The following is a 47,652-nucleotide window of genomic DNA, read 5'->3' as shown; positions in this document are numbered from 1 at the left end:
GGGCAGGCCCGACGGACGGCGGGGGCGCGGGTCGCGCGTACACGATGGGCGCCGCCGGCCCGGCGTGCTGCTGCGCAGCCACGTCGACGTAGCGCGCGGCGACCTCGGCCAGCGGCAGCCCCGCCGGCATGGTGTGGTGGCGGGTGAGCACGGATCGGGCCTGGCCCAGGTCGACCAGTCCGGGCCGCCGGGCCGGCCGGGACAGCCGGTGGACCAGCGCCGCGTCGAAGGTCGTGTCGTCGTCGTTCATCCGAGGCTCCCGGTCAGCCGACCATGCCGGCCACGCCGTGTGCCAGCGCGGCGGCCTGGCCCAGCAGCGGCTTGGTCAGACCCTCGTGCACCAGCTCCAGCGACTCGAAGCCGACGTCGTCGCCGCTCGCGCTGAAGGTCGGGCCGGTCCAGCGCACCGGCAACGCGTTGCGGAAGTTCCACCACATCACCGGGATCTGCCGCCGGTCGAGCAGCACGATCGTGCCGCTGCGGCGTTGGATGACGCCTCGGGCGGTGTTGTCGTACCAGCCCCACAGACCGCTGAGCGGGCTCAGCCCCTGCCGCAGCACCAGGTGCGCGGGAGTGGCCGCGCCGGGCAACTGGTGGACGAAGCCGTTGACTCCGCCCTCCCGGTAGGATTCCATCTCGATCTGACTTTCCAGGCCACTGACCTCGTTGAACCCGGCCAGCAGCAGGCCTTCGATCTCCACCGCGAAATTGAAGGTCGGAAACGGGTCCGGCAGCCGCAGGCCGGTCCAGTTGCCCACGGCGGCAGGTGCCCAGCTGAGCCCGAGCGGAATCCCGGTCGACATCATCTCCGTGCCCCTCCCTGTTCATTGAGCCGCTCGTTGATCCGGGCGACCTCCGCGACCCAGCGCTGCCGTTCCCGGTGGTCCAGCTGCATGATCTCTTGATATGGCCAGTGAAAGTGATAGGCCAGGTACGCTACTTCCTCGTGCAGCCGGTCCGGGGAGTAGCGCGTCATCCCCCCAGGCTGGGCGGCTCCACTTCGAACGATCCGCTGCAGTGCGGGCAGTCGACCTGCAGCCGGGCGTGTCCGTTGAGGTTGATGCGCTGGTAGAAGTCCTGCAGGTAGGCGAGATCGGCGGAGTAGAGGTTCTCCACCACGTTGGTGTTGACGTACTCCAGGCCGCCCAGCCGGTTGATCACCCGGGCCAGCAGGATGATCACCAGATACCCCGGATTCGACCGTACCCGGGGATCCTTGATCGGCTCGATCTCGTCCAGCGCCGTGGCCATCCGCATGGTCCCCTCGCGGTGCACCGTGCCGTCCGGCGCGACCAGACCGTGCGGCAGGGTGAACGGGAACTCGGTTCGGCGGGCTTCGGCGACCCCGGTCAACTCCACTGATCGACCTCGATACGCTCGCAGGCGAGGGTGAGCTGCTCCACCGCGATCTCGTCGCTGGTCGCGCTCAGGCTGGGTCCGCTCCACGACTTGGGCCAGCAGTCGAACAGATTCCAGGTCACCTTCGGATTGCCCTGCTGGTCGAGCAGGGTGATCGAAACGTTGTGCCGCTCCACGGTGCCCTTCATCACCTTCTGCCGCCACTCCCACAACTTGCTGTCGCTGGTCAGGCCACGGCTGAGGGTGATGTCACCGTAGCTGTTCAGCCCGGGGATCTTGCGCGGCGCCAGGTTCCGGTCCGTACCCTCCCGGTACTCGGCGGCGTTCTGGCTGGTCTCCAGCCCGGAAGCCTCCCGGAAGCCGGCCCGGGTGATGCCGTCCAACTCCACCGCGAAGTTGTACCCGAAGTAGGGATCGAGTCTGTCCACAACCGCACCTCACTGTCTGTCCGCACCGACTGTTGTCCGCACCGGTCACGCCACGCCGACCGTCACCCCGCTCGCGCCGTGGATGACGCGAACGGTGACGAACTCGGCCGGCGCGGTCGGCGCCACTCCGATGTGTGTCACTACCACCCCGGCCTCGATGACCGCAGGTGGGTTCGTCTCGTGGTCGCACTTGACGTAGAACGCCTCGGCGGGCGTACGACCCTGCAGGGCACCACGCTGGAACAGCCCGTCGAGGTACGCGGTGAGCTCCCGCATGATCCGCACCCACAGCCGTACGTCGTTGGGCTCATGGACCAGACCGGTCATGAACCGCTCGATCCAGCGGCCGATGGTGCTCACCAGACGGCGGGTGGTCACGTCCCGCCAGGCCGGGTCGGTGGCGAGGGTACGTGCGCCCCAGACCCGTACGCCCCGGCCGGGCAACGCGCGCAGACAGTTGACCCGCCGCTCGTACAACGTGCCGATCTCGGAATCGGTGAGCTGCACATGCAGGTCGACGACGCCCTCGACCACCGTGTTGGCCGGCGCCTTGTGGACGCCGACCCGCTGGTCGGCGGTGGAGTACACGCCGGCGACGTGCCCGGACGGTGGCAGGTGACGCAACCGACCGTCCGCGCCGGACGCGCCCAGCCACGGGTAGTACAGCGCGCCGAACGCACCGTCGGGCCCGGTCAACGCCGCACACTGTTCGACGATCATCTGCGGATCGATGGCCGGGACGCCGTCGAGCAGCGCGAACCGGTCACCGCGCTGCCGGCAGTGTCGCAGCATCGCCTGCTGCGCCTCGACGACCGGGGTGATGTCCTGGTCGACCGGCCACGGTGCGACGGTGACGATGTCGGGGGCGCAGACGAGGTCGACGTCGTCCAGGTCGTCCAACGTCACCAGCCCGGCCTGCACCGCCTCGACGGGCGACAGCGTCCCGGGCAGCCGGACGATGTGACACAGCGTCCCGCCGTTGTCGAAGAATCCCCGGACCGCGTCGGCCAGGAACCCGTCCGAGGTGTCGCCGGGGGACGCACTGCCGAAGATCGCCTCGAACTGCGGCCACAGGGTCAGCCGCTGCGGGGCGTACGGTCCGGCGGCGGCCCGGCCAAGGAAGGCGGGTACCCCGGTGAGCTGGGTCGGAGGCGGCGGCGGGAACACGTCCTGCCGGTGCACCCCGGGTGTCAGCTGGTGGGTCACGGTCTCGTCCGGTCGTCCGCTACTGGATCCCGCCGGCCCACTGGCTGATCCGGAACACCACGAACTCGGCCGGGCGCACCATCGCCACCCCGATCTCGACCACCAGTTGGCCGGCGTCGCGGACCGCAGCCGGGTTGACGGTCTCGTCGCAGCGTACGTAGAACGCCTGCTCCGGGGTGTTGCCCAGCAACGCTCCGGACGCCCACACGGTGGTCAGGAAGGCACTTACGTTGCGCCGGATCTTCGACCACAGCTCCGGCGCGTTCGGCTCGAAGACGACCCACTGGGTGCCCTCGTCGATCGACTCGCGCAGGAAGTTGAACAGCCGCCGGGAGGGCACGTACCGCCACTCGGCCTGTTCCTTGCCGGCGAGGGTGCGGGCACCCCAGATCGTGATGTTGCCGCCGAACTTGCGGATCACGTTGATGTCGTCCGGGTTGAGCCCGGCCTGCTGCGCTTTGCTGACCAGCGCCTCGACGCCCAGCGCGCCCCGGATCACCTCGTTGGCCGGTGCCTTGTGCACACCCCGCTCGGTGTCCACCCGGGCGTAAACCCCGGCGATGTGCCCGCTCGGCGGCTGGTACACCTTGTTCCCGTCGGCGTCGGTGGCACCCACGTCGATCCACGGGTAGTAGATCGCGCCGTAGCTGCTGTCCCGGACGTCGCCCTGGATCGCTTCCTTGGTCAACGTGGTGGTCTGCCGGCCGTCGAGGATCGCGAACCGGTCCTGCAGGTACTGGTTCTCGCAGTGGTCGAGCAGCGCGGTCTGCACCGCGTCGCTCACCGCGCCGGGGATCGCGACCAGCGCGATCTCGTCGATCGCGGCGAAGGTCTCCAACGCGCCGGCCAGATCCTCGTCCGAGGGTTCGGCGTCGGCGTCGACAGGAGCGACCCGGGTGATCCAGCAGCGGCCACCGCCGTTGTTGAAGAAGCCGTACACCGCGTGGGCGAGGGTGTGGTTGCCCTGCTGAATGTCACCGAAGAGGTTCTTGAACGTCTCCCAGCCGTCCACGAGCTGGGCCTCGCCGGCAGGCGCCACCGAGTGGAAATCGGCTGGCTCGGCCTCACCGGCCGCAGTCACTCCGGAGCGGCCGGGCAGCAGCGGCATCGTGACGTCGTCGGCGACGGCACCGATGAAGCCGGCGGTACTGGTCCCCACACCGGCGATCGGTTTGATGGCCGAGGGGACCTCCTCGACGTACACGCCCGGCGCTAGATACTGCGGCATCTGTGGGTACTCCCCCTCGTCAGGACTCGTGACTCACGCTCTGGCCGACCCGGATGACCGTCCCGGTCACCTCGGGCCCGACCGGCGTGGATTCGAACACGTCGACGCTGAGCGTGACGCTGTAGTGCAGGACCGCCTTGGGCCGACCGCCCATGGCCTGCCAGAACTCGCCGATGCCCTGCAGCTGGCTCTCGGCGGTGACCATCGCGCGCAGCGGTGGCTGCTGGCCGGCAAGGTCGCCCCGCAGGTAGTCGGCGGGAATCTCCCGGTGACGCAGCAGCACCCGCAGTACGTCGCCGAGCAGTCGGTGCTCGTCCTGCGCCGGGTTGGGCGCGCTGTCGTTGGGCCACGCGGTGACCAGATAGGAGCAGTCGACCCGGGCCGGCACCCGCCGCCGGGTGATCATGCCGGATTCCTGCCGGGTGTTCTCCCACTGGTTGGTCCGCAGCTCGTGGTTCTCCCGGACGTCGTAGAGGAAGAACGCGATCGCGGGCAGCGTGACGCCCGACGGCGGGAACTGGTCGTCCGGTGTGGCGAAGCTGACGGTGATCCCGGGCAACGCCAGCTCGCCCTGCACGAGAGCGGCGAGCGACGCGTCCAGATCATGAAACACTGCCCTGTCCCGCCCCCAACTGCGTCCTTCGCGCCGGTCGACAGGTCTACCGGACTGGCGTCCCACGAGCGTCTGCGTCGGCGTCTACCGAACCGCCTCGGTGGATCCAGGGCGACGACCCGGAGGGGCTTGAACTGGCAATTCAGATGCTGACGTGACGTGCAACACACCCAAGTCCGGCCGTCTGGGCCAGCAGGGTCACGAGATGAACAGTCCCCTGAAGAACTCTCCGGCCTTGGTGACCTCCCCCTGTGCGTACCCCTGTCTGGCGCGCAGGCTGTCGCGGACCCGGACCGCCATGTCGGCCCACTCGTTGGGCTGGTACGTGTGCCGGTAGGGATGCCCCTCGGTCTGGGCGAACCGCCGGTTCTCGACGACCACACCGGTCCCCCGCTTGGCTCCCCGACCGACACGAGGAGTGACCAGCTCGACAGCGTTCGCACCACCGTTGGCGGAGACGTCAAAGACCTTGTCACCCGTTCCGGCGAGGACCTCCTCGACCCACTCCCCGCACATCACGTCCAGGGCGATACCACCGATCGCTTCCCTCATGCCCGGAAAGACTGGTTGCACAGATTCACGCCCGGTACGCCCCAGCAGTTCGTCGACGAGCTCGTCGTTGCCAAAGAGCCCCTCAAGCTCGGGATACGAATGGACAATCTGGTTTCTGACCGTGGAGAGTCTCGTCTTGTAGAAGAAGATGCCGGCGTGGTTCTTGTGCAGCGTGGTCCACCGTTTAATCCGACCGATGATGAGATAGTTGATGATGAGGGCGAACAGTCCGCGCGCCTCGGCGAGCGCCCGGTCGCTGTAGTCGCCATCGATGTTGTTCCGGATCCATTGAACGACATCACCAGCTCGCGTGTTGGCCACCCCCATGACGGCCTTGTATGTATCCAACTTGTACTCCGTCGTCCCAGGGGCCGTCGGCTGTGCGCTCCGGTCGGCGAATTCGTCGCCGACCTGGGTGACCGACAGGCCGTAGGTCGCCTGCACATGCCCGTGCGCACCCGTCAGCGTTCCCGCCGGGGCGGTGGAACCGTTCGGATATCCGACGAAATTCACGCCGGCCGGATTCGCGGTCAGGCCGGGGAGACCGTCCAGCGGTACGTTCGTGTTCTGCGTGAGCGCCTGGTTGTCGATGTGCGTCGCCACCTGCACGAGCCGGTTCATGATGCTGCGTACCGTACCCTCGGAATCCTTGAACTCATCCATCGGTCCGGTCACGAGCTCAAGGATCGGGGCCGGCTGGCCGGCGCCACGAAGCGCATCCGGCACCACGGTGGAGTCCAGGTCCGGGGTGTGGTCGACATGCGCCTCGAAACGCCTGCCGCTAGCAACCGCTGTGGCGTTCGCCACGGGCCGGCTCTCCACCCCGCCCTGCCGGCTGAACAACGGCACATGATGGAGTTCCAGCTCGAACCCGAACTTGCGCTGGGCGACGGACGGTCCCGCCGCAGGCGTCGGCCCGGTGGTGCAGGGTCCGGCGGCTCCCTGCTGGACGGTGTGCGTCAGCTCGTGCCCCAGCAGCGCGTCACCCCGCGCGCTGCCCGGCCGGTACTCACTACGGCGTACGAACACGTCGGCGCCGACGGTGAAGGCCCTCGACCCGAGCGTGTCGTTCAGCCGGTCCGACTCGGCACCGACGTGCACCCGTACCCCGCTGAAGTCCGCCCCCGACACCCGCTCCATCCGCTCCCGCACACCGCCGGGCACCGCCCGCCCACCGCTGCCCCGCGCCCGGTCCACCGCCCGCGCGAGGCCAGGATCCGCCGCACCACCGGTAGGCGTGCGCACCCGACCGATCGCCTCCGGGGCACGCTGCACGGACGACCCGAACGCCAGCTGGGAGATCCGGTCCGCCTCCCGCTCGTACGGATCGTCCACCGGCCCGACGTTCAGTTTCGCCTGGATGATCGCCCCCGCGCCACGATTGCCGTACCGCCGCTGCAACGCGTCGCGAGACGCGACGGGTCGACGCGGAGCCGACCCGGACCCGGAGGCCACCACCGGGGACCGGTGCGCCACGCCGCTGTCATGCTGTGCTGAATGCACGTCGAACCCTCCACAGTCTCGTCAGAAGCGCCGATCAGCGGTGAACTTCCCGTTCGGCGGGTCGGTGCCGAGCTCCCCCGCCGACAGAATCTTGCCCATCTTCTGATACTCACGTCTGGTGGCGTGGAACAGATGTGCCATGGTCACCTTGCCACCGTCGGCGGCGGCGAGGAAGGCGCTGGCGAGGGCAATGTTCCGGATGTTCCCGCCCGGCAGATCCACCTGCCGGGCCAGCAGATCCAGGTCGAGGTCGACGTCGAGCGGCGCCCGCTCGGGCCAGACCTGCGCCCAGATGCGGCGGCGGTCCGCCACCTCGGGGACCGGGAAGTCGACGGTGGCGTGCAGCCGGCGGGTGAACGCGTCGTCGAGGTTCTTCCGCAGGTTCGTCGCCAGGATGACCACTCCCTCGTGCTGCTCCATCCGCTGCAGCAGGTAGCTGACCTCCAGGTTGGCGTACCGGTCATGCGCGTCGCGGACCTGGGAACGTTTACCGAACATCGCGTCGGCCTCGTCGAAGAAGAGCACCGCGTTGCTGGTGGCCGCCTCGGCGAAGATCCGGGACAGGTTCTTCTCGGTCTCGCCGATGTACTTGCTCACCACCGTCGACAGGTCGATCCGGTACAGGTCCAGGCCGAGCTCGTGGGCGAGCACGTCGGCGGCCATCGTCTTGCCGGTGCCCGACGGGCCGGCGAACAGCACCGCCAGGCCGCGACCGTTGGCCAGCTTGCGCTCGAACTCCCAGGACTCGTAGACCATCGACCGGTAACGGAGCTGGTTGGCGATCTCCCGCAACTGCTCCATCCGGTCGGCGGGCAGCACGATGTCCGACCAGCCGTAGTGCGGCGTGATCCGCTGCGCCAGGTCGACCAGCTTGCGGTTGGACTGCAGGCGGCACGCCGCGTACAGGTCGTCCTGGGTGACCCGGGGCGCCTCGGGCGTCCGGGCGTACGCCAGGTTGTGAGCGGTCACCGCGGCGTCGCGGATCTGGCCACCGGTGAGCCGGAACTTGCCGGCGGCAGCGGCCAGGTCCAGCACGTCACGGTCCGCCCCGACGAACGCGCCGTCCCAGATGCGCAGCCGCTCGGCGTAGCCGGGTGCGGGGAACTCCAGCCGGACGAAGGTCAGGCCCGCCGGCAGGTCGGCCGGCTCCCATGGCGTGCCACCGGCCAGAAACGCCGGAGCAGGGTGCGCCGGCAGGGTGGACAGCAGCAGCGACAGTCGCGGTCGGGCCGACTCGACGAGTAGGGAGTCGACGTCCGCCCAGCACACCACTGCACCCTGCAGCCGGGCCTCCCGCTCGACCAGGCCAACCAGGGTGGCGAACTCGTCGAACGGGCGGTCGGCCAGCAGATCAGCGGAGACCACCAGCAACGGCGCGTACCAGTGGCGCGCGCACGCCGCCGCGACGCTGCGCCGGCCGACACCGTAGGCCCCCTGGCAATAGACCACCAGGTCGTCGTCGGCGTGCTCGCTCAGCCGGGCCAGTGACGCTCCGAACTCCGCCGGGAAGTGCAGGTCATCGAGGGTCAGGGTCGGTGCGACGATCCGGGCGTACGGCTGAAGCTGCTCGGCGAGGTCGTCGTCTTCCAGCAGGAAACCGACGACCCGTGGTTCCAACCGGAGGTTGTTACCCAGCAGTGAGTGCACCGGTGCGGTCGGGTCCTCTGTCGACGTGATCAGCCGATGCCGCAGCAACGGTGCCGACGGCGCGAACCGGGCTCGCGCGGCCATCCGCGACTGACGGTCCGCGCACAACATCGTGAGAACGAGATCGACCGTCGGCAACCGACGGGTCAGATCGTCGTGCAGGTAGCCGTACAGCCGCTCGTAGCTCCGGTCGATCTCGGGCGCGAGGCAGGCCACGATCACTTCGACGTCGAACGGGGCGAGGTCGAACATCCCGGCCAGCGCCACCAGGCGCAGATGCGCACCGTCTTGGATACCCTGCGCCACCCGCTCACCGATCTCGCGGGACAACTCGTCCAGCCCGGTGCCGGTCTCCGGGTCGTCGTCGGCCGGCGGAACCCAGTCAGGCGCACCGTCCAGCAGCGCGTCGACCTCGGCATCGGAGACGTAGAAGGCGGAGAGCTCGCCAGCGGGTCTACGCTGTGCCCGGCGGACCCGCCTGACCTGCCGGCTCAGCACCAGATCGAGCCGGGCGAGTTCGGCCAGCAGGTGTTCCGTCGAGTTGGCGTACCCCGAAGCGGCCATGGATCCCAGCACCTCGTCCCGGTTGTCCCCGACCGGTACATCATTGCCGCCGGAAGCGGACGGCGCGATCGTGGATACGCCGACAGTCAGCACCGATCGGCCGCGGCCCGGTCGGATGTCCGCCGCCCGGTCCGCCCGGATCTGCTCGTAGAGGACCGTGGTGTCCACCGACGGGCGCACCCCGAACTCCTGGTCCACCACCGAGGTGCACAGTTCGTACTGGCGAAGCGCGGCGATCCGGTCGCCGGCGGCGTAGTGCAGCCGCATCAGCTGGCGGTGGGTCCGCTCGCGCGCCGCGTCGTGGCGCAGCACGGTCTGACCGAGGCCCACGCCCTTGGCGTAGAGACCACGGGCCTCGCAGTAGCCCATGAGCTGTTCCTGCATGGACAGGTAGGTGTCGCGTAGCCGGTCCCGTTTGGCACCGCACCAGTCGTGGTACCAGGTGGCGAGGAGGTCTCCACGGTAGAGATCGAGCGCGTGCTCGATCGCATGGGCCTGGTTGTCGGAGAGCGCTTCGCCGGGCACGTCGCGGACCGCCGCGTAGCTCTGCTCGAACGCGTCAACGTCCAGCCAGCAGGGCGCCTCCGGGTTGATCCGCACCCAGCCGGGGTCGATGACGACGAGTTCGCTCGCCCGGCGCTGGTCGTTCGGCTGGTCCTGCATGCTCGTGTTGAGCCGCCAGAGTGCCTGGCGCAAGTACTTGCGGGCAACGCCGGGCTCGGCGTCCGGCCACAGCAGTTCCGAGATGGATTCGCGAGCGTGCGTCCGGTTCCGATGAATGAGCAGGTAGCCGAACAGCTCGAGAGCCTTGCCCGGCGGCGCACTGAGCGGTTGGCCACGTCGGAGGATCGAGACCTCATCGAAGAGTCTCACCTGCACGACGTGTCTCCTTCGTACCGCAACGGCCCGTCCGGCCGGCCACCGCCGGCGCGGACGTGGGCGCCGCTCGCCGCCGCGTCGCCGCACGTCGTCCCCGGCTCCAGTGCCAATCAGGACATACGGGGGCCACGCTACTCCACGGTGCTTCGACCGGTCATCGCGACTGTCGTCGACCGGCCACTTCGGCTACGGCGACAACCGGGCCGGCAGGTCCTGCCCCGGCCACGGTCTGCGGACCGTCCTGGAAGAAATCGACGTCGAGACCGGCGACCTGGAACAACCGTCACCTTCTGTGATCGGCGACCACAGGGCCGGACTATGGCCGGCCGTCGATCCGATCCCGCACCTAGGCCAGCCACTCCTGTGCCGGAGCCGCAGGAAACATGCGACACAACGCCACCAAATAGGGCGCCGACGAAGTCGAATGGACACGGAAGTAAGCTCGAACGCGCGTTCTATTTTTGTCGCGTAGCCCGACGGAGCACTACAGCACGGAATAGATTCTCGACTAACCAGCCCCTTCAAGTCAGGTCAGTTTTGACCCGGCCAAAGGGCATCTTCAACGCGCTGTAGACAGTTGCCGCATCAGTCAGAGACGCGCGCCACGTACCGAACTGCCATGGCGTCGGAACGGATGATGTAGCGAGTCGCTTCGAAGGAGAAGCCACCGGAGTCGAAGGAGACGTGCAGCAGGACGATGACCGGCACACCAGGCGGGAGTTTCAGCGCCTCTGCCTCGTCGCGGGTCGGGAATCGGGTAGTGACCTGTTCTCTGATCCGCGCGGTCCGGTATCCGAGTCTTTCGAGGGCAGCGAAGGTCCCACCTGGCCCCAAGTTCAGATCGGTCGCGAGGGCTGAGGTTCCGACGACGCTCGTCGGCAGGTAGGTGTTGCCGAGTTGGACGGGTTCGCCGTCGGCCAGGTACCCGTTCTCTCGGAGAACGACGACGTCGCCCAGGTCCAGGGAGAGCATGGCGGCTACGTCGCGCGGCGCTTGCTGTCGGGATACGGCCCGGCATTCGACCAGTGGTGCGCGTCCCTGCATGGTTGCCTCGGCAGCGAACGGTGTCAGGTTCTGTTCCCGCAGGAGGGGGTTGGCATACCGGTCTGGTCCGAGCCGCATGAGCGGTGGCCGGTTACGGACGAAGACGTCGTAGAGCATCGTCGCGACCTGCGCCCATTGGGACGCGCTGACGGGCGCCGGTCCGCCCAGCTGCGCTGGCCACGTCGAGCGCGTTCGCCACGCTTCGACGTCGCGGTCCGGGCCGTTCCCGGACGCTGCGGATCGGAATGGGAATCCGCGTTCCTGGCCATCGGGATGGGCGGTCACGAGTCGCGTGAGCCGACCTTCGGCGTTGAGGCAGGCGTCCAGCGCTTTGGCGAGGTGCAGGCTGGGCGGTTTCTTGCCGTTCTCCACCTCACACAGGTACGAACGCGAAAAGTACGCCTTCTTTGCCAGATCCCGGAACGACATCCCGTGTTCCTGTCGAAGTCTGCGCATCAGTCGGACGAAGTCCGGGTCAACGACGACCATTCCGGTTCCTTCCGAGTGGCAGGGGATCAGAGACCTTGCCCCGTTGAGGTCGGCGCTGTACCAGTGCGACGCCCGCCAGGACCAGGAGCATGCCGAGGACCATGAACGCTGCCACCTGCTCGTTGACGACCAGGAAGCCGAGCACGACCGCGACGACCGGCAGCAGGTACGTGACCGTGGAGGCGAGGGTAGGGCCGTCATCGGTGATGAGCCGGTAGTTGAGCGCGTAGGCGGCCCCGGTGCCGAGGACGCCGAGGATCAGCAGGCTGACCACCGCGTCCAAGCGGAAGTCAGGAGCGGTCAGTCCGCCGAGGGGCAGGGCCAGGATCATCAGGATCGTTCCGGCAGCGAGCTGCGCGGCAGACAGCATGATCGGCGGGATTCCCCGGTTGGTGAGGAACTTGCCCATGTACACGTAGGAGACTCCGTAGCTGGCGGACGCCCCCAGGATCGCCAGCCCTCCCCAGCTGGCGACCTCGCTCGCCGACTCCCACGGCGTGAAGATGACCACCGCGCCGACGAAGCCGAGGGTCAACCCCGCTCCTCGCGACCACGTCGCCGTGCGGTCAGTCCCGACGACGAAGGCGATCAGCGCCGTCCACAGGGGCGTAGTGGCGTTCAGGACCCCGGCGACACCGGAGTCGACGGTCTGCTCACCGATGCCGAACAGGGTGTACGGGATCGCGTTGGCGACCAGTGCCGCGACGAACAGATGCCCCCACGTTGTCCGGTCGGCCGGGAACCGCAGCCCTCGGTGCAGGGCCACGGGGATGAGCACCAGTGCACCGAGGGCCAGGCGGACAAGAACGATCTGCACCGGAGTGAAGCCCCGTAGCGCCAGTTTGATCCAGAGGAACCCTGACCCCCACAGCAGCGCGAGCATCACCAGCCGTATGAGACTGCCTCGACTCATCAGACGGTCCTGTCAGTCCTCTACGGGCATGTCGTAGTCCAGGCCGTTCAGGTCACCGCGCATCACGAAGCTGGTGACCTCGAACGGGGTGTGCTGCTCGTCGAAGCTGGTGTGCAGCACCTCGATGACCGGTACGCCGGGCGGCATCCCCAACCCGGTCGACTCGTCGTGGTACGGCATCCGGGCCGAAATCTCTTCCCGGATGCGAGTGACCTGGTAACCGAGTTCTTCGAACCTGGCGTAGATGCTGCCCTTGCCGAGGGTCCGCTCGGTCGCCAGCGGCGAGCCGGCGGCGACGTCGACGGGGATGTACGTCACGCCGACCTGTACCGGCTCGTCATCGGCGAAGTACCAGTTCTCCCGCCGGATGACGGTTGCGATGTTCGCGTCGATGCCGAGGCGTTCGGCGACGTCCGGCGGCGGGGTGTCGCGGGTGACCGACCGGCATTCGGTCCGGGGCACGCGTCCCTGTTTCGTGACCTCGATGCGGAACGGCGACAGTCCCGTTTCGTTGCGCAGCTGGCGGGAGTAGCGGTTGGCTCCGAGGCGCATCAGGGGCCGGTTGGGGCGAACGTAGACGCCTCGCCCGTGCTGCGCGACGACCAGGCCCTCCCCTTGCAGGATGCTGATCGCTTCCCTGGCGGTGTTGCGGGCAGTGCCGTACCGGGCGGCAAGGTCCCGCTCAGAAGGCAGCTTGTCACCGGGTGCCAACCCGCCCACCTGGATGCTCAGACGCAGGTCATCGGCTATCCGTCGGCTTGGTGGTCGCTTGTCTGCGCTGGTCGGCTCGTCCATGTCTGCCCGCCTGTTCTGGGGGTCAACTGCACGCTCCACGTTACCCTCGACTGGCTCAAGCCAGCAGCTGGCGACTGTTCGCTATGTGCTTGGAACTGGCTCAGGCCAGGAGCAGTCGGCCGATCTCCTTCGGCCGCTTAGGAGTACTGGCGCCCACTGGCGACCGTCGTCGCGGGCCAGGAACTGAGACGACACAGGGCACCGGTCATCCGGTGCCCTGTGTCGCGTGCTGGTCAGAGTGTGGGCGCGGCAGGTTTCGAACCTGCGACCCCTCGCTTGTAAGCTCTGCGCGCGCCGTCCGGCAAGGTCCGCGTACGTCTCTGACCTCGGGCGCTGGTCCGTCACCTACCTACCCCGACTCCCTACGTCTGGCCCGGTTGCTGTCACCGTTGCTGTCGACAGCAACCGGGCGGCAGTCTGGACTCCCGGTTGGCACCATGACTCACCCGCGACTCGAGAAGCATGACTCCTCACTTCGGCTGTGTCGCGGGCACAGGCGATTTCGCGACGGTAGATCACGTCGTACCGCTGAGCTCAACCCGCCGCTGCCGAAAGATTCACCGTAAAGCTCCCGAGAACGAGAGCCAAAGTCAGAGCAGCTAGCTCCAAAATCCCCATAAGCGTAACCTCCGTCCCGATTGCATCCGCTTGAAGTGCAACTGCAACGAACGTGAAGAAACAACTGGCGACGATGAACAACAGCGAACGAGCCCGCAGAAGCGGGTTCAACCCAGCGATACGGCCTCAATGATACCAGCGACGCGCTGAAGCCCCACTCCACGCACACCCTGCCGTCGACCCTGCACTCCATGGAGCGGACCGCTGCCCGGCCCGCCACGTCAAGACGGCTTTAAAGCCCGTACGGACGCTGGCGGGTCGGGCGGTGGCCCGCTCGGCTCTGCCCGAGTCAACGGCGGTCGGGTGGCCCCCAAGGCGTGCGGCAGTTTCGAACCTACGGCCCCTCGCTTGTGAGATCCACTCCCGGCCGTCCACCTCGGTTCAGCATGGACCGCGACCAGGCACACGACCGCGCCGAAGACCCTCCCAGACCGCCCTGAACAGCGGTGAACCAGACCAAAACGGAGACTGCCTGCCTACCCGTGCCCCGCCTTGATGTGACATCCCGTCGCTGGATTACGACCAGACTGCCCGGCGTCTCACCGGTACGAGCTGACCTCTCCCCAGCATCCCTGACCTGCACCAGCCGCTGTCTGTCTCATTCCGTCTCAGCCGACGCACCCGGTCTACCACGTCCCGGTTACAGTCCCGGTGCCACCACGATCCCCTGCTGTGGGTTCAGCCTTGCAACTCCACCGACACCGCATGTTGCCGCATACGTTCAAAACAAAGCCGCCGTCTTATGATTCGCCAACGCGGCGTCGTATACCAATCAAGGAGCGACGCAGCACGTACAGACGCTCTCTCGTATCCAGGAAGGGACACATCAGCACCTCGCACGACCGCCATCACATAGGATAAATTATGCGAAAAGACCTGAAATTCAACATCCTTCCAGCGGTATTCCGATTGGACAAGTAGTTCATCCATGAGCACAGCAGCCGCTTCGGCTGCATCAACGACTCGCCCAAGCTCTCGACGTAGTTCAGTTCTTTCCCACAAATTTGTGTCATCCGCGTAACGAAAACCTGAGATTCGTTCCAAATAGCGATGCAACGCGCGAAGCTGGCGCAGAAACTCAGCATCACCTCGCTGTCTCGCAAGAATCGCTTCCTTGCGCGCCTCCAGCCGTGGCTTAGCGAGCCATTCGATTCCGAGCGTGATGACGCCGGATGTAACAGCAGAAATAAGGGCGGTCAGTACCAGTTGGTTGCCATCGATCACGAACCCAGCATGTCAGCATCGGTCAAGTCGACGCCCGCCTACCGTCGACTAGCCCTTCTAGCTTCTAGCTACCTGCCCGTCATGCTCGTCGTGGTGGTGCTGCTTTGTGCCGTGCGACGATGCGGGAAAGTGGGTTCCCTGCGATGTCGACAATCAACGGTAGCATGTCACGGAGCGACTCACAGACGCCTTCCTGGTAGTGGATAAGCCAGGCTTCGCAGACCTGGCACGAATGAGCTCGACCTGAGTCGACTTCCGTACCTAAAGAATCGTCCTTCGCGCTCACGACCACTCCTGTCGTTGCCTCCAGCACTTGACTAGTGGCACGCAACTGGCCCGGCCCGTCGGATCTGGCTTACGGCAGCCCTCGGTCGTCTCCGCTGGCGTCATTGCTACGCACGACCCGTTCTACGGCCCGATCAACTTGTTAAAGCCCAAAGTACTACTGCCAGCCGCGAATAGACCGACGACCACCGCAGCAGGCAAAGACCCGCCTGCCGCAGCAGCAAGAACACCGACAGCAAGACCACACCATGCGCCTAGCGTCAGGACCAAGGCAGATCGGGCGCTAAGGAGCACCTGCGCACTTCGCGATTCGTTCCTAGACTTGTTCACGTGGCTACACGCTACTGACCTCCAGGCGGACGTCCAGGCCCTCTGACCTGCACAGTTGCTCGATCCACCAGCGCGACGTCAACATATGTTGATGAAACCACCGCCACCCGACCCGCATCGTCCCATCGAGACCACAACTCTGAGCGCCGTCATCGAGCGCCTTGCCTGTCGCGCAGCTAGTGAGAGCGGTGGATCCAGACTGCGTGCCTTGGCTGACATCCGAGCTGCGGTTGAGTACAACATCCTCAACGAAGTCGACACCACGACCCATGAACACCTGCTGCACCTGCGAGGCCTACCCGTAGCACGGACCTGGCGGGAGATCGGCGATGACCTGGGCGTCTCGGCTCAAGCCGCCCATCGGAGGTACAGACGGCGAGATTTCAACCAGGCCGAGGAGCAGTAAAACCGACGCAATCTCCCATCTCATATTTAGAGTGGACAAGTTTGACATAAACTTCAAATCATGATACGAACTCGGTTGGCGTGGCGCCAGACCAACCAGCCGATCGCTATCCCGACCGCAATTGAACCGCCCTATCGAAGTCGCGCAGCCCCAAATCTGCTTAACACCCTAGCCCCACGTTGGCCACGTCTCTCATAGGCTAACGCGCTAGTCCGAGTTCTGTTGCCAAATGATAGACTCCGGATGACCGCGGTCCAGCTCGGGCCATTTCGGCGACTAATGCGCGGACAGATGGCGCGTACTGCAGTTCGGCTGGCGCCGTCCGGTGCGCCTCCGTCAAGGCACGTCCGGCCGCCAGCATGTTGCCGGCCCGCAGATACGTCCGGGCTATATCCAAAAGATATGCGGCCCTATGCTCGGCCGGCAGATGCAGCCACTGCCCACCTCGTATCGTTTTCTCATGTCGGGAGAGTGCCTGACACGTCTCGCCCAGAATTGCCTGTGTCACGATTTGAGCGAGTTCGACGGCGACAGGAGTGAAACGGATTCGCTGAATCTTCTCGTCATCTTGTTTCTGTGTGGCAATCTCGGCGGCGTGCCGCAGTAGCTCCCGCACGGTGGCCGGGTCGTTGTTGTTGGCGGCAGCTAGCGCAGCTTGTAGTAGCAGACCTCCGTGCACGGAGGTCTGCTCGGCTATTTCGGGGTGCCCTGGTGGCTGCGCGATGTAGTGTGCGGCTGCGATAGACGTTGCGAGCGCTAGCCTGTTCTGGCCTAGGGCGCGTAGTGCTTGTGTGAGGCTCAGCGCTGCGGTTGCAGCTAGTAGGCGATCTTTTCCGGCGGTGATGACTGCACGGTCAGCGGCGATCCATGCTAGGTGCGCTTCTTCGAGTTTGACCAGCACTGATGAAGCGAGTTTGTATGCCTGGACCAGCGGCTCTGTCCCCGTTTCCGGTCGCAGCGTGTGTAGCTGCTGGCTGACACTCAGGAGGTTGGGTAGAATGCGCAGAAGCTGAGGGTAGTCACCGTGCCCGTAGGTCAGCCAGGCGTGTTCTATCTGCTGCTGTATCTCTTCCGGTTTCGGCACACGTGTGGCTTCTATCTGGCCGTTGAATGTGGCGTGACAGACTAGCGCTGCTTTTAGATTTTCTACGCCATTGACTGAACTGCCATTGACTGAAGATGTTCCCTGCCCGTCGAGCAGTTCCGTGGGGTCGACGCGGAGCACTTCGGCGATGTGTTGGATAACTGATAACCTGTCCAGTTTCCGTACGCCCTGCTCCACCTTTTCGACCCAGCTTTTTGACTTGCCGATGCGGTCGGCGAGGACTTGTTGTGTCATTCTGCTTCGCATCCGCCATTGGGCTACTCGGCGTCCGATCGGTATAGGCGTCGCAGCCTTCCCTTGCTCGGTCGTTGTCACGGCAGGGGCTGGCGATCCGTGTTGCCGCTTCGCTGTTCGGCCTGCTCGTTCCGGTTGGCCGGTCGCGGGTTGGCCGGCGGGCTTCCGCTGGCAGGGTGGTCGCGTTCCTGCGCGGGGTGCACGACGTCGATTGCCAGGTGTGGACGTTGGAACCATTTCCCGAGCACGATTCCTCCGTGGAGATTGAGCGGTTGTTGTCGCCCTTGCTGGGAGCCGTGACGTGCTGCGGTGAACCTTCGAATGTTTGACCCGGTTGACCGGTCCGGCTCGGAAACGTTTGAGTACCGTTCGCTTTACGGGTGGGTCCAGCGTACGAATCGTTGGTTGAGGTCTTCGGGGTCGGTGATGGCGTTGGGGTCGAGTTTGGTGAAGTCTCGGGTGGCTTGGTGGAGCATGACGCCCATGTAGGTGGGTAGTGCGGCTGGGTTGGTGCGGAATTGGTTGATGAGGTCGATTCGGGCTTGTCCGCATGGCCAGGGGTGGGCGCAGGTGCGGCAGAGCCAGAGTGGTCGTAGTGGTGTGTGTGTTCTATGCGCTTGGCGGTTGTGGACGGGTGATTGGTTCGGTGGTGTTGTCACGAGTTCAAGGGTGTCGGTGTGACTAGCCCCTTGTCAATATGCCAGTAGCAGTTTGCCAAGTGGCGGTTTGACTAGTTGGCGTTTGAATAGTGTGCGGGCATGGGTCGCCACCTGTACGGGCCGCAGGAGCTGCAAGAGCGGCTCCGGGTGTCCCGTCAGCGGGTACAGCAGCTCATCCGACGTCCGGATTTCCCGGAGCCGTATGACCGTCTGGCTATGGGTTCTGTGTGGCGTATCGCGGACGTGGAAGCGTGGATCAAGAAGTTCCGGCCGCATCTGGATGAGCCGGACGAGGATTAGCCCGTTCTGGTGTCCGTGAGTGCGCCGGTGGCGTGGTGGATGGTGTGGGCTGCCTCCTGCGGGTCGGTGGTGGCGGTGTCGATGGTCAGGTCCGCGTCGACGGGTGGTGTCTGGTCCCACGCGGTGAGCCGGTCGGCGGTGTCGCCGGTGGCGCGTTCGGCGATGCGGTGTGCGGCGATGTCGCGGGGGCACCACAGGTAGACGACCAGCCACCGGGCCGATGGGGTGGCGTCGGTGACGGCGTGGATGCCGTCGGGTTGGCCCATGTGCAGGACGGGGATGCCGGTGGTGAGCGCCTGGTCCAGGCCGGGCCGGTCGATGACGTAGGTGGCCCCGTACCGCTGGTTGCGCCAGATGATGCCGCCGGCCTGGTCCAGGTCGGCAAGGTGGTCGGGGGTGGTCATGCGGTAGCCGCTGGTCCGTCCCCTGCCGGTTTTGAGTCGGGCGAACAGCTGGTAGGCGGGGTCGATGGCGGCAAGCCGTGCGGTGACGGTGTCCTTCCCGGCCGCTGGTGGGCCGTAGAGGATGACACCCCGTTTCATGCGCTGGCCGCCGGCGCGGTGAGGATCGCGGACAGCAACTCTTTGGCCTGCTTCTGCAGGGGGACGCTGGACGCGCAGTTGTCGATGACGGTGTGGGGTGCGGCCGGGCGCATGTCGAAGTTGACCGTGTCGAGGTAGGCGGGCCAGTTGGCGAGTTTGGCGGCGTCGCGGGCCGCGCCCCGGTGGCGGATGTAGGTGTGCATGGTGTCGGCGTCGCAGTACACCCACACGAACAGGGTTTGGGCGTTCATGGCGGTGTGGCTGGCCTGGATACGGTCGACCCATGCCGTGTCGGTGAACTCGCGGATGAACGGGGCGGTGACGATGGCGCTGTTGCCGCAGGCGACGTTCTCGTGGGCTACCGCGATGAGGGATTCGTACTCGCGTGGCCGGACCTTGGTGAAGTAGTCGTCCGATTCGCGGTCGTGGGGTGACAGGCCGAGGAGTTCCAACGCGGCTTCGACGACGGGGCGGGTGATGGTGTCCTTGTCGAGCATGGGCCAGCCGGTTTCCCTGGCGAGGACGCGCCCGAGTTCGGTCTTCCCGCTGCCGGCGTAGCCGCCGATCATCACGACCCGTGGGGTGCGTAGGCGGATGTCACCGCCGCGTGTCTGGTTGGGGGCGTTCACGATCCGCTTCGATCGGGACTTGCTGACGATGAGTCCTTCGTCGCCGAGGATCTTCATCGCTTCGGAGATCGTGAAGACGCTGACGTCCCAGCGTTCGGCGAGTTCGCGGGTGGACGGCAGGGTGTCACCGTCGCGCAGTACGCCCGCTTCGATCTCGTTGCGCAGGTTCCGGGCCACCTGTTGGTGCAGGGAGTCTGGTCGGCTGAGTCTGGGCTGAGGGGATGTCATTGGGTCCTCTCGCGTCGGGCGTCTGTCCGCATCTGTCCAGGGAAGCCTACCAGTTGCCTAACAGATGGTATGCCCATCTTCGCAGGTCAGGGGCCAACTTTGATCTTCATTTGGCCCTAACAGTTGACCTGTCTCCATATCAGTTGTTAGCTTCATGTCGCTGGTCACGCCGACCGGCCAGGCCGAACAGGTCTGTAGAGGTCACCGCTGTGTCTTGTGGAGGAACGCGACATGCAGGCACCCCCTGTCCCGGACCCGACCGAGGTCGGTCCTACCGCCGCCGATCTGGTGGCGATCGAACGTGAGTGGCCGTTGATTGAGGCCGAGTTGGCGTTGCTGGACGCGGAGATCACCGCCCTGTACGCCGATGGCGGTCCGTCGCTGCTTGACCGCCGTCGGGTGCGGCGTGCTGAGCAGCGGGTGATGCGGGAAGCCGCCGCCCTGGGCGACGTCCAGGCCGTGACCGCGCTGCGGGTACGCAAGGCGGTGGCCTGATGACGACTCCCGCGAGCATGTACCCCCGCCCGGTGCAGGAGCTGCTGCCCGCCGCCCGCGCGATCGCCGCCCGGCTCGGTCAGGTTCCGTCGCGGAACCTGCTGATGAGGGAACTGCGGGTGGGTTCGCCGAAGGCGACCGCCCTACGGGAAGCCCTCCACCACGAACAGCAGGAGCAGGACGCGGGTCGGGTCGAGTCCGCCGGTGGGCACCGGGGGTTGCACCTGGTCCGCGACACCACCGCCGACCAGCCTGCCGAGGTCGACGTACCGGTCCCGGTCGACGCGTCGCCGGAGCCGTCGCCGGTGTCGGTGGGTGTGTCGGCGGACCCGGTGCCGGTCGCCCCGTCCGATGAGCCGTCGGGCGGGTCCGGGGCGGACCAGCTGTCGCCGGTCGCCGAGGACACGGCGCAGCCGTTGTCGCCGGTGGCGGTGGACGGACACCCGGACACGAAGATCACTCCCGTTGGCCGTCGGGCGGGTCGGTCGCCGGTGCGGTCGTGGGTGTTGCTGTTGCTGGCCGCTCCCGCGTTCGTGGCGATCTGGTCCGGCTGGGTCGGGTTGGGTGAGCTGACCGGGTTCGGTGTGGTGCACCCGCTACCGGGCATCTGGGATTCCCTCGCGGTGAACACGGCGATCACGTTGCCGATCGGCGTCGAAGCCTATGCCGCGTACGCGCTGCGGGCGTGGCTCGCCCCGGACGGGGTTCCGCCACGGGCACGGCGGTTCGCGGCGTGGTCGGCGATCGGGTCGCTGGTTCTGGGTGCGGCCGGTCAGGTGGCCTATCACCTGATGGAGTCCGCCGGGATCACCGCCGCCCCGTGGTGGATCACCACCGTTGTCGCCTGCCTGCCGGTGGCCGTGCTCGGTATGGGCGCCGCTCTGGCGCACCTGCTGCACACCGACCGCCAGCAGCAGGAGCCGTGACTTTGCCCGGCGGCGCGGCCCATGGCCTAGGAACCTTCGCCGCGCCGCCGGCCCCTCGACCCTCAGCAACCGCTTCGGGAAGGACTCTCATCGTGGCATCCACGGCATCGCCGGACGAGTTGCCGTCCACGGAAATCGTGTCGCGTATCCAGCACACCCCGGCCGGTGCGAAGGCGTGGGTGGAGCGTGACGGGCGCGGCCGACTGTTCGTCCGCTGCCAGGGCTGCACCCTCTACCGCCAGGTCGACGGGACGGCTCCCGCCCTGGCCGCGCTGGTCACCCACCTACCGACCTGCCCCGCCGACGCCACCGACGCCGGTCCGGCCTGACCGGCCCTCGACGACCGGGCGCGGCTACGGCTGCGCGTGCCGCGCCCGGTCCCTTCCCCCGGCTTTCCCTTTGGTTCTGGACTTTCTGTTGGAGGCAATCCCTCATGCCCACCCCTGACGACGGTTACGACTGGCAGGCAGCGGAAGCCGACCTCACCACCGACGGCAGCGCGGATGTGGTCGATCTGACCGCCCGCCGCCGCAAGACCAACCCGGCCGGGTCGTTCGCCGTGGACATCGACGACGAGAGCGACGACCGCGACGACGACGCCCCGGTCCCGGTCAACCCACCCGCAACCCCGCACGATGGCCGGTCCCGTATCGCTGGCCTGGTCGGTGCGGAGCGTCGGCCGATCGTCCCCGCCTGGCTACGCTCCCGCTCGGAGCTGCTGAACGTGGTGCGGTGGACGGCAGGGCACTACACGCACGTCAGCATGTATCACCTGTCCCGGTCGCCGAAATACTGCGCGCGTCTGGCGTGGCGGGCACCGTTCGGCGTTGCCCGGCTGCTCGGCCACACCGTCCGGTGGGTGACCGATGCCGAGGGCATCCCCGTGCGCCTGGCCGTGGTCCGGCAGGAAAACGCCGAACTGTACTTGAAGCTGTCGCGGCAGCGTGACGTACGGGTCCGGTGGCGCGGCCTGGTCCTGACCGCGATCCTGCTGCTCGGCGTGCCGACCGTGCTCACGTTGATGGCCCTGGCGGGGTCGTGGCAGCGGTGGGCGATCCTCGCCGGTGTCGTGGCCCTGTTCGGTGTGGCGGGTACGCCGAAGGACAAGCCGCTGCTGGACGTCGCGGCTGTCAGTCCGCGTGTGCGGAAGCTGTCCGCCGACGTGGTCACCCGCGCCTTCCTGGCCGCCGGGTTGTGCAAGCCGGACGACCTGATCACCTTCCCCGCCCCGATCATGCGCGACGGACCCGGCTGGCGGGCCGTGATCGACCTGCCGTACTGGACGAACGCCGACAAGGCGATCAAGAAGCGGGACCAGCTTGCCGCCGGCCTCGACCTCGATGAGGTGCAGGTGTGGCCGGAGCGGGTACGCGGCACCGCCGGTTCCGCCCGCCGCCTGGCGTTGTGGGTCGCCGATGAGGACCCGTACGCGAAGGGGTCCGGCGCGTGGCCGCTCATCGGCAAGGGCGGCGTGGACATCTTCGCGCCGTTCCCGTTCGGGCAGGACCAGCGTGGACGCCCGGTGCCGCTGCTGCTCATGTTCACGTCCCTGCTCGTGGGTGCGATCCCGCGTATGGGAAAGACGTTCGCCGCACGGCTGCCCGTGCTCGCGGCGGCGTTGGATCCGATCGTTGAGCTGCACATCTACGACGGCAAGGGCGGTCAGGACTGGCGACCGTTCGAACGGATCGCCCACCGCACCGGCTACGGCGTCCGCGACGAGACGGTTCAAGCGCTGGTCGACGATCTACGCGGCCTGGTCGCCGACATGAACCGCCGCTACGACACCATCGCCACCCTGCCCGCCGACCTGTGCCCCGAATCCAAGGTCACCCGACAGATCGCCGAGAAACGCGCGTTGAGGCTGTGGCCGATCCTGGTGGCGGTCGACGAGTTTCAGCGCTACTCCGCCCACCCCGTCCACGGGGACGAGATCGTGTCGCTGCTGACCGAGCTGTGCAAGGTCGGCCCCTCGGTCGGCATCATGATCCTGCTCGCCACGCAGAAGCCCGACGGCAAAGCCGTCCCGACCGACCTGCGCGACAACATCGGCACCCGCTTCGCGCTCAAGACGATGACGTGGCAGTCGTCGGAAGCCGTCCTCGGTGCCGGGTCGTACACGGCCGGCTATGACTCGTCGCGGTTCCAACGCGGACACAAGGGCGTCGGCATCCTGCTCGGCGCGGACGACTCCGGATCGGTCGACGAGGCCGTGACCGTGCGGACCAACCTCGCCGAAATGGCCGACGTCGAAAAGGTGGTCACCCGTGCCCGTGAGCTGCGGGAGCGGGCCGGAACCCTGACCGGCCACGCCATCGGCGACGCCCCCGAAGCCGTCGCCCGTGCCGGGGACACCCTGTTGGACGACATCCTCACCGTCGTCCCCAAGGGTGAGGCGAAGGTGTGGTCAGAGACCGTCGTCGCCCGACTCGCCGAGCTACGCCCGGACGTCTACGGCGGGTGGGAGACCGGGAACCTCGCCCCGGCGCTCAAGCCGCACGGGGTCACGGTCGGCCGGCAGGTGTGGGGCACCGACCCGGTCACCGGGGAACGCGCCAACCGTAAGGGCATCCTCCGCGACGACATCACCACCGCCGTAACCAAGCGTGACCAACGCCGCAAGGCGGGATAGCCGCTCGCGGGCCGCTAGGTCTATCGGCGACACCCGCTAGACCTAGCGGCACCGCTAGCCCTCGAAACAAACCCCTGCCAGGACGCTAGCCGCCTAGCGCCCCTACCCCCGCACGCCCGAAAACCGCCCGTGGAGGCACCCCGTGGACCCGTACGCCACCCTCGCTAGCCTGCTCTGCCCCCTCCTGACCCTAGTCACGTTCGGTTACCTGGTCACCTGCGCGATCTGGCCGTTCGGCCCCTGCCGACGCTGCCACGGCACCGGGAAACGCCGCGCCCCGTACGGCAAGGCGTTCCGCCTCTGCTACCGCTGCGACGGCACCGGACGCCGTATCCGCATCGGCCGACACGTGTGGAACGAGATCCGCCGCGAACACCGCAACGGCACCCACCGATGAACCGCCGCCGGCACCCGCACGGGGAACACACCGACTGGTGCGCCCGTGACCACCGCTGCGGACACGACGGACACCGCTCCCCCTCGATGATCGTCGACCTGCCAGGCCACGCCCGCGCCGTCCTCACCCGCATCCGCACCGGCGACGGACACGACCAGGCCGAAATCCGTGTACGGGTCGCCCTGGCCGACGCCGACCCCGCCGCCCGCCGACAACTGGCGGTCCTGCTCGCCGACCTGGACGACCTGATCACCCGCGTAAGCCGCGCCAGGCATCCCCGGCCGCGCCACCACCGGCCCGCCGCCTAACCCCACCACCGACACCAGACAGGAAGGGAACGCCGTATGAGTCGACAGTCCACCCACGACCACAACGCGGAACGGGCCGTGATCGGCGCGGCGCTGGTCGCCCCGCCGGTCATGGCCGACCTGGTCGCCCTGCTCAGCCCGGACGACTTCCACCGGCCCGCGCACGGGATCATCTGGCAGGCGTTGACCGCCGTGCACGCCACCGGCCAGGCCACCGACCCCATCACCCTCACGGCGTATCTCGCGGAGACTGGCGAGTTGGGCAAGGTCGGCGGTGCCCCCTACCTGCATACGCTGATCCGCGACGTACCGGCAGCCGCGAACGCCGGGCACTACGCGCGGATCGTCGCCGACCATGCCGCCCGCCGCCGGGTCGTCGACCTCGGCGAGCGGCTGACCAGCCTCGCCGCATCCGGTGCCGATGTGGCCGACGTCGTGGCGACCGGCCGTGCGCTGCTCGACCAGGCCGACACCGGTGGGTGGGCACCGCTGATCCCGCTCGGCGACCGCCGCCACCTACCCGCCTTCCCCGCCGAGATGCTGCCCGCCTGGGTCGCCGACATGGTCTACGGGGTCGCCGAGTTCACACAGACCCCGGTCGACCTGCCCGGCTGCATCGCCCTCGCCGCCCTGTCGACGGCCGCCGGGGGGCGGGCCGAGGTGGAGGTACGCGGGTCGTGGCGGGAACCGGTCAACCTGTTCACCGTCGTCGTGCTACCGCCCGGTTCCCGGAAGTCGGCGGTGTTCGCCGCGATCACCGGCCCTCTGTTGGCCGCTGAGAAGGCGTTGGTGGAACGGACCCGACCGGCCATCGTGGAAGCCGAGTTGGCCGCACGGGTGGCCGGGAAGACCGCAGAGCGGACCGCGATCGCCGCCGCGAACGCCGACGCGTCCGGCCGTGACACCCTCTTGGCTGAGGCGACCGCCGCCGCGATGAACGCCGACACCATCACCGTTCCGGCGTTGCCGCAACTGGTCGCGGACGACGTCACTAGCGAGGAAGCCGCATCCCTGCTCGCCGAGCAGGGCGGACGCCTGGCCGTGCTGTCGCCGGAAGGTGGCATCTTCGCCACCATCGCCGGCCGCTACTCCGGAACCCCCAACCTGGAAGTCTTCCTCAAAGGCCACGCCGGGGACATGCTGCGCGTCAACCGCCGCAGCCGTGCGCCAGAACACGTCGAACACCCCGCGCTGACACTCGGTCTGGCCGTGCAACCCGACGTCCTGCGCGACATCGCCGACATGCCCGGATTCCGCGGCAAGGGGTTGCTGGCGCGCATCCTGTTCTCCCTGCCGGAGAACACCGTCGGACGACGCCGCATCGGAGCCGACCCCGTACCCGAACCGGTCGCCGCCACCTACGCGGCCAACCTCGCCACGCTCGTGATGTCCCTCGCCGAGTGGACCGACCCCGCCGTGTTGCCACTCACCCCCGACGCCAACGACCGCGTCATGGACATCGAACGGGCGGTAGAGCCGCGTTTGGCTCCCGGCGGGGCCTGGTCACAGCTGATCGACTGGGGCAGCAAGTACACCGGCGCGGTCGTGCGCATCGCCGGACTGATCCACCTCGCCGAACACCTGCGCGACGGATGGGGAAAACCCGTCCAGGCCGACACCATCGACCGGGCCGCCCTGCTCGGCGACTACTACGCCGCTCACGCCCTGGCCGCGTTCGACGACATGGGAGCCGACCGGACCAGCCGCCACGCCCGCCACGCCCTGAACTGGATCGAACGCACCACCACGACCGCCTTCACGAAACGGGAGCTGTTCCGGGCCGTGCGCAGTAGCCAACTGCCCACCGTCGCCGACCTCGACCCCGCCCTGTCCCTGCTCGAAATGCACGGCTACATCCGCCACGTAGACCCACCGCGCACGCGGGCCGGTGGCCGACCCCCCTCGCCGTCGTACCTCGTTCATCCCGACCTACACGGGCAACCCGCCGCCACCGTCCACGCCCTACCCGACGCCATCCGGCGGACCGCCTGATGCCCCGGACAGAACTGACACAACTGACACAACCCCCTGCCGACCGAGGTTCTGTCAGTTCTGTCAGTTGTGTCCACGACCGAACGGGCTGCCCGACGCCCCGGCCGACGGCCGGCAGCAACCGAGGCCCGCCACGTCCGCCGGACCGCCGGACCCCTCGGACAGAACTGACACAACTGACACAACCCCCCGCTGACCGACGTTCTGTCAGTTCTGTCAGTTCTGTCCACGACCAAACACCCCCGCCGGACCGGCCAGCAGCCCTGCCGCACCGGCACCGCCGAGACACCACCGCCACCGGCCCGTACCGGGCCGAACCCTCGACACCGAACCGCATCAAGCATCACCGGGGAGAAGCGTGAACAGCGCAGATCGCATGGTCCTCACCATCGAAGAAGCCGCTCAACGACTCGGCGTCGGCCGAACCACCATGTACGCCCTCGTGATGAACGGCGAGATCCGGTCCGTCACCATCGGCCGGCTTCGCCGCGTCCCCGTCCGCTGCCTCGACGACTACGTGACCGCCCTACTCGGCGACCAGCCGACCGACCAGGCCGCCTGAGAGGGGACACGAGCATGGGACGTAAGCCCAACGGCGCATCCAGCATCTACAAGGGCACCGACGGATACTGGCACGGCCGGGTCACCGTCGGCGTCAAGGACAACGGTCGCCCCGACCGCCGCCACGTCTCCGCCAAGACCGAAGCCGAGGTCACCCGCAAGGTTCGCGCGCTGGAACGGGAACGCGACAACGGCACCGTCCGCAAGACCGGCCAACGCTGGACGGTAGAGAAGTGGCTCACCCACTGGGTGGAAACGATCGCCGCGCCGTCGGTGCGGGAAACGACGATGGTCGGCTACCGGGCCGCCGTGTACAAGCACCTGATCCCCGGCATCGGCGCGCACCGCCTTGACCGCCTGGAGCCGGAGCACCTGGAAAAGCTGTACGCGAAGATGATCCGCTCCGGCAGCGCACCGGGCACGGCACACCAGGCGCACCGCACGGTGAAGACCGCGCTGAACGTCGCCCTACGGCGCGGTCACGTCGCGCGCAACGTCGCCCAGCTCGCCAAGGCACCCCGCCTTGATGAGCAGGAAATCGAGCCGTTCACCGTCAAGGAAGCGCAGCGCATCCTGACCGCCGCCGCGAACCGGCGCAACGGGGTCCGCTTCGCCCTGGCGCTGGCGCTCGGACTCCGCAAAGGGGAAGCGCTCGGCTTGAAGTGGCGACGGATCGACCTTGACCGGGGTCTGCTTCGTACCCCGCGTCAGCTTCAGCGGCACAAGTGGCAGCACGGATGCGACGACCCGCACGCCTGTGGGCAACAGCGACACAAGGTCCACCCGTGCCCGCCGGACTGCCGACGACACAGGCAGCCCTGCCCACCGCCCTGCCCGGCCGGTTGCACGCGTCACGCCAGCAGTTGCCCGAAACGCCAGGGTGGCGGGTTGAAAGAGGTCGACGTCAAGTCGCGTGCCGGACGCCGTGCGGTCGGTATTCCCCGGCCGTTGTTGGATGCGCTCAGGCAGCACAAGGCGATGCAGGAGAAGGAACGTGAGGTGGCCGCGCAGCTCTGGCAGGAAGGCGGCTGGGTGTTCACCCAGCCGAACGGCAGGCCGATCGACCCGCGAGCGGATCACGAATCGTGGAAGGCGCTGCTGAGGGAGGCGAACGTACGGGACGCCCGGTTGCACGACGCACGGCACACCGCCGCAACGATTCTGCTGGTCCTCGGCGTACCGACCCGCGCGGTCATGGAAGTGATGGGCTGGTCTCAGATGGCGATGACGACCCGCTATCAGCATCTGGCACCGGGCGTGGTGTCAGGGATCGCCGACCAGGTGGCCGGGCTGCTCTGGGAGCCGAATGAGACGACAGACGACTAACTGAGACTGAAACTGAGACGAGACAGGGCACCGGGCATCCGGTGCCCTGTTGGCGTGCTGGTCAGAGTGTGGGCGCGGCAGGTTTCGAACCTGCGACCCCTCGCTTGTAAGGCGAGTGCTCTCCCACTGAGCTACGCGCCCGGGCATCACAAGAATCGCCGGCCCGGCGGCGGCCAGTTTACCCTGCCTTCTCCAGCGCGGCGCGACCGAGTTCCCGGCGGCCGGCGACCCGTACGGCCGGCGAGCGGATCACCCGGCCCGCAGGGCCCGCTGGACGGTAGCGGGCCCCGCAGGGTCGGACGCTGGTCAAACGGCCCGGAGGCTGGTCAGTTGTCCGTGACGCGGGTCAGTCGGCCAGGTCGGCCAGCGCCTTGCGCCACACGGCCTGGTCGCGGGCCTGGCCGGGCCCGTTCATTTCGGCGAAGCGGACCACACCGGTCTTGTCGATCACGAACGTGCCCCGGTTGGCGATCCCGGCGGAGTCGTTGAACACCCCGTACGCCTGGGCGACCGCGCCGTGCGGCCAGAAGTCGGCGAGCAGCGGGAACTGGAAGCCTTCCTGCTCCGCCCAGATCTTGTGGGTGTAGACGGAGTCCACGCTGACGGTGAGCGTCTGCACGTCGTCGTTGACGTAGGCGTCGATGTTGTCCCGCACCTCCTGCAGCTCGCCCTGGCAGGTGCCGGTGAACGCGAGCGGGTAGAAGATCAGCAGGACCGCCTGCCGACCCCGGAAGTCGGTCAGCCGCACCTCCTGGTTGTTCTGGTCCTTGAGGGTGAACTCCGGTGCCGGCGTGCCGACCTCGACGGGCATGTGCGCTCCTTCACTCACTTCTTGGCCTTGGCCCCACGGCGCAGCACCAGCCGGGCGGCACTCCAGTCCTTGCCGGCGTTGACCATGGAAGTCTGTTGCAGTCCGGCGCTGGGCGCGGACTCGCTGATGTCACTCGGCTCGACGTGGCCGTCACGCCCGGCCTTGGGCGTCAGCAGCCACACCACCCCGTTGTCGGCCAGCGGGCCGAGCGAGTCGACGAGCAGCTCGAACAGGTCTCCGTCACCGTCGCGGTACCACAGCAGCACCGCGTCGACGACCTCGTCGGTGTCCTCGTCGACCAACTCGCCGCAGCGGTCGGTCAGGGCGTCGCGGAGATCCTGGTCGACGTCGTCGTCGTAACCCATCTCCATGACCACCATGCCCGGCTCGATGCCGAACCGGTCCGCCAGGCTCCGTACGCCGTCGGCGGCCTGACCAGCGGTCGCGCTCACTGTTACTTGCCTCCTCGTCTTGAGCTGCCGGTATCCGTCGGACACCGATAGCGGGTAGTTCACACAGTTGTGCCGCCCGGCGCAAGTGGCGCACCGAGTTCACCGGAATTTACCGTGCCAGCAGCGCTCGGGCACCCTGGGTGATGGCATCTTCGCCGACCAGCACCTGGTTGGCGGCCGGGCCGAGTGGGACGTAGGTGTCCAATGCCGCTATCCGGGCAGCGGCTCCGACGTATCCGGCTTCGACCAGCGCTGCCAGCACTCCCTCACCGACCCCGCCGGAGCGGCGGGTCTCGTCGACCACCAGCACCCGACCGGTGGCCGTCGCCTCGCGGATGATGTCGGCCACCGGCAGCGGCGCGAGCCAGCGCAGGTCGACGACCCGGCAGCCGGCTCCTTCGGCAGCCAGCCGGGCCGCGACCCGCAACGACATCCGTACGCCGTTGCCGAACGTGATCACCGTCAGGTCCTCGCCGCTGCCGACGGAGTAGCTGCGGGCCCGGCCGACCGGGATGTGCCGGGCGCCCCACTCCCCTGGCGGGGTGTACGGCGCCAGCCACAGTCCGTCGTCCGGCACGTGCAGGTCACTGGTGTCGTAGAGGGCGACGGGCTCCACGAAGACGCACACACTGCCGTCGACCGCCGCGCTGGCCAGGCAGGATCTCAGCAGCCCGGCGGCATCGTCGGCCCTGGCCGGCACGGCCAGCACCAGGCCGGGTACGTCCCGCAGCACCGCCAACGAGTTGTCGTTGTAGAGGTGCCCGCTGAGGCTCTCCTGATAGGCGAGACCGGGCACGCGCAGCACCATCGGGTTACGGTAGCCGCCCCGGGAGAGGAACTGCAGCACGGCGGCCTCGCCGCGCAGCTGGTCCTCGGCGCTGTGCAGGTGGCTCAGATACTGGATCTCCGGCACCGGCAGCTGACCGGCGAGGCCGGCACCGAGTCCGATGCCGAGGACTGTGGTGCCGTCGCCGGTGGTGTCAAAGACGCGATGGTCGCCGAACCGGTCCTGCAGCCCGGCGGTGACGCCGTGCACGCCGCCCTTGGCGGCGACGTCGGCACCGAACACGGCCATCGCCGGGTACGACAGCAGACCGTCGGCGAGCGCCGCGGTGATCGTCTGGGCCAGGGTCATCGGCCCGCGTTCCTCCGGCAGCCGGGTGCCGAGGGTGGTGGCGCGGGTGGTGGCCGCGGCTCCGGCCGCGCGGGCGCCGGTGTCGGCGACCACCCGGGCGACCCGGATCGGCCGGCGCGGTGCGATGGTGGCCACGACCTGTCCGGCGGTGTCGAGCTTGGCCTCCCCGATGACCTCCTCGGCGACCTTGCGCACCTGCCAGCCGACTTCGTCGTACCGGGAGATGATCTCGTCGGGGCTAGCCAGGCCGGCGGCGACCAGCAGCCGCGCGGTGCCGACCAGTGGGTCGCGGGCGACGTCGCGGTCGATCTCCTCGGCCGACCGGTACGCCGATTCGACGTCGGCGCCGCTGTGCCCCATCAGCCGGACGGTGGACAGGTGCAGCACCGCCGGCCGGCGGTGCTCGCGGACCCAGGCGGCAGCCTCGGCAGCGACGTCGTAGGTGGCCGCCAGGTCGCACCCGTCGGCGGCGAAGTACCGCAGCCCTGGTCGGGAGCGCAGCGTCTCGGCGACCCAGCCGTCCGGCGACCGTACGCTGCCGCCCAGTCCGTTGTCCTCGCAGACGAACAGCACCGGCGTGGACAGCCCTGCGTGGTCGGCCCAGCCGGCGGTGTTGAATGCCGACGCAGCAGCGGCGTGGTTGACTGCCGCGTCGCCGAAGCTGCAGACCACGATGGCGTCGTCCGGCCAGGGCAGCCGGGGTTCCAGGTACGCCCGGCCGACTGCGGCGGACCGGGCCAGCCCTGGTTGACGTTGCCGGACGGTCGGCACCATCCGGCGCATCCGGTCGATGCCGAGCGCGGTCCCGACCGCCCGGGGCAGGTGCCCGCCGACGGTGCCGGAGGTGGGCACGATGTTGATCGCGGTGTTGCCGAACACCTTGCCCCGGCCACCGGTGGTCGGGTCGGCGGCGGAGGCGACGGCACCGCGCAGCACGTCCCGAGCGGCGTCGGTGACCGGGTCGGTGCCGGGGTCGCCGGCGTCGGAGTCGGCCACGCCGGAGCGAAGGCCCGGCTCGACGCCGGGCTCGTGGCCGGCGGCGAGGCCGGCCTGGGCGAGCCGGGCGCAGTAGAAGCCACCGGACCGGTAATGCAGTAGCGCCGGGTCGGTCACCCGGACGGCGGCGGCGAGCGCCGCGTTGCCCTCATGGCCGGACGAGCCGAGTGTGTAGAAACCTTCTCCGAAGCTGCGCAGCCAGCGTTTGGCCAGGTCGAGATGGCGGCTGGTGAGTTGGGCGTCGAACAGCGCCAGCGCGGACTGCCCGGTGAGCAGAGTGCCGTCGCGTACCGGTTGTTCGGGGGCCCGTCGGTCCGGTGCGGTGTCCATCGCGGCGACCGCGGTGCGGAACCGTTCGTCGAGGTCCTGCGGGGTGGTCACGTCGGACAGCATTACCGACGCCCGCCAGGCGCGGCCACCGGGCGGCGAGCGGGCCGCCGCTGGGCCGGGTCGGGGCAGACTGCAGCGCCGCTGGTGGCCGGGGAGGTCATGGTCGCGATGCTACGCGGCAGCCCGGGAAACGGCAGCGCAGCCGCGCCGCCAGGCGCGGCCTGGACGGCAGCGCAGCCGCGCCGCCAGGCGCGGCCTGGACGGCAGCGCAGCCGCGCCGCCAGCGGGGTCACTTGCGGGCGGCCGATAGCATAAGGTTCAGTACGTTCTGAACGTTCGCAACACACGTTGATCGTCACAGACGTGGATCGCCACAGACGTTGATCGTCGAACGCTTCGAGGTGGAGCGTCGTCAAACTCAAACCGAGGAGGCGAGGTCCGATGGCTGACCCGGCCATCCGTACCGAGCAGTTGATCAAGACGTACGGCCGCAACCGCGGCCTCACCGGCCTTGACCTTCAGGTCGAGACCGCCGAGGTGTACGGGTTCCTCGGCCCCAACGGGGCCGGCAAGTCCACCACCATCCGGCTGCTGCTGGATCTGATCCGGCCGACCAGCGGCACCGTCCGGGTGCTGGGGCTCGACCCGCGCGCCGGCGGCATTCCGCTCCGCCGACGGATCGGTTACCTGGCCGGCGACTTCATCGTGGACGGCCGGCAGACCGGCCACGAACTCCTCACCTACCTGGGCAACCTACGCGGCGGTGTGCCGAAGGCGCGGATCACCGAGCTGGCCGACCGGCTCGACCTCGACCTCGGCCGGCGGATCAAAGGGCTGTCCAAGGGCAACCGGCAGAAGGTCGGGGTCGTGCAGGCCTTCATGCACTCCCCCGAGCTGCTCATCCTCGACGAACCGACCAGCGGCCTGGACCCCTTCCTGCAGCAGGAGTTCGTCGCGATGGTCCGCGAGGCGAAGGCCGCCGGGCAGACCGTCTTCATGTCCTCGCACGTGATGAGCGAGGTGCAGCAGACCGCCGACCGGGTCGGCATCATCCGCGACGGCCGGTTGGTCACCGTCGAACGGGTAGAGGAGCTGCGGGAACGGGCGGTACGCCGGATCGAGATCGTCTTCGACGCTGCGGTGCCGGCCGACGAGTTCACGACCGTTCCCGGGCTCAGCGACGTCACCGTGAACGGCGCCCGGCTCAGTTGCCGGCTCGACGGGCGGGCCGATCCGCTGATCAAGGCGGCGAGCCGGCACACCGTCGTCAGCTTCCTGGCCGAGGAGCCCGACCTGGAGGACCTCTTCTTCACCTACTACGAGCGGACGGAGACCGACGGTGTTGCTGCGTAACCCGTTCACCAAGGCGCTGCGCGACAACCGCCGGTCCATGCTGGGCTGGGCGGTGTCGATCGCAGCGGTCGGCACCATGTACGCCGCGTTCTGGCCGACCATGCAGACACCGGAGATGGCGGATGCGCTGGCCGCGTATCCGGAAGGGATGCTGGAGGCACTCAACTTCGACGACGTCACCAGCCCTGCCGGCTATCTCGGCAGCGCCGTCTACGGGCTGCTCATCCCCCTGCTCGTTGCGGTGTTCGGGATCGCCGCCGGGGCCCGGACGATCGCCGGTGACGAGGAGGCCGGCTCGCTGGACCTGCTGCTCGCCCACCCGGTCAGCCGGGCGCGGGCCGCGCTGCAGCGGTTCGCCGCGCTGGTGGTCGGACTGGTCCTCACCGGGGCGCTGCTGTGGCTGGCTCTGGTGGCGATCCGTGGTCCGGCCGAGTTCACCGCCGTCGGGGTCGGTGCGCTGGCCGCGATGACCCTGCATCTGGTGCTGTTCGGCACCGCGTTCGCCGCCCTGGCGTACGGCGTGGGGGCCGCTACCGGCAGCCGGGCGACGGCGCTCGGCGTCGGCGCGGCGGTCGCCGTGCTCGGCTACCTCGCCAACGCCGTCCTGCCCCAGGTCGAGGCGCTGGCGTGGGCCCGCGACATTTCTCCGTTCCACTGGTACCTCGCCGGCGACCCGCTGGTGAACGGGGTGCAGGTCGGCGGCGTACTGCTGCTCGCCGGCTTCGCTGTGGTCTGCGTCGCCGCCGGCACCTGGCGCTTCACCCGTCGCGACATCGCCGTGTGAGGATTCCGCCGGCTGGCCGGTCGGGTGGGTGCGGCGCCTGCCGTGCCCACCGGCCGGACCGGCCCGGCTGCCACACTGGCAGGCATGGACTCCGACGTGATCTCCATCCGGACCGGCTCCCGGCCCGTGGTGCGCGACATCACCGCCGAGGCGGGGCGGTTCGTGGCCGGACGCGGCGACGGGCTGCTGCACGTGTTCGTACCGCACGCCACCGCCGGCATCGCGATCATCGAGACCGGTGCCGGCTCCGACGACGATCTGCTCACCGCTCTGGACCAGCTGCTGCCCACCGACGACCGTTGGCAGCACCGGCACGGCTCGCCCGGGCACGGCCGGGACCATGTGCTACCGGCGTTCGTCGCCCCGTACGCGACGTTGCCGGTGCTCGACGGCCGGCTCGCGCTCGGCACCTGGCAGTCGGTCTGCCTGGTCGACCCGAACGGGGACAACGCCGACCGCAAGGTCAGGTTCTCCTTCCTCGCCGGCTGACCCGCGCCGCCCGGAGCCGGTCGGAGCCGGTCGGAAGTTACCGTCTGGTACCTGTGTCCCAGATCGCCTCTATGGCGGCCGCGCGTGACGCAACCGGCCTCCAGGGGGCAGGATGGTCAGTAGAGACCTATCCCACACACAACTGAGGGAACGCCTGTGGCCACGGAACGCAAGCGCCCGGTGATCAGCGACGGCCTGCCGAGCCAGCTTCCGGACATCGACCCTGAAGAAACCAGCGAATGGGTCGAGTCACTCGACGGAGTGATCGACGAACGCGGCGCCAAACGCGCCCGCTACGTCATGCTGCGCCTGCTCGAACGGGCTCGGGAGCGTCAGGTCGGGGTGCCGCCACTGACCACCACCGACTACATCAACACGATTCCGCCGGAACGCGAACCCTGGTTCCCCGGCGACGAGATGATCGAGCGGCGGATCCGCGCGTACATCCGGTGGAACGCCGCCGTGCTGGTGCACCGCGCGCAGCGGCCGGAGATTGGCGTCGGCGGCCACATCTCCACGTACGCCAGCGCGGCGTCCCTCTACGAAGTGGGTATGAACCACTTCTTCCGTGGCAAGCAGCATCCCGGCGGCGGGGACCACATCTTCTTCCAGGGGCACGCCTCCCCGGGCATGTACGCCCGCGCCTTCGTCGAGGGCCGGCTGTCGGAGCAGCGCCTCGACGGCTTCCGGCAGGAGCTGTCGCACGCCGGGCTCGGCGGCGGGTTGCCGTCGTACCCGCACCCGCGGCTGATGCCGGACTTCTGGGAGTTTCCCACCGTCTCGATGGGCCTCGGCGCGATCAACGCGATCTACCAGGCGCGGTTCAACCGGTACCTGCAGCACCGGGGCATCAAGGACACCTCTGATCAGCACGTGTGGGCGTTCCTCGGCGACGGTGAGATGGACGAGCCGGAGTCGCTCGGCGCGATCGGGGTGGCCGCCCGCGAGGAGCTGGACAACCTCACCTTCGTCATCAACTGCAACCTGCAGCGGCTGGACGGCCCGGTACGCGGCAACGGCAAGGTCATGCAGGAGCTGGAGGCGTTCTTCCGGGGCGCCGGCTGGAACGTGATCAAAGTCGTCTGGGGTCGGGAGTGGGACCCGCTGCTCGCCGCGGACACCGACGGCGCGCTGGTCAACCTGATGAACACCACGCCGGACGGCGACTACCAAACCTACAAGGCCGAGTCCGGCGCGTACGTGCGGGAGCACTTCTTCGGCCGCGACCCGCGTACCCGCAAGATGGTCGAAGGGCTGTCCGACGACGAGATCTGGAACCTCAAGCGCGGCGGGCACGACTACCGGAAGCTGTACGCGGCGTACAAGGCGGCCACCGAGCACACCGGCCAGCCGACGGTGATCCTGGCCAAGACGATCAAGGGCTGGACGCTCGGGGAGCACTTCGAGGGCCGCAACGCCACCCACCAGATGAAGAAGCTGACCCTGGACGACCTGAAAACCTTCCGGGACCGGCTCTACCTGGACGTGCCGGACGAGCAGCTGGAGGCCAACCCCTACCTCCCGCCGTACCTGCGCCCGGCCGACGACTCCCCGGAGATGACCTACCTGCAGGAGCGCCGCAAGGCCCTCGGCGGGTACGTGCCGACCCGGCGGACCGCCGCCCGCCCGCTGGCGGTGCCGGGCAGTGAGCGGTTCGGTGATGTCAAACGCGGCTCCGGCAAGCAGAAGGTCGCCACCACGATGGCCTTCGTCCGACTGCTCAAGGACATCATGAAGGACCGCGAGTTCGGCAAGCGGTGGGTGCCGATCATCCCGGACGAGGCGCGGACCTTCGGCATGGACTCACTGTTCCCGACGCAGAAGATCTACTCACCGCACGGGCAGAAGTACACCGCGGTGGACCGGGAGCTGTTCCTGTCGTACAAGGAGTCCACCGCCGGGCAGATCCTGCACGAGGGGATCAACGAGGCCGGGTCGGTGGCGTCGTTCACCGCCGCCGGCACGTCGTACGCCACCCACGACGAGCCGATGATCCCGCTGTACATCTTCTACTCGATGTTCGGCTTCCAGCGCACCGGCGACGCGTTCTGGGCGGCGGCCGACCAGATGGCCCGCGGCTTCGTCCTCGGGGCCACCGCCGGGCGGACCACGCTCAACGGCGAGGGTCTGCAGCACGAGGACGGGCATTCGCAACTGCTCGCCGCGAGCAACCCGGCGGTGGTCGCCTACGACCCGGCGTTCGCGTTCGAGATCGCGCACATCGTGGAGAACGGCCTGCACCGGATGTACGGCGAGTCACCGGAGAACATCTTCTACTACCTCACGGTGTACAACGAGCCGATCGTGCAGCCGGCGCAGCCGGACGGGCTCGACGTCGAAGGGCTGCTCAAGGGCCTCTACCGGTACGCGGCGGCACCGCAGGTGAGTCGGGCCGACGGCGGCGAGGCACCGCGGGCGACGATCCTCGCCTCCGGCACCGGGATGCAGTGGGCACTCAAGGCGCAGCAGCTGCTCGCCGAGGACTGGGGGGTGGCCGCCGACGTGTGGTCGGTGACCTCCTGGACGGAGCTGCGTCGGGACGCGGTGGCCTGCGAGGAACACAACCTGATCAACCTGGGCGGTGAGGCGCGGGTGCCGTACGTGCGAACGGCGCTGGCCGACGCGCCGCAGTCGGTGGTCGCGGTCAGCGACTGGATGCGGGCGGTGCCGGACCTGATCGCCCGGTGGATTCCGGGCGACTACACCTCGCTGGGCACCGACGGGTTCGGGCTGTCGGACACCCGGCACGCGTTGCGGCGGCACTTCCATGTCGACGCCGAGTCGGTGGCCGTCGCGACGCTGCGGCAGTTGGCGTTGCGCGGCGAGGTGCCGGCCGAGGTGCCGGCGGGGGCCGCCAAGAAGTACGCGATCGACGACGTCAACGCCGCTCCGGTCGGGGAGACCGGCGGCGACTCCTGATCCGCAGCGGCCGCAGTCGGCAGGCCCCGGCGGTCACCCGCCGGGGCCTGCCGCGTCCGGGGCCACGCCGGCCGCGGACCTCGCCGTAGCTGCGGTCGGCTGCGGCAGCAGACGTTGGTCCGGTCCGGCTGCCGTCAGCAGACGTTGGTCCGGTTGCCGGCGTTGGCGGCGTGCCGGGCGGCGGCCAGGTCGGACAGGCGGCCCAGGGAGGTCTCCAGGTCGGCGCCGACCCGGTGCTTGCCGAGTCGCAGCAGGGTCGCGCTGACCTGGCCGGCCGGCCACCGCACGATGGTCAGCCGTACCGCGGTGCCGTCCCCCTCCGGGGTGAGTTCGACCTGCACCTCGGTGCGGGCCTCGGCCCGCAGGCCAGGGCCGGCGGCCCGCTCCCGCCAGGCGATCAGCTTGGGCGGCTGGAGCTCGATGACCTCGGCGTCGGCGGCCGCGCCGTCCGCCGTGTGCACCCGCATCCGGCGGATGTCGCCGCCGATCACCTCGGCCTGGCGGACACCGGCGAGCCAGTCGGGCAGCAACGCGGCCTGCCCGACCACCTCCCAGACGGTGTCGATCGGGGCCTCCGCCCGCCCGCTGCGTTCGATGAGGATCATCTGCCTGCCTGTCTCTGCCTGCTCGTCCTGACAGGCGCAGCCTAAAGCACATTCTCGGCAAAAGGTGCAGACTTCGCTGTTCACCCCGGGCGCCACCGGACCTGACCGTCGGGCGGGGATCGGCCGCCCGTACGCTGGGGCCGTGACGGTACGCGTACGCTTCGCCCCATCCCCCACCGGCATGTTCCACGTCGGCGGTGCCCGTTCAGCACTGCAGAACTGGATCTACGCCAAGCAGCACGGGGGCGTGTTCGTACTACGGGTGGAGGACACCGACGCGGCCCGCAACCGCCCCGAGTGGATCGAGGGGATCCTCAGCGCGCTGGACTGGACCGGCATCCGTCGTGGTTCGTACGAGGGGCCGTACTTCCAGTCGGCCAACGCCGGCGAGCACCGCGCGGCGGCCGACCGGCTCCACCAGTCCGGGCGTGCCTACTACTGCGACTGCGCCCGCGCCGATGTGCAGGCCCGCACCGGCAGCGAGTACCGCGGGTACGACGGGTTCTGCCGCGACCGGGGTCTCGACGCCGGCGCCGGACGGGCCCTGCGCTTCCGCACTCCGGACACCGGCAGCACCACGGTCGCCGACCTGATCCGCGGCGAGCCGACGTTCGAGAACCAGTTGATCGAGGACTTCGTCATCGCCCGGGGCGACGGCTCGCCGGTTTTCCTGCTGGCCAACGTGGTCGACGACATCTCCCAGGGGATCACCCACGTGATCCGCGCCGAGGAGCACCTGCCGAACACCCCGAAACAGCAGCTGCTCTGGGCAGCGCTCGGGGTCAAGCCACCGGTCTGGGCACACGTACCGGTGGTCGTCAACGAGAAACGTCAGAAACTGTCCAAGCGCCGTGACAAGGTGGCGCTGGAGGCGTACCGCGACGAGGGGTACCTCGCCGACGCGATGCGCAACTATCTGATGCTGCTCGGCTGGGCGCCGAGTAACGACCGGGAGATCGTGCCCTGGTCGGTGATCGAGGAGGAGTTCCGACTGGAGGCGGTGAACCCGTCCCCGGCCTTCTTCGACGAGCGCAAACTACGCGCCTTCAACGGTGAGTACATCCGGGCGCTACCGGTCGAGGACTTCATCGCCGCCTGTCAGCCCTGGCTGACCGGGACGCCGTCGACGCCGGCGCCGACCGGCAGCGGTATCGCGCCGCCGCCGTGGCGGGCGGCCGACTACGACCCGACGACGTTCGCGGCGGTCGCCCCGCTCGCCCAGACCAGGATCGCGGTACTCAGCGAAATCGTCACCAACGTCGATTTCCTCTTCCTCGACGTCCCGGTAATCGACGACGCCGCGTGGGCGAAGGCGATGAAGGCTGGCGCAGCCGACTTGCTGGACGCGACGATCGCCGCGTTCGCGGCGCTGCCGGACTGGTCCGCCGAGCCACTGAAAGCAGCGCTGGAGCAGGTCGGCGCCGAGCGTGGCCTCAAGCTCGGCAAGGCCCAGGCACCGGTACGGGTCGCGGTGACCGGCCGGTCCGTCGGGCTGCCGCTGTTCGAGTCGTTGGAGGTCCTCGGGTCGGAGCGCACGTTGCGTCGGCTGCGCAACGCCCGCGCCCGGCTCGGCTGACGTCGCGACGGTCCGGTCAGGTGGTACGGCGGCGGACGAAGAACGCTCCGGCCGCCACCGCGACCAGCAGGACGACGGCACCGACCAGCCACGGCCACCATGGGGTCGACTCGGTGGAACTGGTGGCCTGCGGCGTCGGTGCCGGGGTCGCCTCCGGTGTCGGTTCGGCGGCGGTGGGGCTGGGTGCCCCGGTCGGTGACGGCTGAGCGGTCGGTGACGGATCAGCGGTCGGCTCGACACCGACCGTCAACGTGAAGGCGAACGCACCCTTTACCCAGTGTCCGTCGGCGGACAACACGTTGTAGTCCACTGTGTATTCTCCGGCGGGTCCGGGACGGAACGGCACGCTCACCGCCTTGCCGTCCACCACGGGCGCCCCGGTGGACGCCGCAGCGCCATCCGGACCGGTCACGCTCAGTTCGGTCTGCTCCTGGCTGAGGTTGGCCAGAAAGGTGAGTCGGACCGTCTCGGGGGCCTGCGCGAGCTCCGCACCGTCGGCCGGATCGCTCCCGGTCAGCACGTTGTGCGCCTGGGCCGGCGATGTCCCGAACAGCACCGCGAGCAGCCCGACGAACACCGCGAGCAACACCCCTGGTACGCGTACCACCCTGTCCCCCACCTGTTGCGATCGCCGGATACGATCGGTCGCCAGACGACGCGCCGGGCCGTCATCGGCCGACCTCCCTGGTTGGTCGGTCACCGGTCGTCGATGGTTCCCGAAAAATCCGTCCAGCGGGTGCAACCGTCCAGAGTCGTGCGGAGTCTCTCACAGTGAGGGTCCGCGACCACGCCCGCCGCTGATTACGTCGGGCCGCCATCGGGTAGTACGCACATCGACTAGGACCTGACCTCCGCGGGGCGAGGGAGTTGACCATGGGACAGCGGGCAGCCAGCCGTCTCCTAGCGGCCGGTGCGCTGCTCCTGGCATTCGGCACGTCCATCCTGGCGGCGAACCGGGTGTACGCGGCACCACCTGCACCAACGACCGTCACCATCGAAGGTGACGACCTGCCGGAGCCGCTCGCCGTGCACGCCGACGCCGACGCCGAGTTGTTCGCGGCGGTGCTCAGCCAGGTCAGTTGGCTCACCGGACCGGGCCAGACCAGTTCCCCGGAGCCGGGTGACCTCGGCCCGAAGTACCTGGTCGTGGTCATGGTGGCGGACGAGCCACATCGCACCTACGAGCTGTATCCGCTGGCCAAGGGAGGCCCGCGCGCGTTTCGACCGGCAGAGCAGCCTGGTGACGGCAAGACCGCAGCCGGCTGGTTCTTCGGCCGGCTGACGATGTCCGAGACGCTGCGAGCGGCCGGCGCACCGCTGCCGGCCCGCCCGGACAGCATCAGCGGTGGCATCGGCGGCGGTGAACGGGTGATTCCGGAGGACGCGCTCAACCCGGGCGAGGACATCGACCAGATGCTCACCGACCTGCGTCAGGTCATGGTGCTCAACGCCGCCGTGGTGGTCGGCATCACCCTGGGGATCGCGGGGATCGCCCTGCTGGTACGCCGCCGGACCAGGTGACCGGCCCGGCCGCACGGGTGACCGGAGCGGTCGGGCGGTGTCAGCACCAGCGGTGCGGCGGGCGTTCCCGACGTACCACCCGGGAACTCGGCCGGACCCCGAGATGGCGATGCGCGCCAGCCCATCCCCGTTGCCCCGCGCAGCAGGTCGACACCGGCTGCGGGTCGGCCGAACCGCCCCGGTCGGTTCCCTGCCCGGTCAACGTCCGGCCGAGTGACAGCTGGTCCCGCTCCCCCGGATGGTCCCGCCCGACGCCATGGTCCCGCCCGACGCCGCCGCTGTGGCCAGCCCCCAGGTACGCCATCACGAACTCCTCACCTCACACGAGCCGTCCCGAGACGACACCTTGCCAGGTACCGGGCCGGCCGCCGCCGGCCCCCCCGCCCGCGGTGACCACAGGCGGGCGGCCAGCGCCACCACCGTCACCGCCACCAGGGCGCCGCCGATCACGTCGACCGGCCAGTGCGCGAGCAGCACCAGCCGGGTCGCCGCGATGAACAGCGCGCCGGCTCCGGCGAGCACCACCACCAGCAACCGCCCGGTACGCCGTACCCCGGGCCAGACCAGCAGGACGACCGCGAACGCCGCAGCGGCGGCGTTGGTGGTGTGCCCGCTGGGGAACCCGTTGGCGGCGATGGTCACGAAGCCGTCCACCGGGCGGGGTCGGTGCAGCAGCCACTGTCCCAGCATCCAGCTGACCGGGGCCGCGACGGTCACCGTCGCGCAGAACCAGGCCCGGGGCCGGTCCCGGCGCACGGCGAACAGGGTGGTCGCGGCGGCACCGGCGGCCAGGAACGGCATCGTCGCCGCCAGGTCGGTGGCGATCCGCAGGACCGCCACCAGCGTCGGCCGGTCGGCGGCGTAGGCCCGCAGCCCGTCGGTCACCGGGGCGTCCAGCCGGGCGACCAACGCGGGATCCACCACCAGACCGATGGTCAGCGCCGCGAGGGCGAGCAGGGCCAGCAGCGGTACGACCAGCGGCGGGCGGGCGATCATCCGCACATGTTGGCACGGTCGGCGCGGTCCTGCCCGCTGACCGTGACACCCTGACGGGGTGGCGACCAAGCGCAACGACGCCGGGCTCACCGCGACCCTGCGTCGTATCGAGCGGTCGGCCGGGGCGCTGGCGACCGCGAGCGTGGCCCGGATGGACGAGACCCTGCCCTGGTTCCGTGAGCTGCCCGCCGACCAGCGTTCCTGGGTGATGCTGATCGCTCAGGCCGGCGTACGGTCCCTGGTGGAGTGGCTGCGCGACGGTGGCGGCGCGAGCGGCAGCCCGCAGGAGGTCTCCGACGAGGTCTTCGCCGCCGCGCCGCGGGCGCTGGCCCGGTCGATCAGCCTGCAGCACACGGTCGCCCTGATCAAGGTCACCATCGACGTGGTCGAGGCGCAGGTGCCGCACCTGGCGGCGACCGGCGAGGAGTCGCTGCTACGCGAGGCGGTGCTGCGGTTCTCCCGGGAGATCGCCTTCGCCGCCGCCCGGGTGTACGCGCGGGCGGCGGAGTCGCGCGGCGCGTGGGATGCCCGGCTGCAGGCGCTGCTGGTCGACGCCCTGCTGCGCGGCGACTCGTCGGACGTGCTGGCCAGCAGGGCCGCCGCGCTGGGCTGGACCGATGCCTCGCCGGTGTCGGTGGTGGTCGGGCGGTCCCCGGGCGGCGAGGTCACCGCGGTCCTGCAGATCGTCTACCGGGCAGCCAGGCGGATCGGGGTGGAGACGATCGGCGGGGTGCACAACGACCGGCTGGTGGTGGTACTGGGCGGCGCGGCCGATCCGGCGGCGGCGACCGGCAAACTGCTGGACGCGTTCGGCGCCGGCCCGGTGGTGGTCGGGCCGATGGTGGCCAGCCTGGACGAGGCGACCGAGTCGGCCCGGGCAGCGCTGGCCGGGTACCGGGCGGCACCGGCCTGGCCGGCGGCGCCCCGCCCGGTCGCGGCGACCGATCTGCTGCCGGAGCGGGCCCTCGCCGGTGATCCCGAGGCCCGCCGTCGGCTGCGCCGCGACGTGTACGGGACCCTGGTCCGTGCCGGCGGGGAGCTGCTGGAGACCCTGGACGCGTTCTTCGCCGCCGGGGCCGTGCTGGAGGCGACCGCGCGGGCACTGTTCGTCCACCCGAACACGGTGCGTTACCGACTGCGGCGCATCGGTGAAGTGACCGGACTGTCGCCGTTCGCCGCCCGCGACGCGTACGCGCTGCAGATGGCCCTGGCGATCGGCCGGTTGGATCCCCCGCCGCTGTTGCGGGCCTCGCCCGACTGAACGCACTTCCAAAGCAACATGTGCGGGCAAAAGACGTGCACATCCGACGATCTTTGTAGGAATCCTCCAACGACGGTAGTGCGGATTGGTATCTCAGCGCACCCAAGTGACCCGTGGGTATCAGGAAGAGTCATAGCCGTGCTCGCTGTTCTCTCCCCCGGCCAGGGGTCCCAGAAGCCCGGCTTCCTCACCCCGTGGCTCGACCTGCCCGGCGCCGAGGCCCGTCTGCGGTGGTGGTCCGCGCTCGCCGGGGTCGACCTGGTGCACCTCGGCACCACCGCCGACGCCGACGAGATCAAGGACACCGCTCGCACCCAGCCGCTGCTGGTCGCCGCGGCCCTGCTCGCCGCCGAGCACCTGCCTGGCGGATCACCGGCCGGGCACCGCCGGGGCGGGCTCTACGACGTCGCCGTCGTCGCCGGTCACAGCGTCGGCGAACTCGCCGCTGCATCGCTGGCCGGGGTGCTGCCCGCCGAGTCGGCCATCACGCTGGCCGCGGTCCGGGGCCGGGAAATGGCCGCCGCGTGCGCGCTGGAACCCTCCGGGATGGCCGCCGTACTCGGCGGCGACCGGGACGAGGTGCTGGCCGCGATCGACCGCCACGGACTACACCCGGCGAACCACAACGGAGCCGGTCAGATCGTGGTGGCCGGAGCCACCGGCCAGCTGGAGAAGTTCGTCGCCGAGCCGCCGGCCCGGGCCCGGGTGGCGACGCTGCAGGTAGCCGGGGCGTTCCACACCCCGTACATGGCCCCGGCCGAGCAGGCGCTCGCGAGCGTCGCCGCCGGGATCATCCCGGCCGACCCCAACCGGATCCTGCTGTCCAACCTGGATGGCGATGCCGTCAACCACGGCCGGGAGCTGCTGCAACGCCTCGTCCGGCAGGTGACCGCACCGGTGCGCTGGGACCTGTGCATGCACACCCTGGCGAATCTCGGTGTCACCGGAGTACTGGAGCTGCCACCGGCCGGCACCCTCGCCGGTCTGGTCAAGCGGGAGTTCAAGGACCGTGGCGTGCCGGAGATCGTCACCGTGAAGACCCCGGACGACCTGCCTGCGGCGCGGGCGTTGATCGCCCGACACGGGATGGCCCCCAGTTCCGAGCCCACCAGGCAGTTCCGGGTCGTCGTGTCGGCCAGCGCCGGCACCTTCGAACCGGCTGCCGGACTCGCCGAGGGCGATCCGCTCACCGGCGGTCAGATCATCGGACACGTCACCACCCGGCAGGGTCCGGTCGAGGTCGCCGCGCACGACGCCGGCGTGCTCACCGAATGGCTCGCCCACCACGACGACCCGGTCGCACCGGGCCAGCCGCTGGCCCGGATCAGCGGTTCCGCACTGTGAGCGCGCACCCCCGACAGCGCGCCGGGAAAGGCAGCAACATGACCGGATCACAGATCGTGGCACTCGGGCACTACCAGCCCTCCCGGGTGGTCACCAACGACGAACTCGCCCAACTGGTGAATACCAACGACGCCTGGATCCGGGACCGTGTCGGTGTCGTCACCCGCCGAATCGCCGACTCGGAGACCGTCGCCGACATGGCCTCGGCGGCGGCCGAGAAGGCGCTGGCCAACGCCGGCCTGACCGCGGCCGACATCGACCTGGTGGTGGTGGCGACCTGCACCGCCATCGACCGCAGCCCGAACGTCGCCTGCCGGGTCGCGGCCCGGCTCGGCATCGCCGCCCCGGGTGCGTACGACATCAACACCGCCTGTTCGGGCTTCAGCTACGCGCTCGGCACCGTCGACCACGCCGTACGGGCCGGTGCCGCACGCAACGCCCTGGTCATCGGCGCGGAGAAGCTCTCCGATTTCACCAACTGGACCGACCGCTCCACCTGCATCATCTTCGGTGACGGCGCCGGCGCCGCGGTGGTCACCGCCACCGGCGGCAACGAGCCGGCCGGCATCGGACCGGTGGTCTGGGGCTCGGTCCCGGACAAGAGCGACGCGGTACGCATCGAGGGCTGGCGGCCGTACATCGAGCAGGAGGGTCAGTCGGTGTTCCGGTGGGCGACCACCGCGCTTGCCCCGTTGGCCCTGCAGGCCTGCGAGCGCGCCGGGGTCGACCCGACGGAGATCGCCGCCTTCGTTCCCCACCAGGCGAACGCCCGGATCATCGACGGCATCGCCAAGCGGCTCGGGATGCCCGACGCGATCGTCGCAAAGGACATCGTCGAGTCCGGCAACACCTCGGCGGCCAGCGTGCCGTTGGCGCTGTCGAAGCTGGTCGAGCGGCGGGAGATCCCGTCCGGCGCCCCGGTGCTGCTGTTCGGCTTCGGCGGTGGACTCACCTACGCCGGGCAGGTCGTCCGCTGCCCGTAAGCTCCTACCGCCCGCTCCGAGGTGGAGCGGGGCCGCCCGCCGACCCGGCAGGCATCATTGGTTCAACCGAGAGGAAAGTAGAAACCCATGACCCGTGACGAGATCACCGCTGGCCTCGCCGAGATCCTCGAAGAGGTCGCCGGGGTCAACCCGGACGACGTGGCCGGCGACAAGTCGTTCACCGATGACCTGGACGTCGACTCGCTCTCCATGGTCGAGGTCGTGGTGGCCGCCGAGGAGAAGTTCGGCGTGAAGATCCCGGACAACGAGGTGCAGAACCTCAAGACCGTCGGCGACGCGGTCGCCTACATCGAGACGCAGGCGTGACGATGGTCGACGTCGTCGTCACCGGGCTCGGCGCGACGACCCCGCTCGGCGGGGACGTCGCGGCGACCTGGGATGCCATGCTCAACGGCAAGTCCGGAGTCGACAAGCTCACCCACGACTGGGCCGCGCAGCTGCCGGTCCGGATCGCCGCCGAGTTGGCGTCCGAACCCGCCGAACGGTTGGACCGGGTCAAGCTGCGCCGGCTGGACCGATCCGAGGCGATCGCGCTGATCGCCGCAGGTGAGGCGTGGACGGACGCTGGGCTGGGCGACGCCGGCGTCGACCGGGAACGGCTCGGCGTCAGCATCGGTTCCGGCATCGGCGGCGCACTCACCCTGCTCGCCCAGGACGACATCCTGGAAGCCTCCGGGCCGCGCCGGGTATCGCCGCACACCGTACCGATGCTGATGCCCAACGGCCCGGCCGCCTGGGTCGGGTTGGAGTTCGGCGCGCAGGCCGGCGTCCACTCGGTCGCCAGCGCCTGCGCGACCGGCGCGGAGGCGATCGCGCTCGGCCTGGACATGATCCGGGCCGGCCGGGCCGACGTGGTGATGGCCGGTGGCACCGAGGCCGTGGTACACGGCCTGCCGATCGCCGGTTTCGCCGCGATGCGGGCCATGTCCACCCGCAACGACGACCCGGAACGGGCGTCGCGACCGTGGGACAAGGGCCGCGACGGGTTCGTCCTCGGTGAGGGTGCCGGCGTCGTGGTGCTGGAACGGGCCGAGCACGCGGCGGCCCGCGGCGCCCGGGTGTACGCCCGGCTCGCCGGCGCCGGGCTCACCTCCGACGGCTACGACATGGTGCAGCCGCATCCCGAAGGGCTCGGCGCGGCCCGGGCGATCCGGCTGGCCCTCGCCGACTCCGGGGTGTCCGGCGGCGACATCGTGCACGTCAACGCGCACGCCACCTCGACCCCGGCCGGCGACCTCGCCGAGCTGGTGGCGCTGCGCGAGGCGATCGGCGACCACCCGGTGCTGACCGCGACCAAGTCGATGTCCGGCCATCTGCTGGGCGCGGCCGGCGCGCTGGAGTCGATCGCCACCATCCTGGCGATCCGCGACAGCGTCGTCCCGCCGACGATCAACCTGGACGACCCGGACGACCAGCTCGACCTCGACGTGGCAGCGCAGAAGGCCCGACCGATGGACGTACCCGCCGCGTTGAACAACTCGTTCGGCTTCGGCGGACACAACGTCGCGCTCGTCTTCACCCGGGTCTGAGAGCCGACCGGGTCACGACGACAACAGACAGGGCTCCGGCCCTGGGGGAGGGGGGGGGGGGGGGGGGGGGGAGGGGGGGGGGGGGGGGGGGGGGGGGGGGGGGGGGGGGGGGGGGGGGGGGGGGGGTGGG

The 47,652-nt window shown here is 69.1% G+C and carries 45 protein-coding genes and 1 tRNA gene; 21 read left to right on the top strand and 25 right to left on the bottom strand.

The features are described from left to right. The 15 genes from ACXAHD_RS10280 to ACXAHD_RS10210 form a co-directional block, all read right to left on the bottom strand. Positions 1–250 (bottom strand): hypothetical protein (locus tag ACXAHD_RS10280; protein ID WP_475050015.1); only part of this gene is annotated, 250 nt, incomplete at its 3' end. 13 nt (positions 251–263) lie between these two features. After that, positions 264–806, bottom strand: coding sequence for a phage tail protein (locus tag ACXAHD_RS10275; protein WP_281550861.1), 543 nt, complete (start codon positions 804–806; stop codon positions 264–266). After that, the gene (locus ACXAHD_RS10270; protein ID WP_289213310.1) at positions 803–976 is read right to left on the bottom strand and encodes a DUF6760 family protein; all 174 of its coding nucleotides are present in this window, start codon (positions 974–976) and stop codon (positions 803–805) included. The genes ACXAHD_RS10275 and ACXAHD_RS10270 overlap by 4 nt, the downstream gene beginning before the upstream one ends. Continuing rightward, entirely contained in the window at positions 973–1,359 is a 387-nt protein-coding gene (locus ACXAHD_RS10265; protein ID WP_281550862.1) for a hypothetical protein, read from the bottom strand. Before ACXAHD_RS10265 ends, ACXAHD_RS10270 begins: the two co-directional genes overlap by 4 nt. Next, a complete protein-coding gene (locus ACXAHD_RS10260) occupies positions 1,350–1,787 on the bottom strand; it encodes a phage tail protein (RefSeq protein ID WP_281550863.1) in 438 nt (145 codons plus the stop codon). The genes ACXAHD_RS10265 and ACXAHD_RS10260 overlap by 10 nt, the downstream gene beginning before the upstream one ends. Positions 1,788–1,832: 45 nt before the next feature. Next, complete coding sequence (locus ACXAHD_RS10255) at positions 1,833–2,993, bottom strand: phage tail sheath family protein (RefSeq protein WP_281550864.1); 1,161 nt, start codon at positions 2,991–2,993, stop codon at positions 1,833–1,835. Positions 2,994–3,012: 19 nt separating this feature from the next. Further along, positions 3,013–4,221: a phage tail sheath family protein gene (locus ACXAHD_RS10250; protein WP_281550865.1), complete on the bottom strand. Its 1,209-nt coding sequence runs from the start codon at positions 4,219–4,221 to the stop codon at positions 3,013–3,015. Between the two features lie 19 nt (positions 4,222–4,240). After that, entirely contained in the window at positions 4,241–4,834 is a 594-nt protein-coding gene (locus ACXAHD_RS10245) for a Pvc16 family protein (protein WP_281550866.1), read from the bottom strand. Positions 4,835–5,032: 198 nt separating this feature from the next. Further along, positions 5,033–6,550, bottom strand: coding sequence for an eCIS core domain-containing protein (locus ACXAHD_RS10240; RefSeq protein ID WP_475050011.1), 1,518 nt, complete (start codon positions 6,548–6,550; stop codon positions 5,033–5,035). 360 nt (positions 6,551–6,910) lie between these two features. After that, positions 6,911–9,979, bottom strand: coding sequence for an AAA family ATPase (locus ACXAHD_RS10235; protein ID WP_475050009.1), 3,069 nt, complete (start codon positions 9,977–9,979; stop codon positions 6,911–6,913). Positions 9,980–10,564: 585 nt separating this feature from the next. Further along, positions 10,565–11,512, bottom strand: coding sequence for a UTRA domain-containing protein (locus tag ACXAHD_RS10230; protein ID WP_475050006.1), 948 nt, complete (start codon positions 11,510–11,512; stop codon positions 10,565–10,567). Continuing rightward, complete coding sequence (locus tag ACXAHD_RS10225; RefSeq protein ID WP_281550869.1) at positions 11,499–12,425, bottom strand: DMT family transporter; 927 nt, start codon at positions 12,423–12,425, stop codon at positions 11,499–11,501. The genes ACXAHD_RS10230 and ACXAHD_RS10225 overlap by 14 nt, the downstream gene beginning before the upstream one ends. Before the next feature lie 12 nt (positions 12,426–12,437). Further along, positions 12,438–13,220, bottom strand: coding sequence for a GntR family transcriptional regulator (locus ACXAHD_RS10220; RefSeq protein WP_281550870.1), 783 nt, complete (start codon positions 13,218–13,220; stop codon positions 12,438–12,440). 1,296 nt (positions 13,221–14,516) lie between these two features. Then, entirely contained in the window at positions 14,517–15,062 is a 546-nt protein-coding gene (locus ACXAHD_RS10215) for a hypothetical protein (RefSeq protein WP_289213314.1), read from the bottom strand. Between the two features lie 1,220 nt (positions 15,063–16,282). After that, positions 16,283–17,503 carry a helix-turn-helix domain-containing protein gene (locus tag ACXAHD_RS10210; protein ID WP_289213315.1) on the bottom strand — a complete coding sequence of 407 codons (1,221 nt, stop codon included), beginning with the start codon at positions 17,501–17,503 and terminating at the stop codon, positions 16,283–16,285. A 677-nt stretch (positions 17,504–18,180) separates the two neighbouring features. On the opposite strand from ACXAHD_RS10210, the gene ACXAHD_RS10205 reads away from it, so the two are divergent. Further along, positions 18,181–18,381: a helix-turn-helix transcriptional regulator gene (locus ACXAHD_RS10205; protein ID WP_278171234.1), complete on the top strand. Its 201-nt coding sequence runs from the start codon at positions 18,181–18,183 to the stop codon at positions 18,379–18,381. Here ACXAHD_RS10205 and ACXAHD_RS10200 read toward each other — a convergent pair. Together ACXAHD_RS10200 and ACXAHD_RS10195 are read right to left on the bottom strand one after the other, a co-directional pair. Beyond that, on the bottom strand, positions 18,378–18,923 hold the full coding sequence (locus ACXAHD_RS10200; protein ID WP_475050001.1) for an ATP-binding protein: 546 nt from the start codon (positions 18,921–18,923) through the stop codon (positions 18,378–18,380). The two genes, ACXAHD_RS10205 and ACXAHD_RS10200, sit on opposite strands and share 4 nt — an antisense overlap. Next, positions 18,920–19,780, bottom strand: coding sequence for a GntR family transcriptional regulator (locus ACXAHD_RS10195; RefSeq protein ID WP_475049998.1), 861 nt, complete (start codon positions 19,778–19,780; stop codon positions 18,920–18,922). The genes ACXAHD_RS10200 and ACXAHD_RS10195 overlap by 4 nt, the downstream gene beginning before the upstream one ends. Positions 19,781–20,011: 231 nt before the next feature. On the opposite strand from ACXAHD_RS10195, the gene ACXAHD_RS10190 reads away from it, so the two are divergent. From ACXAHD_RS10190 to ACXAHD_RS10150, 9 genes are all read left to right on the top strand, one after another. Continuing rightward, positions 20,012–20,275, top strand: a complete 264-nt coding sequence (locus ACXAHD_RS10190; RefSeq protein ID WP_278171230.1) for a DUF6284 family protein — start codon at positions 20,012–20,014, stop codon at positions 20,273–20,275. After that, positions 20,275–21,201 (top strand): ABC transporter permease, encoded by a 927-nt coding sequence (locus ACXAHD_RS10185; protein WP_475049995.1) that lies wholly within the window; start codon positions 20,275–20,277, stop codon positions 21,199–21,201. The genes ACXAHD_RS10190 and ACXAHD_RS10185 overlap by 1 nt, the downstream gene beginning before the upstream one ends. 92 nt (positions 21,202–21,293) lie before the next feature. Beyond that, positions 21,294–21,530: a hypothetical protein gene (locus ACXAHD_RS10180; RefSeq protein WP_475049992.1), complete on the top strand. Its 237-nt coding sequence runs from the start codon at positions 21,294–21,296 to the stop codon at positions 21,528–21,530. A 104-nt stretch (positions 21,531–21,634) separates the two neighbouring features. After that, positions 21,635–23,833 (top strand): cell division protein FtsK, encoded by a 2,199-nt coding sequence (locus ACXAHD_RS10175; protein WP_475049989.1) that lies wholly within the window; start codon positions 21,635–21,637, stop codon positions 23,831–23,833. 142 nt (positions 23,834–23,975) lie between these two features. Further along, positions 23,976–24,230: a hypothetical protein gene (locus ACXAHD_RS10170; protein ID WP_475049921.1), complete on the top strand. Its 255-nt coding sequence runs from the start codon at positions 23,976–23,978 to the stop codon at positions 24,228–24,230. Then, positions 24,227–24,538 (top strand): hypothetical protein, encoded by a 312-nt coding sequence (locus ACXAHD_RS10165; protein ID WP_475049986.1) that lies wholly within the window; start codon positions 24,227–24,229, stop codon positions 24,536–24,538. Before ACXAHD_RS10170 ends, ACXAHD_RS10165 begins: the two co-directional genes overlap by 4 nt. Before the next feature lie 36 nt (positions 24,539–24,574). Then, positions 24,575–26,530, top strand: a complete 1,956-nt coding sequence (locus tag ACXAHD_RS10160; protein ID WP_475049982.1) for a YfjI family protein — start codon at positions 24,575–24,577, stop codon at positions 26,528–26,530. A 376-nt stretch (positions 26,531–26,906) separates the two neighbouring features. Then, positions 26,907–27,092, top strand: a complete 186-nt coding sequence (locus ACXAHD_RS10155) for a helix-turn-helix domain-containing protein (RefSeq protein ID WP_475050018.1) — start codon at positions 26,907–26,909, stop codon at positions 27,090–27,092. Between the two features lie 14 nt (positions 27,093–27,106). Beyond that, positions 27,107–28,417 carry a tyrosine-type recombinase/integrase gene (locus tag ACXAHD_RS10150; RefSeq protein WP_475049980.1) on the top strand — a complete coding sequence of 437 codons (1,311 nt, stop codon included), beginning with the start codon at positions 27,107–27,109 and terminating at the stop codon, positions 28,415–28,417. 69 nt (positions 28,418–28,486) lie between these two features. Here the strand turns inward: ACXAHD_RS10150 and ACXAHD_RS10145 are convergent. The 4 genes from ACXAHD_RS10145 to ACXAHD_RS10130 all read right to left on the bottom strand — a co-directional run bounded on the left by ACXAHD_RS10145 (position 28,487) and on the right by ACXAHD_RS10130 (position 32,204). Next, positions 28,487–28,558, bottom strand: a tRNA-Val gene (locus ACXAHD_RS10145). A gap of 205 nt (positions 28,559–28,763) precedes the next feature. Further along, a complete protein-coding gene (locus ACXAHD_RS10140; RefSeq protein WP_281550887.1) occupies positions 28,764–29,228 on the bottom strand; it encodes a peroxiredoxin in 465 nt (154 codons plus the stop codon). A gap of 14 nt (positions 29,229–29,242) precedes the next feature. Continuing rightward, the gene (locus ACXAHD_RS10135; protein WP_123602854.1) at positions 29,243–29,680 is read right to left on the bottom strand and encodes a DUF3052 domain-containing protein; all 438 of its coding nucleotides are present in this window, start codon (positions 29,678–29,680) and stop codon (positions 29,243–29,245) included. A 109-nt stretch (positions 29,681–29,789) separates the two neighbouring features. Continuing rightward, positions 29,790–32,204 (bottom strand): transketolase C-terminal domain-containing protein, encoded by a 2,415-nt coding sequence (locus ACXAHD_RS10130; RefSeq protein WP_475049976.1) that lies wholly within the window; start codon positions 32,202–32,204, stop codon positions 29,790–29,792. 378 nt (positions 32,205–32,582) lie between these two features. Here ACXAHD_RS10130 and ACXAHD_RS10125 point away from each other — a divergent pair, with 378 nt between their 5' ends. The 4 genes from ACXAHD_RS10125 (at position 32,583) to aceE (ending at position 37,686) form a co-directional block, all read left to right on the top strand. After that, complete coding sequence (locus ACXAHD_RS10125) at positions 32,583–33,494, top strand: ABC transporter ATP-binding protein (RefSeq protein ID WP_475049973.1); 912 nt, start codon at positions 32,583–32,585, stop codon at positions 33,492–33,494. Continuing rightward, positions 33,481–34,278, top strand: coding sequence for an ABC transporter permease subunit (locus ACXAHD_RS10120; protein ID WP_289213327.1), 798 nt, complete (start codon positions 33,481–33,483; stop codon positions 34,276–34,278). Before ACXAHD_RS10125 ends, ACXAHD_RS10120 begins: the two co-directional genes overlap by 14 nt. A gap of 84 nt (positions 34,279–34,362) precedes the next feature. After that, positions 34,363–34,767: a YjbQ family protein gene (locus ACXAHD_RS10115; protein WP_199757666.1), complete on the top strand. Its 405-nt coding sequence runs from the start codon at positions 34,363–34,365 to the stop codon at positions 34,765–34,767. Positions 34,768–34,923: 156 nt separating this feature from the next. Continuing rightward, positions 34,924–37,686 carry a pyruvate dehydrogenase (acetyl-transferring), homodimeric type gene (aceE, locus tag ACXAHD_RS10110; protein ID WP_348650057.1) on the top strand — a complete coding sequence of 921 codons (2,763 nt, stop codon included), beginning with the start codon at positions 34,924–34,926 and terminating at the stop codon, positions 37,684–37,686. Positions 37,687–37,820: 134 nt separating this feature from the next. Here aceE and ACXAHD_RS10105 read toward each other — a convergent pair whose 3' ends face one another. Continuing rightward, complete coding sequence (locus ACXAHD_RS10105; protein ID WP_281550891.1) at positions 37,821–38,291, bottom strand: SRPBCC family protein; 471 nt, start codon at positions 38,289–38,291, stop codon at positions 37,821–37,823. Between the two features lie 142 nt (positions 38,292–38,433). Here ACXAHD_RS10105 and gltX point away from each other — a divergent pair, with 142 nt between their 5' ends. Next, on the top strand, positions 38,434–39,867 hold the full coding sequence (gene gltX, locus ACXAHD_RS10100) for a glutamate--tRNA ligase (protein ID WP_475049970.1): 1,434 nt from the start codon (positions 38,434–38,436) through the stop codon (positions 39,865–39,867). A gap of 16 nt (positions 39,868–39,883) precedes the next feature. Here gltX and ACXAHD_RS10095 read toward each other — a convergent pair whose 3' ends face one another. Next, on the bottom strand, positions 39,884–40,474 hold the full coding sequence (locus ACXAHD_RS10095; RefSeq protein WP_281550893.1) for a copper resistance CopC family protein: 591 nt from the start codon (positions 40,472–40,474) through the stop codon (positions 39,884–39,886). A gap of 266 nt (positions 40,475–40,740) precedes the next feature. On the opposite strand from ACXAHD_RS10095, the gene ACXAHD_RS10090 reads away from it, so the two are divergent. Then, positions 40,741–41,388 (top strand): hypothetical protein, encoded by a 648-nt coding sequence (locus tag ACXAHD_RS10090; protein ID WP_281550894.1) that lies wholly within the window; start codon positions 40,741–40,743, stop codon positions 41,386–41,388. A 40-nt stretch (positions 41,389–41,428) separates the two neighbouring features. On the opposite strand, the gene ACXAHD_RS10085 is transcribed toward ACXAHD_RS10090, so the two are convergent. Both ACXAHD_RS10085 and ACXAHD_RS10080 read right to left on the bottom strand, forming a co-directional pair. Beyond that, complete coding sequence (locus tag ACXAHD_RS10085) at positions 41,429–41,692, bottom strand: hypothetical protein (protein ID WP_281550895.1); 264 nt, start codon at positions 41,690–41,692, stop codon at positions 41,429–41,431. Beyond that, entirely contained in the window at positions 41,692–42,384 is a 693-nt protein-coding gene (locus ACXAHD_RS10080) for a phosphatase PAP2 family protein (protein WP_289213330.1), read from the bottom strand. The genes ACXAHD_RS10085 and ACXAHD_RS10080 overlap by 1 nt, the downstream gene beginning before the upstream one ends. A 58-nt stretch (positions 42,385–42,442) precedes the next feature. On the opposite strand from ACXAHD_RS10080, the gene ACXAHD_RS10075 reads away from it, so the two are divergent. The 5 genes from ACXAHD_RS10075 (at position 42,443) to fabF (ending at position 47,522) form a co-directional block, all read left to right on the top strand. Then, positions 42,443–43,645 carry a PucR family transcriptional regulator gene (locus ACXAHD_RS10075; RefSeq protein ID WP_281550897.1) on the top strand — a complete coding sequence of 401 codons (1,203 nt, stop codon included), beginning with the start codon at positions 42,443–42,445 and terminating at the stop codon, positions 43,643–43,645. 138 nt (positions 43,646–43,783) lie between these two features. Continuing rightward, positions 43,784–44,989 (top strand): acyltransferase domain-containing protein, encoded by a 1,206-nt coding sequence (locus tag ACXAHD_RS10070; protein WP_281550898.1) that lies wholly within the window; start codon positions 43,784–43,786, stop codon positions 44,987–44,989. Positions 44,990–45,027: 38 nt separating this feature from the next. Continuing rightward, positions 45,028–45,972 (top strand): beta-ketoacyl-ACP synthase III, encoded by a 945-nt coding sequence (locus ACXAHD_RS10065; protein WP_281550899.1) that lies wholly within the window; start codon positions 45,028–45,030, stop codon positions 45,970–45,972. A gap of 87 nt (positions 45,973–46,059) precedes the next feature. Continuing rightward, a complete protein-coding gene (locus ACXAHD_RS10060; RefSeq protein ID WP_123602866.1) occupies positions 46,060–46,299 on the top strand; it encodes an acyl carrier protein in 240 nt (79 codons plus the stop codon). Continuing rightward, positions 46,296–47,522: a beta-ketoacyl-ACP synthase II gene (gene fabF, locus ACXAHD_RS10055; RefSeq protein ID WP_281550900.1), complete on the top strand. Its 1,227-nt coding sequence runs from the start codon at positions 46,296–46,298 to the stop codon at positions 47,520–47,522. The genes ACXAHD_RS10060 and fabF overlap by 4 nt, the downstream gene beginning before the upstream one ends. The last annotated feature ends 130 nt before the right edge of the window (positions 47,523–47,652 follow it).

This window comes from Micromonospora sp. ABR4_055 (genome assembly GCF_056160425.1).
The sequence above is the reverse complement of the archived record's forward strand: the minus strand, read 5'-3'. Positions and strand labels throughout refer to the sequence as shown.

Coding starts and splice junctions, on each gene's coding strand:
- ACXAHD_RS10275 (WP_281550861.1), bottom strand. CDS start 806: ATGATGTCGACCGGGATTCCGCTCGGGCTCAGCTGGGCACCTGCCGCC.
- ACXAHD_RS10270 (WP_289213310.1), bottom strand. CDS start 976: ATGACGCGCTACTCCCCGGACCGGCTGCACGAGGAAGTAGCGTACCTG.
- ACXAHD_RS10250 (WP_281550865.1), bottom strand. CDS start 4,221: ATGCCGCAGTATCTAGCGCCGGGCGTGTACGTCGAGGAGGTCCCCTCG.
- ACXAHD_RS10230 (WP_475050006.1), bottom strand. CDS start 11,512: ATGGTCGTCGTTGACCCGGACTTCGTCCGACTGATGCGCAGACTTCGA.
- ACXAHD_RS10225 (WP_281550869.1), bottom strand. CDS start 12,425: ATGAGTCGAGGCAGTCTCATACGGCTGGTGATGCTCGCGCTGCTGTGG.
- ACXAHD_RS10220 (WP_281550870.1), bottom strand. CDS start 13,220: ATGGACGAGCCGACCAGCGCAGACAAGCGACCACCAAGCCGACGGATA.
- ACXAHD_RS10205 (WP_278171234.1), top strand. CDS start 18,181: ATGGGTCGCCACCTGTACGGGCCGCAGGAGCTGCAAGAGCGGCTCCGG.
- ACXAHD_RS10200 (WP_475050001.1), bottom strand. CDS start 18,923: ATGAAACGGGGTGTCATCCTCTACGGCCCACCAGCGGCCGGGAAGGAC.
- ACXAHD_RS10195 (WP_475049998.1), bottom strand. CDS start 19,780: ATGACATCCCCTCAGCCCAGACTCAGCCGACCAGACTCCCTGCACCAA.
- ACXAHD_RS10190 (WP_278171230.1), top strand. CDS start 20,012: ATGCAGGCACCCCCTGTCCCGGACCCGACCGAGGTCGGTCCTACCGCC.
- ACXAHD_RS10185 (WP_475049995.1), top strand. CDS start 20,275: ATGACGACTCCCGCGAGCATGTACCCCCGCCCGGTGCAGGAGCTGCTG.
- ACXAHD_RS10175 (WP_475049989.1), top strand. CDS start 21,635: ATGCCCACCCCTGACGACGGTTACGACTGGCAGGCAGCGGAAGCCGAC.
- ACXAHD_RS10165 (WP_475049986.1), top strand. CDS start 24,227: ATGAACCGCCGCCGGCACCCGCACGGGGAACACACCGACTGGTGCGCC.
- ACXAHD_RS10160 (WP_475049982.1), top strand. CDS start 24,575: ATGAGTCGACAGTCCACCCACGACCACAACGCGGAACGGGCCGTGATC.
- ACXAHD_RS10155 (WP_475050018.1), top strand. CDS start 26,907: ATGGTCCTCACCATCGAAGAAGCCGCTCAACGACTCGGCGTCGGCCGA.
- ACXAHD_RS10150 (WP_475049980.1), top strand. CDS start 27,107: ATGGGACGTAAGCCCAACGGCGCATCCAGCATCTACAAGGGCACCGAC.
- ACXAHD_RS10140 (WP_281550887.1), bottom strand. CDS start 29,228: ATGCCCGTCGAGGTCGGCACGCCGGCACCGGAGTTCACCCTCAAGGAC.
- ACXAHD_RS10130 (WP_475049976.1), bottom strand. CDS start 32,204: ATGCTGTCCGACGTGACCACCCCGCAGGACCTCGACGAACGGTTCCGC.
- ACXAHD_RS10125 (WP_475049973.1), top strand. CDS start 32,583: ATGGCTGACCCGGCCATCCGTACCGAGCAGTTGATCAAGACGTACGGC.
- ACXAHD_RS10115 (WP_199757666.1), top strand. CDS start 34,363: ATGGACTCCGACGTGATCTCCATCCGGACCGGCTCCCGGCCCGTGGTG.
- ACXAHD_RS10105 (WP_281550891.1), bottom strand. CDS start 38,291: ATGATCCTCATCGAACGCAGCGGGCGGGCGGAGGCCCCGATCGACACC.
- ACXAHD_RS10090 (WP_281550894.1), top strand. CDS start 40,741: ATGGGACAGCGGGCAGCCAGCCGTCTCCTAGCGGCCGGTGCGCTGCTC.
- ACXAHD_RS10085 (WP_281550895.1), bottom strand. CDS start 41,692: ATGGCGTACCTGGGGGCTGGCCACAGCGGCGGCGTCGGGCGGGACCAT.
- ACXAHD_RS10080 (WP_289213330.1), bottom strand. CDS start 42,384: ATGATCGCCCGCCCGCCGCTGGTCGTACCGCTGCTGGCCCTGCTCGCC.
- ACXAHD_RS10065 (WP_281550899.1), top strand. CDS start 45,028: ATGACCGGATCACAGATCGTGGCACTCGGGCACTACCAGCCCTCCCGG.
- ACXAHD_RS10060 (WP_123602866.1), top strand. CDS start 46,060: ATGACCCGTGACGAGATCACCGCTGGCCTCGCCGAGATCCTCGAAGAG.